The organism is Pseudomonas sp. NPDC090233 (assembly GCF_044772285.1).
Taxonomy (GTDB): Bacteria; Pseudomonadota; Gammaproteobacteria; order Pseudomonadales; family Pseudomonadaceae; genus Aquipseudomonas.
The window spans coordinates 1-56,247 of record NZ_JBIVYQ010000004.1 but is presented as its reverse complement, the minus strand read 5'-3'; the positions used below and the strand labels follow the sequence as shown (position 1 = coordinate 56,247).

The 56,247-nt window shown below is 62.2% G+C and carries 51 protein-coding genes (1 of these 51 only partly in view); 23 read left to right on the top strand and 28 right to left on the bottom strand.

Annotated elements, in window-relative coordinates; genetic code table 11:
* The 4 genes from ACIQUF_RS11575 to rpsU all read right to left on the bottom strand — a co-directional run.
* Positions 1–3,137, bottom strand: the 5' portion of a protein-coding gene (locus ACIQUF_RS11575) for an EAL domain-containing protein (protein ID WP_403131469.1). 607 nt of this gene lie to the left of the window's left edge; only the first 3,137 of its 3,744 coding nucleotides appear in the window; the start codon lies at positions 3,135–3,137; its stop codon lies off the left edge, out of view.
* Between the two features lie 121 nt (positions 3,138–3,258).
* Complete coding sequence (gene rpoD, locus ACIQUF_RS11570) at positions 3,259–5,109, bottom strand: RNA polymerase sigma factor RpoD (protein WP_403131467.1); 1,851 nt, start codon at positions 5,107–5,109, stop codon at positions 3,259–3,261.
* Between the two features lie 67 nt (positions 5,110–5,176).
* Positions 5,177–7,159 carry a DNA primase gene (gene dnaG, locus ACIQUF_RS11565; RefSeq protein WP_403131465.1) on the bottom strand — a complete coding sequence of 661 codons (1,983 nt, stop codon included), beginning with the start codon at positions 7,157–7,159 and terminating at the stop codon, positions 5,177–5,179.
* Between the two features lie 300 nt (positions 7,160–7,459).
* Entirely contained in the window at positions 7,460–7,675 is a 216-nt protein-coding gene (gene rpsU, locus ACIQUF_RS11560) for a 30S ribosomal protein S21 (RefSeq protein WP_003255575.1), read from the bottom strand.
* A gap of 204 nt (positions 7,676–7,879) precedes the next feature.
* Between rpsU and tsaD the strand changes: the two genes are divergently transcribed.
* A complete protein-coding gene (gene tsaD / locus ACIQUF_RS11555) occupies positions 7,880–8,905 on the top strand; it encodes a tRNA (adenosine(37)-N6)-threonylcarbamoyltransferase complex transferase subunit TsaD (RefSeq protein ID WP_403131462.1) in 1,026 nt (341 codons plus the stop codon).
* Between the two features lie 16 nt (positions 8,906–8,921).
* On the opposite strand, the gene plsY is transcribed toward tsaD, so the two are convergent.
* Entirely contained in the window at positions 8,922–9,491 is a 570-nt protein-coding gene (gene plsY / locus ACIQUF_RS11550; RefSeq protein WP_403131460.1) for a glycerol-3-phosphate 1-O-acyltransferase PlsY, read from the bottom strand.
* A gap of 74 nt (positions 9,492–9,565) precedes the next feature.
* Here plsY and folB point away from each other — a divergent pair, with 74 nt between their 5' ends.
* Positions 9,566–9,922: a dihydroneopterin aldolase gene (gene folB, locus ACIQUF_RS11545; protein WP_403131458.1), complete on the top strand. Its 357-nt coding sequence runs from the start codon at positions 9,566–9,568 to the stop codon at positions 9,920–9,922.
* On the top strand, positions 9,913–10,422 hold the full coding sequence (gene folK, locus ACIQUF_RS11540; protein ID WP_403131456.1) for a 2-amino-4-hydroxy-6-hydroxymethyldihydropteridine diphosphokinase: 510 nt from the start codon (positions 9,913–9,915) through the stop codon (positions 10,420–10,422). The genes folB and folK overlap by 10 nt, the downstream gene beginning before the upstream one ends.
* An 82-nt stretch (positions 10,423–10,504) precedes the next feature.
* On the opposite strand, the gene ACIQUF_RS11535 is transcribed toward folK, so the two are convergent.
* The 11 genes from ACIQUF_RS11535 to ACIQUF_RS11485 all read right to left on the bottom strand — a co-directional run bounded on the left by ACIQUF_RS11535 (position 10,505) and on the right by ACIQUF_RS11485 (position 24,459).
* Entirely contained in the window at positions 10,505–11,611 is a 1,107-nt protein-coding gene (locus ACIQUF_RS11535) for a multifunctional CCA tRNA nucleotidyl transferase/2'3'-cyclic phosphodiesterase/2'nucleotidase/phosphatase (protein WP_403131455.1), read from the bottom strand.
* A gap of 57 nt (positions 11,612–11,668) precedes the next feature.
* The gene (locus ACIQUF_RS11530; RefSeq protein ID WP_403131454.1) at positions 11,669–13,237 is read right to left on the bottom strand and encodes a SpoVR family protein; all 1,569 of its coding nucleotides are present in this window, start codon (positions 13,235–13,237) and stop codon (positions 11,669–11,671) included.
* A complete protein-coding gene (locus ACIQUF_RS11525; protein WP_400798291.1) occupies positions 13,234–14,505 on the bottom strand; it encodes a YeaH/YhbH family protein in 1,272 nt (423 codons plus the stop codon). The genes ACIQUF_RS11530 and ACIQUF_RS11525 overlap by 4 nt, the downstream gene beginning before the upstream one ends.
* A gap of 118 nt (positions 14,506–14,623) precedes the next feature.
* Positions 14,624–16,546 carry a PrkA family serine protein kinase gene (locus ACIQUF_RS11520; protein ID WP_400798294.1) on the bottom strand — a complete coding sequence of 641 codons (1,923 nt, stop codon included), beginning with the start codon at positions 16,544–16,546 and terminating at the stop codon, positions 14,624–14,626.
* Positions 16,547–16,830: 284 nt separating this feature from the next.
* A complete protein-coding gene (gene glpE, locus ACIQUF_RS11515) occupies positions 16,831–17,163 on the bottom strand; it encodes a thiosulfate sulfurtransferase GlpE (RefSeq protein WP_403131452.1) in 333 nt (110 codons plus the stop codon).
* Positions 17,164–17,178: 15 nt separating this feature from the next.
* Complete coding sequence (locus ACIQUF_RS11510) at positions 17,179–18,045, bottom strand: symmetrical bis(5'-nucleosyl)-tetraphosphatase (RefSeq protein WP_403131451.1); 867 nt, start codon at positions 18,043–18,045, stop codon at positions 17,179–17,181.
* Positions 18,045–18,425 (bottom strand): Co2+/Mg2+ efflux protein ApaG, encoded by a 381-nt coding sequence (gene apaG / locus ACIQUF_RS11505; RefSeq protein ID WP_400798302.1) that lies wholly within the window; start codon positions 18,423–18,425, stop codon positions 18,045–18,047. The genes ACIQUF_RS11510 and apaG overlap by 1 nt, the downstream gene beginning before the upstream one ends.
* Before the next feature lie 146 nt (positions 18,426–18,571).
* Complete coding sequence (gene rsmA, locus ACIQUF_RS11500) at positions 18,572–19,372, bottom strand: 16S rRNA (adenine(1518)-N(6)/adenine(1519)-N(6))-dimethyltransferase RsmA (RefSeq protein WP_403131450.1); 801 nt, start codon at positions 19,370–19,372, stop codon at positions 18,572–18,574.
* Positions 19,369–20,358, bottom strand: a complete 990-nt coding sequence (gene pdxA, locus ACIQUF_RS11495; RefSeq protein ID WP_403131449.1) for a 4-hydroxythreonine-4-phosphate dehydrogenase PdxA — start codon at positions 20,356–20,358, stop codon at positions 19,369–19,371. The genes rsmA and pdxA overlap by 4 nt, the downstream gene beginning before the upstream one ends.
* Entirely contained in the window at positions 20,355–21,680 is a 1,326-nt protein-coding gene (locus tag ACIQUF_RS11490; protein WP_403131447.1) for a peptidylprolyl isomerase, read from the bottom strand. The genes pdxA and ACIQUF_RS11490 overlap by 4 nt, the downstream gene beginning before the upstream one ends.
* On the bottom strand, positions 21,655–24,459 hold the full coding sequence (locus ACIQUF_RS11485; RefSeq protein ID WP_403131445.1) for an LPS-assembly protein LptD: 2,805 nt from the start codon (positions 24,457–24,459) through the stop codon (positions 21,655–21,657). The genes ACIQUF_RS11490 and ACIQUF_RS11485 overlap by 26 nt, the downstream gene beginning before the upstream one ends.
* Positions 24,460–24,590: 131 nt before the next feature.
* Here ACIQUF_RS11485 and ACIQUF_RS11480 point away from each other — a divergent pair, with 131 nt between their 5' ends.
* From ACIQUF_RS11480 to ACIQUF_RS11470, 3 genes are read left to right on the top strand one after another with little or no spacing between them, the layout of a single operon-like run.
* The gene (locus ACIQUF_RS11480; protein ID WP_403131443.1) at positions 24,591–25,610 is read left to right on the top strand and encodes an aminoglycoside phosphotransferase family protein; all 1,020 of its coding nucleotides are present in this window, start codon (positions 24,591–24,593) and stop codon (positions 25,608–25,610) included.
* The gene (gene murU / locus ACIQUF_RS11475; protein ID WP_403131442.1) at positions 25,607–26,278 is read left to right on the top strand and encodes an N-acetylmuramate alpha-1-phosphate uridylyltransferase MurU; all 672 of its coding nucleotides are present in this window, start codon (positions 25,607–25,609) and stop codon (positions 26,276–26,278) included. The genes ACIQUF_RS11480 and murU overlap by 4 nt, the downstream gene beginning before the upstream one ends.
* Before the next feature lies 1 nt (position 26,279).
* Positions 26,280–27,044 carry a TerB family tellurite resistance protein gene (locus ACIQUF_RS11470; protein WP_403131441.1) on the top strand — a complete coding sequence of 255 codons (765 nt, stop codon included), beginning with the start codon at positions 26,280–26,282 and terminating at the stop codon, positions 27,042–27,044.
* A gap of 127 nt (positions 27,045–27,171) precedes the next feature.
* Here the strand turns inward: ACIQUF_RS11470 and ACIQUF_RS11465 are convergent, their stop codons facing one another.
* Positions 27,172–28,170, bottom strand: a complete 999-nt coding sequence (locus ACIQUF_RS11465) for an alpha/beta hydrolase family protein (RefSeq protein ID WP_403131439.1) — start codon at positions 28,168–28,170, stop codon at positions 27,172–27,174.
* 95 nt (positions 28,171–28,265) lie between these two features.
* On the opposite strand from ACIQUF_RS11465, the gene ACIQUF_RS11460 reads away from it, so the two are divergent.
* From ACIQUF_RS11460 to trpE, 9 genes are all read left to right on the top strand, one after another.
* Positions 28,266–30,653, top strand: a complete 2,388-nt coding sequence (locus tag ACIQUF_RS11460) for a PAS domain S-box protein (RefSeq protein ID WP_403131438.1) — start codon at positions 28,266–28,268, stop codon at positions 30,651–30,653.
* A 7-nt stretch (positions 30,654–30,660) separates the two neighbouring features.
* Positions 30,661–31,293, top strand: coding sequence for a response regulator (locus ACIQUF_RS11455; RefSeq protein ID WP_403132494.1), 633 nt, complete (start codon positions 30,661–30,663; stop codon positions 31,291–31,293).
* A 139-nt stretch (positions 31,294–31,432) separates the two neighbouring features.
* Positions 31,433–32,557 (top strand): ABC transporter ATP-binding protein, encoded by a 1,125-nt coding sequence (locus ACIQUF_RS11450; RefSeq protein ID WP_403131437.1) that lies wholly within the window; start codon positions 31,433–31,435, stop codon positions 32,555–32,557.
* 40 nt (positions 32,558–32,597) lie between these two features.
* The gene (locus ACIQUF_RS11445; protein WP_403131436.1) at positions 32,598–33,632 is read left to right on the top strand and encodes an ABC transporter substrate-binding protein; all 1,035 of its coding nucleotides are present in this window, start codon (positions 32,598–32,600) and stop codon (positions 33,630–33,632) included.
* Positions 33,633–33,691: 59 nt separating this feature from the next.
* Positions 33,692–34,939 (top strand): ABC transporter permease, encoded by a 1,248-nt coding sequence (locus tag ACIQUF_RS11440; RefSeq protein WP_400798333.1) that lies wholly within the window; start codon positions 33,692–33,694, stop codon positions 34,937–34,939.
* Between the two features lie 11 nt (positions 34,940–34,950).
* Positions 34,951–35,778: an ABC transporter permease gene (locus tag ACIQUF_RS11435; protein WP_403131435.1), complete on the top strand. Its 828-nt coding sequence runs from the start codon at positions 34,951–34,953 to the stop codon at positions 35,776–35,778.
* 118 nt (positions 35,779–35,896) lie between these two features.
* On the top strand, positions 35,897–36,571 hold the full coding sequence (gene rpe / locus ACIQUF_RS11430; protein ID WP_403131433.1) for a ribulose-phosphate 3-epimerase: 675 nt from the start codon (positions 35,897–35,899) through the stop codon (positions 36,569–36,571).
* Complete coding sequence (locus tag ACIQUF_RS11425) at positions 36,568–37,386, top strand: phosphoglycolate phosphatase (RefSeq protein ID WP_403131432.1); 819 nt, start codon at positions 36,568–36,570, stop codon at positions 37,384–37,386. Before rpe ends, ACIQUF_RS11425 begins: the two co-directional genes overlap by 4 nt.
* A gap of 67 nt (positions 37,387–37,453) precedes the next feature.
* The gene (gene trpE / locus ACIQUF_RS11420) at positions 37,454–38,935 is read left to right on the top strand and encodes an anthranilate synthase component I (RefSeq protein ID WP_403131430.1); all 1,482 of its coding nucleotides are present in this window, start codon (positions 37,454–37,456) and stop codon (positions 38,933–38,935) included.
* A 98-nt stretch (positions 38,936–39,033) separates the two neighbouring features.
* On the opposite strand, the gene estP is transcribed toward trpE, so the two are convergent.
* On the bottom strand, positions 39,034–40,935 hold the full coding sequence (gene estP / locus ACIQUF_RS11415; RefSeq protein WP_403131428.1) for an esterase EstP: 1,902 nt from the start codon (positions 40,933–40,935) through the stop codon (positions 39,034–39,036).
* A 374-nt stretch (positions 40,936–41,309) separates the two neighbouring features.
* Between estP and ACIQUF_RS11410 the strand changes: the two genes are divergently transcribed.
* The 4 genes from ACIQUF_RS11410 to ACIQUF_RS11395 all read left to right on the top strand — a co-directional run bounded on the left by ACIQUF_RS11410 (position 41,310) and on the right by ACIQUF_RS11395 (position 44,575).
* On the top strand, positions 41,310–41,903 hold the full coding sequence (locus ACIQUF_RS11410) for an aminodeoxychorismate/anthranilate synthase component II (protein WP_403131427.1): 594 nt from the start codon (positions 41,310–41,312) through the stop codon (positions 41,901–41,903).
* Positions 41,904–41,912: 9 nt separating this feature from the next.
* Entirely contained in the window at positions 41,913–42,962 is a 1,050-nt protein-coding gene (gene trpD / locus ACIQUF_RS11405) for an anthranilate phosphoribosyltransferase (RefSeq protein ID WP_403131426.1), read from the top strand.
* Positions 42,959–43,792: an indole-3-glycerol phosphate synthase TrpC gene (trpC, locus tag ACIQUF_RS11400; protein WP_403131425.1), complete on the top strand. Its 834-nt coding sequence runs from the start codon at positions 42,959–42,961 to the stop codon at positions 43,790–43,792. The genes trpD and trpC overlap by 4 nt, the downstream gene beginning before the upstream one ends.
* A gap of 78 nt (positions 43,793–43,870) precedes the next feature.
* Positions 43,871–44,575: a biotin/lipoate A/B protein ligase family protein gene (locus ACIQUF_RS11395; protein ID WP_403131423.1), complete on the top strand. Its 705-nt coding sequence runs from the start codon at positions 43,871–43,873 to the stop codon at positions 44,573–44,575.
* Here the strand turns inward: ACIQUF_RS11395 and crp are convergent.
* Positions 44,572–45,216, bottom strand: a complete 645-nt coding sequence (gene crp, locus ACIQUF_RS11390) for a cAMP-activated global transcriptional regulator CRP (protein ID WP_403131422.1) — start codon at positions 45,214–45,216, stop codon at positions 44,572–44,574. The genes ACIQUF_RS11395 and crp overlap by 4 nt on opposite strands.
* 192 nt (positions 45,217–45,408) lie before the next feature.
* Here crp and ACIQUF_RS11385 point away from each other — a divergent pair, with 192 nt between their 5' ends.
* Complete coding sequence (locus ACIQUF_RS11385; RefSeq protein ID WP_004376171.1) at positions 45,409–45,831, top strand: OsmC family protein; 423 nt, start codon at positions 45,409–45,411, stop codon at positions 45,829–45,831.
* Between the two features lie 39 nt (positions 45,832–45,870).
* Here ACIQUF_RS11385 and ACIQUF_RS11380 read toward each other — a convergent pair whose 3' ends face one another.
* The 6 genes from ACIQUF_RS11380 to hemJ all read right to left on the bottom strand — a co-directional run bounded on the left by ACIQUF_RS11380 (position 45,871) and on the right by hemJ (position 50,300).
* Positions 45,871–46,911, bottom strand: a complete 1,041-nt coding sequence (locus tag ACIQUF_RS11380; RefSeq protein WP_403131421.1) for a DUF2157 domain-containing protein — start codon at positions 46,909–46,911, stop codon at positions 45,871–45,873.
* Between the two features lie 9 nt (positions 46,912–46,920).
* Positions 46,921–47,568: a 2-polyprenyl-3-methyl-6-methoxy-1,4-benzoquinone monooxygenase gene (gene coq7, locus ACIQUF_RS11375; protein ID WP_400798366.1), complete on the bottom strand. Its 648-nt coding sequence runs from the start codon at positions 47,566–47,568 to the stop codon at positions 46,921–46,923.
* A 66-nt stretch (positions 47,569–47,634) separates the two neighbouring features.
* A complete protein-coding gene (locus ACIQUF_RS11370; RefSeq protein WP_003255518.1) occupies positions 47,635–47,973 on the bottom strand; it encodes a histidine triad nucleotide-binding protein in 339 nt (112 codons plus the stop codon).
* A gap of 64 nt (positions 47,974–48,037) precedes the next feature.
* Positions 48,038–48,820, bottom strand: a complete 783-nt coding sequence (locus ACIQUF_RS11365) for an SDR family NAD(P)-dependent oxidoreductase (protein WP_403131420.1) — start codon at positions 48,818–48,820, stop codon at positions 48,038–48,040.
* 67 nt (positions 48,821–48,887) lie between these two features.
* Positions 48,888–49,844, bottom strand: coding sequence for an NAD(P)H-dependent flavin oxidoreductase (locus ACIQUF_RS11360; RefSeq protein ID WP_403131418.1), 957 nt, complete (start codon positions 49,842–49,844; stop codon positions 48,888–48,890).
* Between the two features lie 30 nt (positions 49,845–49,874).
* Positions 49,875–50,300 (bottom strand): protoporphyrinogen oxidase HemJ, encoded by a 426-nt coding sequence (hemJ, locus tag ACIQUF_RS11355; RefSeq protein ID WP_403131417.1) that lies wholly within the window; start codon positions 50,298–50,300, stop codon positions 49,875–49,877.
* 142 nt (positions 50,301–50,442) lie between these two features.
* Between hemJ and argC the strand changes: the two genes are divergently transcribed.
* Both argC and erpA read left to right on the top strand, forming a co-directional pair.
* Positions 50,443–51,477 carry an N-acetyl-gamma-glutamyl-phosphate reductase gene (argC, locus tag ACIQUF_RS11350; protein WP_400798378.1) on the top strand — a complete coding sequence of 345 codons (1,035 nt, stop codon included), beginning with the start codon at positions 50,443–50,445 and terminating at the stop codon, positions 51,475–51,477.
* A 146-nt stretch (positions 51,478–51,623) separates the two neighbouring features.
* Positions 51,624–51,974 (top strand): iron-sulfur cluster insertion protein ErpA, encoded by a 351-nt coding sequence (gene erpA / locus ACIQUF_RS11345; RefSeq protein WP_400798381.1) that lies wholly within the window; start codon positions 51,624–51,626, stop codon positions 51,972–51,974.
* Positions 51,975–52,027: 53 nt separating this feature from the next.
* Here erpA and ACIQUF_RS11340 read toward each other — a convergent pair whose 3' ends face one another.
* Positions 52,028–53,119, bottom strand: coding sequence for an anhydro-N-acetylmuramic acid kinase (locus tag ACIQUF_RS11340; RefSeq protein ID WP_403131415.1), 1,092 nt, complete (start codon positions 53,117–53,119; stop codon positions 52,028–52,030).
* Between the two features lie 4 nt (positions 53,120–53,123).
* Complete coding sequence (locus ACIQUF_RS11335; RefSeq protein WP_403131413.1) at positions 53,124–54,542, bottom strand: peptidoglycan DD-metalloendopeptidase family protein; 1,419 nt, start codon at positions 54,540–54,542, stop codon at positions 53,124–53,126.
* A 215-nt stretch (positions 54,543–54,757) separates the two neighbouring features.
* On the opposite strand from ACIQUF_RS11335, the gene tyrS reads away from it, so the two are divergent.
* On the top strand, positions 54,758–55,957 hold the full coding sequence (gene tyrS / locus ACIQUF_RS11330) for a tyrosine--tRNA ligase (protein ID WP_403131412.1): 1,200 nt from the start codon (positions 54,758–54,760) through the stop codon (positions 55,955–55,957).
* Positions 55,958–56,017: 60 nt separating this feature from the next.
* On the opposite strand, the gene ACIQUF_RS11325 is transcribed toward tyrS, so the two are convergent.
* A partial coding sequence (locus ACIQUF_RS11325) for a hypothetical protein (RefSeq protein WP_403131410.1) occupies positions 56,018–56,247 on the bottom strand: 230 nt, incomplete at its 5' end.

The following is a 56,247-nucleotide window of genomic DNA, read 5'->3' as shown; positions in this document are numbered from 1 at the left end:
CCGAGCTGAAGGATGGTCCCGTTCTCCTCGGCGAGGTGGATGAAATGCTCTGGCGGGACTTCGCCGAACGTTGGGTGATTCCAGCGGATCAGTGCTTCGGCGCCTACCAGGGTCTGAGTTTTCAGGCTGAATTTGGGCTGGTAGCACAAGCTCATTTCGTTGCGTTCCACGGCCCTGCGCAATTCGTGCTCCAGCGCGATGCGCTCGCTGGCCTGAGTCGTCAGGTCGCGGGTGTAGGCTTCGACGCGGTTGCGGCCCTTGGCTTTGGAGCGATACATGGCGGCGTCGGCGTTGCGGATCAGCGTGGCGACGTCGGTGCCGTCCTGCGGGTAGAGGCTGATGCCGATACTGGCGCTGGTGAAGAACTCGTGCTCGCCGGCCTGGAAGGGGGCGCTGAAGCAGGCCAGCAGTTTGTTGGCAATGGCACTGGCGTCGCTGGGTTTGTGCAGGCCGGGCAGCAGGATGATGAACTCGTCTCCGCCCAGGCGGGCTACGGTGTCGACATCGCGCACCTGTTCCTTGAGGCGCTGGGCGATGCCCTTGAGCAGCAGGTCGCCGACCGGGTGGCCAAGGCTGTCGTTGATGTGCTTGAAACGGTCCAGGTCGAGGAACAATACCGCGCCCTGACGGTTGGACACTTGCGCGCAGGTGAGCACGGCCGATAGGCGATTCTCGAACAGGGCGCGGTTGGGCAGGCCGGTGAGCGGGTCGTGGTGGGCCTGGTAATCGAGCTTGGCCTGGGCGTGCTTGAGGCTGGAAATGTCGGCGAATACAGCGACGAAATGCGTGATTTCGCGGTCGCTGTTACGCACGGCGCTGATGGTCAGCCAGCCAGGGTAGAGTTCGCCGTTCTTGCGCTTGTTGTAGATCTCGCCCTGCCAGTGGCCCTCGTCGGTGAGCTGGTGCCACATGGCCGCATAGAAGGCGCTGTCGTGCTGGCCGGAGGCGAGCAGGCGCGGGGTTTGCCCAAGTGCTTCGATTTCGCTGTAGCCAGTGATCTCGCTGAAGGCTCGGTTGACTGCGCTGATACGCTGGTCGATGTCGGTAATCAGCACGCCTTCAGCGGTATTTTCGAACACGGTGGCCGCCAGTTGCAGTTTTTCCTGCATCAGGTGGCGTTCGGTGATGTCGCGGGCGATGGTCAGCATGCAGTCGACGCCGCCAATCGGCAGCGGCCGGGCAGACAGCTCGCAGAGGCGGATCTGACCATCGCTGCGGCGGATATGGCAGCTGAAATCGCGCACGAAGCCTTCACGGGTGAGTTGGTCGATCAGCCGTTTGCGTTCGTTCAGGTCAACCCAGATGCCGAGGTCGAACGAAGTCTGATCGATGTTCGGGTTGAGGTCGTAACCGGTCAGGCGACAGAAGCCCTCGTTCACTTCGAGCAGCAGGCCATCGCTCTGGCGGGACAGCAACAGGCCGTCGGGCGAGGCGTGGAAAGCCTTGGCGAACTTCTCTTCGGAGGTTTGCAACTGCTGCTGGGTCTCTTTCAGCTGGCTGATGTCGCGCACGGCCACCACGAAGGCCAGGGTGCCATCAAGTTCAAAGGTTTCAGCGGAGGTCAGGCCGGTGAACATTTGCCCATTGCTACGGCGGAAGCTCATTTCCAGGTTGCGGATGCCGCCTTGATGCAGGCGCTCGAGCAGCACCGGCCCTGTGCCTTGCACACCCCACAGGTCGAGCTCTGTGGCGGTGCGGCCTATGACTTGCCCCGGGGTCAAGCCAATCTGCTCCTCAAAGGCTTCGTTGACCTCCAGCAGGCAGCCGTCGCTGTGACGGGCAATCAGCAGGATGTCGGGACACTGCTGGAACACCGAGGCAAATTTCTGCTCTGACAGGCGCAGGGCATCCTCGGTACGTTTGGTCTCGCTGATATCGATCATCAGCCCGCGCATCACCGGCCGGTGACCGTGCTCGATCATGCTGACGATGTTGCGTACCCAGAGTGCCTGGCCATCGGCGTGCATCACCCGGTAATCGAGGCTGTGGTCACGGCCCGCTGCGGTTTCGCTTTCGCAGTAGGCCTGGGCCCAGAGCGCGTCTTCCGGGTGCAGGATGCTGCGCCAGAAGCCAGGTTTGAGCCAGTCATGAAGGGGGTAACCCAGCAGGTCTTCGGCATGTGGCGAAACGTAGCTGTAGGTGAAATCGTTGGCGTCGGCTTCCCAGGCGATAGCCGAGAGGCTTTCGATCAGGCCGCGGTAGTGGTACTCACTGCTGCGCAACTCCTGTTCCAGGGCGATGCGCCGGGAGATCTCCGAACTGAGGCGGCGGTTGATGCGGATCACCGCGGCGAGGATGGCGACCAGCAGCAGGACGGCGGGCAGGCCATAGATGAGCATGTCGTGCCAGAAGGTGCGCTGGTCCACTACATTGCCCACCCAACGCTGCTGGATCTGGCTGATCTCATCGCTGGACATGTCGGCCATGACCTTGTCGAGGATGCCGATGAGGATCTTTTTATCGCGCGGGGCGGCCATGGCCAGCTGGTAGCGATAGGGCGTTTCGCCACTGACATACAAACCGTCGAGCTTGAGCTGGCGCAGGCTCCAGATGCTCGAGGCGAGGTCACCGACCACAGCATCCACTTCGTCGGTGGCCAAGGCCTGCAGCGCCGAGCTGACATTGGGCAAGGCCACCAGATTGAGGTCGGGGTGATGGGTACGCAACAGCTCGTGGGGGGCATAGTTCTCTACCACGGCGATTTTCAGGCCGTACAGATCTTTGAGGGTACGCGGTTGCGGGCCACCTTCGTGAGCGAGGATGACGATGGGGAAATCCAGGTAGGGGCGAGTGAAGGCCAGATACCCCTGGCGTTCTGGGGTCGACATGACGCCAGGCAACAGGTCGATGCGGCTCTCGCGCGCCTGCTGCAACACCTCGGTCCAGCTGCTGGGCTCGATGGGCTTGAGCGCTATACCCAGGCGTTCCTGAAGCAAGGCGATATAATCGGCGGCCAATCCCTGGTACCGGCCTTCCTGGTCACGAAACTCGAACGGTGGCCAGGAAGCGTCGACGCCCAGCTTCAACTGCGGGTGGGCAGTCAGCCAGGATTTCTCTTCGTCAGTCAGGGTCAGGGCGCCGGCCGTTGTGTTCCACAGGATCAGGAGCAGCAACAGAATGGCCGGCATTGGCGGCATGGCAGCCTCGCATTCAGATGGTCTGAAGTCGAGTGTAGACGGGCATTCAGCTCAAGGGATAGCTACTTGCCACGACCATTTGTCACATAAGAAAAACCCCGGCCTGGGCCGGGGTTCGTCATCACTCGTCGAGGAAGGAGCGTAGATGCTCGCTGCGGGTCGGGTGGCGCAGTTTGCGCAACGCCTTCGCTTCGATCTGACGGATCCGCTCACGGGTCACGTCAAACTGCTTGCCCACCTCTTCGAGGGTGTGGTCGGTGTTCATGTCGATACCGAAACGCATGCGCAGCACCTTGGCTTCGCGTGCGGTCAGGCCCGAGAGCACGTCGCGGGTCGCTTCCTTGAGGCTTTCGACCGTGGCCACGTCAATCGGGGACTGCATGGTCGAGTCTTCGATGAAGTCACCCAGGTGCGAATCTTCGTCGTCACCGATCGGCGTCTCCATGGAGATTGGCTCTTTGGCGATCTTCAGCACCTTGCGGATCTTGTCCTCAGGCATCTCCATACGCTCACCGAGCTCTTCCGGGGTCGGTTCGCGACCCATTTCCTGCAGCATCTGGCGGGAAATACGGTTGAGCTTGTTGATCGTCTCGATCATGTGCACCGGAATACGGATGGTGCGCGCCTGGTCGGCGATCGAGCGGGTAATGGCCTGACGAATCCACCAGGTGGCGTAGGTCGAGAACTTGTAACCGCGACGGTATTCGAACTTGTCCACCGCCTTCATCAAACCGATGTTGCCTTCCTGGATCAGGTCGAGGAACTGCAGGCCACGGTTGGTGTACTTCTTGGCGATGGAGATCACCAGACGCAGGTTCGCCTCGACCATTTCTTTCTTGGCGCGGCGGGCCTTGGCCTCACCGATGGACATGCGACGGTTGATTTCCTTGATTTCGGCGACGGTCAGGCCGGTCTCGGTCTCAAGGTCGATCAGCTTCTGCTGGCAGGCAACGATGGCGGCGTCCTTTTCACCCAGGGCGGCAGCCCACTTGGTGTTGCGCTTGGCCAGGTCGCCGCTCCAGGTCTGGTCGGTCTCGTTGCTCGGGAACAGGCGCAGGAAGTCGGCACGTGGCATGCGCGCATCACGTACGCACAGCTGCATGATCGCACGCTCTTGCTGACGCAGGCGGCTCAGGGCATCACGCACGCGCTCGACCAGTACGTCGAACTGCTTCGGTACCAGCTTGATCGGCATGAACAGATCAGCCAGGGCCTGCATCGCACCGATGCTCTCGGCATGGTCGCGGCCATGCTTTTTCAGCACCTTGAGGGTGTTGACGAGCTGGTCGGATACCGCGCCGAAACGCTGGGCTGCGACGACAGGGTCCGGACCGCTTTCGGTCTCTTCCTCGTCGTCACCGCTTTCGGATTCTTCCTCTTCGTCGTCGGACTCTTCCTTCGCGGCGGCGGCCTTGGCGCCAGGAATCGGCACTTCTTCGGTCGGCGCGGCGATGTTGTCGTCAGGGTCGATATAACCGCTGAGAACGTCGGACAGACGGCCACCTTCGGTGGTGACACGGTTGTATTCACCGAGGATGTAGTCGACAGTGCCCGGGAAGTGGGCGATGGCGCCCATGACTTCGCGGATGCCTTCCTCGATGCGCTTGGCGATTTCGATTTCGCCTTCGCGGGTCAGCAACTCGACGGTACCCATTTCGCGCATGTACATGCGCACCGGGTCGGTCGTGCGGCCGATATCGGTTTCAACGGCCGCCAACGCTGCTGCGGCTTCTTCGGCCGCGGCTTCGTCGGTGTCGGCTTCCGCCAACAGAAGGGCATCCGCATCCGGAGCACTCTCGAATACGTTGATCCCCATGTCGTTGATCATGCGGATGATGTCTTCCACCTGTTCCGGATCTGAAATATCCTCAGGCAGGTGGTCGTTGACCTCCGCGTAAGTCAGGTAGCCCTGCTCACGACCGCGGGTGATCAACTCTTTGATACGAGACTGCTGTTGCGCTTTTCCGGACATAACACCCTATCCACTGAAGGTCTTGGCGGGCAAAAAACAAGCCGAGGATTATACCCGAGCATGGGCCTCACGCGCCAGATGAGGTCGGCGTTTGTGCGGGAACATTACGGCTCAGCAGGGCGAGAAGCTGTGATTTTTCCTCGCTGGTCAATTCGCTTTGACGTGATTTCCTGAGCAGTTGTTCCAGGCTGCGCTCGCGTTGGCGGGCGGACAAGCTAGTAATGGTGTCGAAAAACTGTTGTTCAAGGCTGTCGGCCACAATCAGCCATTCCTTTTCCGCCAGGGCTCGCAGCAGGCGACCCTGTTCGGTGCCGTGCCAGCGTGCTATCAGCTGCATTGAGCTTAGCCCAGGATTTTTCTGTGCGGCTTCGATCAGTGCAACCAGCAGTTGGCTGTAGAGGTGTTCCTCGTCGGCGAAATGGCTGGCGTCCTCGACTTTGCCCGCCAGCAGCGGGTGGTGCAGCAGGGTGCGCAAGGCCGCGAGCGTTGGCGGCTCCACCGGTGCCGGTGTGCGAGGTGGTGGTTCGTCGCGTTGCTGCCAGGGCTTGCCGCCTTTGCGGTTCTTGTCCCACGGCTTGTCACTCCAGGGCTTCTTGCCGCCACCCTTGTTCGGCTTCCACTGCTGCTCCTGTTGCGCCGGCGCATAGTCGTGCTGCGGCATGTCGCCGTAGTCCGGGGTGTAGCTGGCCATGGCGTCGTAGTCGTAGCCAGGGTCGTAGTCCGGCGCGCTGTTGGCTGCAGGGGCGTGATGGGCTAGCTGCTCGACCTGCTGCGGGTCCAGGCCGGTGATTTCCTTTAGCCGGTTGCGCATCAGCTGGCGCAGGTTGGCGCCGGGGATCTTTTCGATCAACGGTGCGGCCAGCGTCGCCATGTGCGCCTTGCCTTCCAGCGAGCGTGGGTCGGCCTCGTTGCTCAGTTGCTCGAAGAAATAGTCGGCCAGTGGTTGAGCGTGCTGATTGATGCGGGCCATGAAGGCGTCGGTGCCTTCGGCGCGCACCAGGCTGTCCGGGTCTTCGCCTTCGGGGAGGAACAGGAAGCGCGCGCGCCGCCCGTCCTGCAGGGCCGACAGGGTTGACTCCAGCGCGCGCCAGGCGGCCTTGCGCCCGGCCTGGTCGCCGTCGAAGCAGAACAGCACGCTGGGCACCACGCGGAACAGGCGCTTGAGGTGTTCTTCGCTGGTGGCGGTGCCAAGGGTGGCCACGGCGTTGCGCAGGCCCTGCTGGGCCAGGGCGATGACGTCCATGTAGCCCTCGACCACGATGATCTCGTCGAGATTTCGGTTGTGCTTGCGTGCCTCGTAAAGCCCGTAGAGTTCCTGGCCTTTGTGAAAGACCGGGGTTTCCGGGGAGTTGAGGTACTTGGGCTTGTCGTCACCCAGTACGCGGCCGCCGAAGGCGATGATGCGCCCACGGCTGTCGCGGATCGGGAACATCACTCGGTCGCGGAAGCGGTCGTAGCGCTTGCCGCTTTCGGCGTTCTCGATCAGCAGGCCGGCATCGATCATCACCTTCTGTTGCAGACTATCGGCACCCAGGTGCTTGAGCAGGTTGTCCCAGCCTGGCGGGGCGAACCCCAGGCCGAAGTCGCGGGCAATCTCGCCAGACAGGCCGCGGCCTTTGAGGTAATCAACCGCTGCCTTGCGGGTCGGGTGGCTGCGCAGGGCCTGGCGGTAGAACTCCGAGGCGGCGTCGAGTAGCGGATACAGCGGCGAGTCGGTCGGCTGGCGGGGTTTTTGCCCTCGGCGGCCCTCTTCGCGGGGGACTTCCATGCCGGCGGCGCGGGCCAGTTCTTCGACGGCCTGGGGGAAGTCCAGGTTGTCGTGGTCCATGACGAAGCCGAGGGCGTTGCCGCCGGCACCGCAGCCGAAGCAGTAATAGAATTGTTTGTCCGGGCTGACCGTGAAGGAGGGGGTTTTCTCCTTGTGGAACGGGCAGCAGGCGGAATAGTTTTTGCCGGCCTTTTTCAGCTGGACGCGCGAACTCACCACGTCGACGATGTCGAGGCGGTTGATCAGGTCGTCAATGAAGCTTTGGGGAATCAGCCCGGCCATGGCAGTCTCGTCATCTGGCAACTGGCAAGTCTAATCGCTAGCGCGCCGTTTGGGGCGAGTGCTGCTAGGGGAAGTGCGAGGGAATGTGTGCTCGTCGGCAGCTACCAGAACAACTGGAGGCTCGTCAGTGAGGACGTGCACGACTGGTCGAAACCAGCTCTGACGTTTTAACGCGTTTTGTCCACTGCGGGTTGCGATGGACGCCTTGGGCTAGCTGCTCAAGGTTGAAACAAACCGCTGCCATCGGCCCGGCGGTGAGCCGGGCAGGGCAGAAGCTTTGCGTAGAACGCTAGTACTGAATCAGTACAGGCGAACGGCGCGGCGCTGTTCGCGCTGAACTTTCTTGGCGTGACGCTTAACAGCAGCAGCTGCTTTGCGCTTACGCTCGGCGGTCGGCTTCTCGTAAAACTCGCGGCTACGAACTTCAGCCAGTACACCGGCTTTTTCGCAGGAGCGCTTGAAACGACGCAGAGCTACGTCGAAGGGTTCGTTCTCTTTAACTTTGACGGCTGGCATCCAGGGCTACCTTAATTCATTACCGGGGTAGACGTGCTCCTGGCAAAACAAAGGTGTGCTGGAGTACGTCGGTTTTCAAGGGTTGCGGATGTTAACCCTTAGCACGCCGGAATGCAAAGCCTCTGATCGAAAACCGCTGGTCGGCACCCGGCACGGGGACTATCATGCGCGGCTTCGAATTCAGCCCCCACAAGGGACGAGCCCATGCTAGTACTGGGATTGGAAACATCCTGCGACGAAACCGGCGTCGCATTATACGACAGTGAGCGCGGTTTGTTAGCCGACGCGCTGTTCAGCCAGATCGACCTGCACCGTGTGTTTGGCGGGGTTGTGCCCGAGCTTGCCTCGCGCGACCACGTCAAGCGCATGCTGCCACTCATCCGCCAGGTGCTGGACGAGGCAGGCTGTGTGGCCACCGAGATCGATGCCATCGCCTACACCGCAGGCCCCGGCCTGGTTGGCGCGCTGCTGGTCGGCGCTTCGTGCGCTCAGGCCCTGGCGTTTGCCTGGGATATTCCGGCGATTGGCGTGCACCATATGGAAGGCCACTTGCTGGCGCCGATGCTGGAGGAAAATCCTCCGCAGTTCCCGTTCGTCGCTTTGTTGGTGTCAGGCGGCCATACCCAGCTGGTTCGGGTCGATGGCATTGGCCAATACGAGCTGCTGGGCGAGAGCCTGGACGACGCGGCAGGCGAAGCGTTCGACAAGACCGCCAAGCTGATCGGCCTCAATTACCCAGGTGGCCCGGAAATCGCCCGCCTGGCCGAACAGGGTGTGCCGGGGCGCTTCAAGTTCCCGCGGCCGATGACCGACCGTCCAGGGTTGGCATTCAGCTTCAGCGGCCTCAAGACCTTTGCCCTGAACACCTGGCAGCAGTGCCGCGATGCGGGTGACGATAACGAGCAAACCCGTTGCGATGTGTCCCTGGCGTTCCAGCAGGCGGTGGTGGAGACACTGACGATCAAGTGCAAGCGCGCCCTGAAGCAGACCGGCCTCAAGCGCCTGGTGATTGCCGGTGGCGTGAGCGCCAACAAAGCATTGCGGGCGTCCCTTGAAGACATGCTCGCCAGTATCAAAGGCAACGTGTACTACGCGCGTCCGCAATTTTGTACCGACAATGGTGCGATGATCGCCTATGCCGGCTGCCAGCGGCTATTGGCCGGGCAGCAGCAGGACCTGGCGATCAGCGTGCAGGCGCGCTGGCCGATGGAGCAGTTGCCACCGTTGTAAATGGTTTGCGCGAATGTCAGAAGTGGCGTTCGCGCCCGGCGAACAGGTCGCGCAGGTTGTTGCGGTGCCGCCAGACGATCATCAGGGTCAGCACACTGATTGGTAGCAGCGCCTCCGGCTCGCGCCAGGCCAGTAGCGGCAGGGTCAGCGGTGTCGCCACCAGCGCGGCCAGCGAGCTGGTGCGGGTGAGGTAGAAGGTCAGCAGCCAGGCGCCGATGGCCAGTAACGCGGCGGGGAAGTACAGGCCCATGAGCATGCCTGCCGCAGTCGCCACACCCTTGCCGCCCTTGAAGCGAAAGTACACCGGGAACAGGTGGCCGAGCACTGCGCATACGCCGACCCAGGCCTGTTCTTGCGGGTCGAGTCCGGCCAGGCCCGCAAGCAGCACCGGCAATAAGCCCTTGCACAGGTCGCCAAGCAGGGTCAGGATCGCCAGTTTACGGCCTGCCAGGCGTAGCATGTTGGTGGCGCCGGCATTGCCTGAACCACTGGAACGTGGGTCCGGGCTGCCCGAGAGGCGGCTGAGGACGATGGCGAAGGACAGCGAGCCGAGCAGGTAGGCGAGCAGCGCCAGTAACCAAAACATGCTAACTATTCCGGGCGAGGACGCCCTGATTCTAACGGCGCCAGTCGCCCTTGTCGTGCTGTGGAGAGAAGTGCTTGGACAGAGTGTTCATCGAAGGCCTGGAAATCGAGACCGTCATTGGTGCCTATGACTGGGAACGGGATATTCGCCAGTGCCTGCGCCTGGACCTGAGTTTCGCCTGGGACAATCGCCCGGCGGCGGCCGGTGATGACCTGACCCTGGCACTGGACTACGCCAGCGTTTCGGCGCGAATTCAGGCCTTTGCCGAGCAGGCGCGTTTCGAACTGGTAGAGACCTTCGCCGAGCGCCTGGTCGCCACCCTGATGGACGAGTTCCAGATTCCCTGGGTACGCCTCAAGCTGACCAAACCTGGCGCTGTTCCTGCGGCCCGTGGCGGTGTTGGCGTGGAGATCGAGCGCGGATGTCTTTGAGCACGGTTTACCTGGGTCTTGGCAGCAACACTGGGCGCCACGCGCATCTGTGTGCTGGGCTCGATGCATTGGCGGCGATTCTCACTGAAATGCGCTGTTCTCCGGCGTTCGAGAGCCAAGCGGTGGGGATCAAGAGCGGCCCGTTCATCAACTTCGTGGTGACTGGCAAGACGGAGTTGCCCTTGATGGAGCTGGATCGTCGGCTGAAGTTCATCGAGGCTGACAATGGTCGCTATGCGCCTGAGCGCAAGGGCTTGCCGCTGGATATCGACGTACTGATGTATGACGATCTGTGCGGTACATTCGATGGGCTGGTGCTGCCAAGGGCGGAGATTCTGAAGAATGCCTTTGTGCTATGGCCGCTGTCCCTGCTGGCGCCTGAACTGATGCATCCGGGAGTGGGCAAGCGCATGGCGCAGCTGTGGCAGGAAGCGCAGATCGAGCAGGTGCTGGCACCGGTGGCCTTCGAGTGGCGCGGGTTGCAGCTGACGCCAGCTTGAGCCTGTACCGGCCTCATCGCGGCTGAAGCCGCTCCCACTGGTGCCGGTAGGAGCGGCTTCAGCCGCGATGAGGCCGGTGTGATCAACCGAGCTTGTAAGCCTCGAGCGCCTTCAGCCGCTCACCTTTAAGTGCTTCACCCAGCCCCTGGCCAGTAAGCCCAGCCTCAACGAGCGGCTTCACATCCACCGCCCGGGCTGCTCCAGCCGCTCCGCGCAAATGTTCAGCCTGTGGATAAGTTGACTGGTCCCGCCCCAATGCCCCCATCTGGCACGCGGCAATGAAATCCTCGAAGCGCTGTGGCCGTCGATAAACATCGAACTTTTGCAACATCTCCAAGAGGACTGAGGCGGACAGCTCCAGTGCCTGATCGGCGCGCTCAGCGAACTCTCCGACCAGCACCGCCAGTTCCTGACATTCGCGTGGCGCCTTGAAGCGCTGGTTAAGCGCCTTGATCGCTGCAGGCTCCAAGCCCCGCAGCAAACATGCCCAGCGCACAGATAGCGGCTGCTGGTGCTCTGCTGCCTGCTGCAGCGACGCCAGCGTATCCGTGCCATGCGCAAGCTCCGGCATCAGCTCTTCAAGTGCGCCACATTCACGCAGCACCTGGATGAATACCTGCGGCGCGCTTTCCATCAGCGCCCGCTCGGTTTCCTTCCAGCTGCGCTCGGCGGTCAGTGCCTGCAGCTCACCGGAGCTGGCGATCTGGCGCATCAATTCCAGCGTTTCGTCGGCGACTTTGAAGCCCATTGGCGCATAGCGTGCAGCGAAGCGGGCAACACGCAATACGCGCAAGGGATCTTCGGCGAACGCCAGGGAAACGTGACGTAAAAGGCGAGCTTCGAGGTCGGCTTGGCCGTGATAAGGATCGTAGACAGTGCCCTGTTCATCCTCCGCCATCGCATTGATGGTGAGGTCACGACGAATCAGGTCTTCTTCGAGCGTTACCTCTGGGCTGGCATGGAAGGTAAACCCGCCATAGCCGCGCCCGCTCTTGCGCTCGGTGCGCGCAAGCGCATATTCCTCGCCCGTTTTGGGATGCAGGAAAACCGGGAAATCAGCGCCAACAGGGCGAAAGCCCTTGGCGTGCATCTGTTCGACGGTAGCGCCGACCACCAGCCAGTCGATGTCGCTGACCGGGCGCCCGAGCAGGCGATCGCGCACCGCGCCGCCGACTTTGTAGATTTGCATGTGCAGCCTCCATTACTGCCCACAGGATACCCTGTCGGCAGTAATGGCGGGTGCTGGCTAGAGGTGATGGATGACGGCGAGGTCCATGCGGCCATAGTCGCCGCTGTCCCCATGCTCGCCACGTGGCGGCATGTGGTGGGTCTTGACCACCTGGTCTCCCTGCACGGTCTCCAGATGGATGTCGAAGCCCCACAGGCGGTGCAAGTGCTTGAGCACTTCCTCGGTGGAGTCGCCCAGCGGTTTGCGGTTGTGCTGCTGGTGGCGCAAGGTCAGCGAGCGGTCGCCGCGACGGTCGATGCTCCAGATCTGCACGTTGGGTTCGCGATTGCCGAGGTTGTATTGGGCAGCCAGCAATTCGCGGATGACCCGGTAACCAGCTTCATCGTGAATGGCCGGCACCAGCAGGTCGTCGCGTTGGTCGTCGTCGAGGATGCTGAACAACTTGAGGTCGCGGATCACCTTGGGCGACAGGTACTGCAGGATGAAGCTCTCATCCTTGAAGCTGCTCATGGCGAATTTCAGGGTAGACAGCCAGTCGCTGCCGGCAATGTCGGGGAACCAGCGGCGATCCTCTTCGGTAGGGTTTTCGCACATGCGGCGGATGTCGGTGTACATGGCAAAACCCAGTGCGTAAGGGTTGATGCCACTGTAATAGGGGCTATCGAAGCCAGGTTGGAACACGACGCTGGTGTGCGACTGCAAGAACTCCATCATGAAGCCTTCAGTGATCAGGCCTTCGTCGTACAGGTCGTTCATCAGGGTGTAATGCCAGAAGGTCGCCCAGCCTTCGTTCATCACCTGGGTCTGGCGTTGCGGGTAGAAATACTGGGCGATCTTGCGCACGATACGCACCACTTCGCGTTGCCATGGCTCCAGTAGCGGTGCGTTCTTCTCGATGAAATACAGGATGTTTTCCTGAGGTTCGGCGGGGAAACGCGCGTCGTCGCGCTCGCCGCCTTTGTCGGCGCCTTTGGGAATGGTCCGCCAGAGGTCGTTGATCTGGCGTTGCAGATGCTCTTCGCGGTCCTTCTGCCGGCGTCGCTCCTCCTCGGCGGAGATGGGGTAGGGCCGTTTGTAGCGGTCCACGCCGTAGTTCATCAACGCGTGGCAGGAGTCGATCAGGTCCTCCACGGCATCGATGCCATGGCGCTCCTCGCACTGGGCGATGTACTGCTTGGCGAATACCAAGTAGTCGATGATCGAGGTGGCATCGGTCCAGGTGCGGAACAGGTAATTGCCCTTGAAGAAGCTGTTGTGGCCATAACAGGCGTGGGCGATCACCAGTGCCTGCATGCACATGGTGTTTTCTTCCATCAAGTAGGCGATGCAGGGATCGGAGTTGATCACGATCTCGTAGGCCAGGCCCATCTGACCGCGGCTGTAGGACTTCTCGGTACTGAGGAACTGTTTGCCGTAGGACCAATGGTGATAACCCAGCGGCATGCCGACGGAGGCGTAGGCGTCCATCATCTGCTCGGCGGTGATCACCTCGATCTGATTGGGGTAGGTGTCCAGGGCATAACGTTCGGCCAGGCGGCTGATTTCCCGGTCGTAGGTCTGGATCAGCTCGAACGTCCACTCGGACCCGGTGGAAATGGGTTGGCGTCTCTGTGCTCTGGCGGTCATGTGGCTAACCTGCGCTGGAAGAGTTCACGGAAGACCGGGTAGATATCGCCGGCCGAAACCAACTGCTGCTGGGCGAATGTGTCGGGGAAGGCCTCGCCAATCCGCTCGTACTCGTACCACAGCGCCTGATGCTCACGCGGGGTGATCTCGACGTAAGTGTAGTACTGCACGTGCGGCATGATCTGCTTGGAAAGGATCTCGCGGCAGATGGGCGAGTCATCGTTCCAGTTGTCGCCGTCGGAGGCCTGGGCGGCGTAGATGTTCCAGTCACTGGCCGGGTAACGTTCGGCCATGATTTCCTGCATCATCTTCAGCGCGCTGGAAACGATGGTGCCGCCGGTCTCGCGGGAGTAGAAGAACTCTTCCTCGTCCACTTCGCGGGCACTGGTATGGTGGCGGATGAACACCACCTCGATGCGGTCGTAATTACGCTTGAGGAACAGGTACAGCAGGATGAAGAAGCGCTTGGCGATGTCCTTGGTGGCCTGGGTCATCGAACCGGACACGTCCATCAGGCAGAACATCACCGCTTTGGAGCTGGGGTTGGGCTGCTTGACCAGCAGGTTGTACTTGAGGTCGAAGGTGTCGAGGAAGGGCAGGCGGTTGATGCGTGCCTTGAGGCGCTCGATTTCTTGCTCGGTTTCCTGGATGTCGGTGAAGTTGTCTGGCTCTTCGACTTTCAGCCGCGCCAGCTCCTTCTGTGCCTCGCGCAGCAGCGCACGGCTGCTGCCGGTCAGGGCGATGCGCCGGGCATGGGCCGAGCGCAGGGTGCGCACGATATTGATGCGTGAGGGGTTGCCTTCGTTGGCAATACCGGCACGCACGGTCTTGAAGGTGTCGGCGCCGGTGAGGTGGCGTTTGACCAGGTTGGGCAGTTCGAGGTCTTCGAACATGAATTCGAGGAACTCTTCCTGGGTGATCTGGAAGACGAAATCATCCATGCCGTCGCCGGAATTGCCGGCCTTGCCGCGCCCACCGCCGCCGCCACCGCCTTGCGGCCGGGGGATATGTTCGCCGGCAGTGAATTCCTTGTTACCCGGATGCACGATGGTCTGCTTGCCGCCACGGCCATGGTGCAGCACCGGTTCGTCGATGTCGCGTCCCGGAATGCTGATCTGTTCGCCGTGCTCCATGTCCATGATGGAACGGCGGCTCACGGCCTCTTCGACGGCTTTCTTGATGTGTTCACGGTAACGCCGCAAAAAGCGCTGGCGGTTGACCGTGCTCTTGTTCTTGCCGTTCAGGCGTCGGTCGATAACGTAGCTCATGGTCCCTCCGGTAGCTGGGAACAGCTGCACGCTTCAAGCTACGAGCTGCATGTAAATCAGCCGCCGCCGCCCGCAGCTGGCAAGCCAGCCTTGGGCGTGCGGTGTGTAGCTTGCCGCTTTATTGCGATTTCCTGACCCGCAGGTACCATTCCGACAGCAGGCGCACCTGTTTGTCGGTGTAGCCACGCTCCACCATCCGCGTGACGAAGTCGTTGTGTTTCTGTTGATCCTCCTTGCTGGCCTTGGCGTTGAAGCTGATGACCGGCAGCAGGTCTTCGGTGTTGGAGAACATTTTCTTCTCGATCACCACCCGCAGCTTCTCGTAGCTGAGCCAGCTCGGGTTCTTGCCGTTGTTGTTGGCCCGAGCGCGCAGCACGAAGTTGACGATCTCGTTGCGGAAATCCTTCGGATTGCTGATGCCAGCCGGTTTTTCGATTTTTTCCAGTTCTTCGTTGAGGGCGATGCGGTTGAGGATTTCGCCGGTTTCCGGGTCGCGGTATTCCTGGTCCTGGATCCAGAAGTCGGCGTACAGCACATAGCGGTCGAAGATGTTCTGGCCGTACTCGCTGTAGGATTCCAGGTACGCGGTCTGGATTTCCTTGCCGATGAACTCGATGTAGCGCGGCGCCAGGTACTCTTTCAGATAGCGCAGGTAGCGTTCGCGCACTTCCGCCGGGAACTGTTCCTGCTCGATCTGCTGTTCCAGCACATACAGCAGGTGCACCGGGTTGGCCGCCACTTCATGCGGGTCGAAGTTGAACACCTTGGAGAGGATCTTGAAGGCGAAGCGGGTCGACAGGCCGTTCATGCCTTCGTCCACGCCCGCAGAGTCGCGGTATTCCTGGATCGATTTGGCTTTCGGGTCGGTATCCTTGAGATTTTCGCCGTCGTAGACCCGCATCTTCGAGTAGATGTTGGAGTTTTCCGGCTCTTTGAGGCGCGAGAGCACGGTGAACTGGGCGAGCATCTTGAGGGTGTCTGGCGCGCAGTGGGCCTTGGCCAGCGAACTGTTGATCAGCAACTTGTCGTAAATCTTGATCTCGTCGCTGACGCGCAGGCAGTACGGCACCTTGACGATGTAGATCCGGTCGATGAACGCCTCGTTGTTCTTGTTGTTGCGGAAGGTGTGCCACTCCGATTCGTTGGAGTGGGCCAGCAGAATCCCGGAGTAGGGGATCGCGCCGAGGCCTTCGGTACTGTTGTAGTTGCCTTCCTGGGTGGCGGTGAGCAGTGGGTGCAGGACCTTGATCGGCGCCTTGAACATCTCGACGAATTCCATCAGGCCCTGGTTGGCCCGGCACAATGCGCCCGAGTAGCTGTAGGCGTCGGCGTCGTTCTGCGGGAATTCTTCGAGCTTGCGGATATCCACCTTGCCGACCAGCGCCGAGATGTCCTGGTTGTTCTCGTCACCCGGCTCGGTCTTGGCGATGGCGATCTGGTTGAGGATCGACGGGTACAGCTTGACCACTTTGAACTTGCTGATATCGCCACCAAATTCCTGCAGGCGCTTGGTGGCCCAGGGCGACATGATGGTGTTCAGGTAGCGCCGCGAGATGCCGTACTCTTCTTCGAGAATGGCGCCATCTTCGGTGGCGTTGAACAGCCCCAGCGGCGATTCGAATACCGGCGAGTCCTTGATCGCGTAAAAAGGGACCTTTTCCATCAGCTGCTTGAGTTTTTCGGCCAACGACGATTTACCGCCGCCCACCGGGCCCAGCAGATAGAGGATCTGTTTCTTCTCTTCCAGGCCTTGGGCGGCGTGGCGGAAGTACGACACGATCTGGTCGATGCACTCTTCCATGCCATGGAAGTCGGCAAAGGCCGGATACCGGCGGATCACCTTGTTGGAGAAGATGCGCGACAGTCTGGAGTTGCTTGAGGTGTCGATCAGTTCTGGCTCACCGATGGCCAGCAACAGCCGTTCAGCCGCCGAGGCGTAGGCACTGCGATCCTCTTTGCACAGCTCGAGGTACTCCTGCAGCGAAAGTTCTTCCTGGCGTGTGGACTCGAAACGTTGTTGGAAGTGGCTAAAAATACTCATGACGTCACCTCGCTCGATACGTGGAGACGACGCCGGATCAGTCAGCTGATGCTGGCATGCAACCGGGTTCGCCGATTGCTGTATACCCCCCAGAACACCCTGTAACGCTACCGATGACCCGCACGCCGGTGTACCGGCTCTCCCCTTTTTTTGGATGGCCTGCGCTTAAGAATAGTTGGTTATCCGCAAGGTCAAGGGCAAGCGGCGGAGAAGTTGCGAACGACCGTTCGTCAGGTGAGGCGCAAGCCCGCGTGGGGCGCGGGCTGTAGTACAAATGAAAAAAATTATTCGGCAGAGCCTTGGGCAGTTTCGGCCGGGTAGGTGGCGCGCCACAGTTCGAAGCCGCCATCGACGCTGTACACGTCGGAGAAGCCCTGGCCAACGAGGTACGCGGCCGCGCTCTGGCTGGAGTTGCCGTGGTAGCAGACCACCAGGGTCGGGGCATCGAGGTCGGCATTGCGGATGAAGTCGGCAACCGAATGGTTGTCCAGGTGTTTTGCACCGGTGATATGGCCAGCGGCATAGGCCTGTGGGTCGCGAATGTCGACGACGACCGCACCTTCCTTCTTGCGAAGCTCCAAGGCCTGCTCAGGGGGGATGCGCTTGAATTCGCTCATGGGTAGGGCTTTCCTTCAGGGGTGATCATTGAGTTTAGTCGGTTGTGCCGGCGTGCGTAGGGTGCCGTCGTCGGCGCACTCGCAGCGGTGATGCTCACCGCTGTCGACGTTGTACAGGGTCATGGCGCCGCCCCACACGCAGCCGGTGTCCAGGGCGATGATGCCTGGCTCGTCGACGCGGCCTTCCAGGGCGGCCCAGTGGCCGAAGATGATCTTCACGTGCCGTGAGCGGCGGCCCTTGTGCGCGAACCAGGGCTTGTAGCCTTTCGGTGCCGTGCCCAGGCCTTCCTTGCTCTTGAGGTCGAGCTTGCCTTCGGCGGTGCAGAAGCGCATGCGGGTGAGGTAATTGGTGATTACCCGCAGGCGCTCGATGCCACTGAGGTGCTTGTTCCACTTGTTCGGCTCGTTGCCATACATGCCGTCGAGGTACAGCTTCAGGCGACCGTCGTCGCGCAGCACTTCCTCGACTTCGGCAGCCAGCTCAAGGGCCGTGCCCAGCGTCCACTGCGGCGGGATGCCGGCATGGACCATGGCGATACCACGGGGCTCGTCGTAATGCAGCAGTTTCTGCCGGCGCAACCAGTCGAACAGCTGGTCGGCGTCGGGCGCTTCGATGATTTCGCGCAGGGTATCGTTTTTTTTCAGGCGCTCGACGTTGTGCCAGGCGGCCAGCAGGTGCAGGTCGTGATTGCCCAGAACACACACCAGCGATTGCCGGATGCTGTAGAGGTAGCGCAGGGTTTCCAGCGACTCGGGGCCGCGGTTGACCAGGTCGCCGACCAGCCACAGGCGGTCCACGGCCGGGTTGAAGTTGACGCGTTCGAGCAGGCACTTGAGCGGTTGCAGGCAGCCTTGCAAGTCACCGACGGCGTAGGTGGCCATCAGTGCAAGGCCCCGGGTACCGCCAGGCGGAAGGGGGCGATGTTGGCGTCGAAGCGTTTACCGTCTTCGGCGAACATCTGGTAGCTGCCTTGCATGGTGCCCACGCGGGTGCTGATGACGGCACCGCTGCTGTAGGTATGGCTCTGGCCGGGTTCGATTGTCGGTTGCTGGCCGATTACCCCGGCGCCGCGCACTTCCTCGACCTCGCCGTCACCGTTGGTGATCAGCCAGTGGCGGGACATCAGCTTGGCTGTGACCGAGCCGTTGTTCTGCACGGTGATGGTGTAGGCGAAGGCGAAGCGATCGCTTTCGGGGTCGGATTGATCTTTCAGGTAACGGGTCACGACGCTGACGTCGATCTGATAGCGGGAGTCGGACATGCAAAGGCCTTGGGCGAACTGACGCAATAATGCAGTCTAGGCCATTGGCAGGGGGGAGGGCTAGCTTGGGAGGGTGTGGTGTCAGCACCGGCCTCTTCGCGGCTGTAGGAGCGGCTTTAGCCGCGAAGAGGCCGGTATGGGCGAAATCAGGCTTGCTGATCCGCCAGCTGATCCGCCAGGCGCACGAAGGCTGCCAGGTCCAGCTGTTCAGGGCGCAGGCTGCCATCGACGCCAGCAGCTTCGATCGCTGCGCTGTCGAGCAGGCCTTTGAGGGTGTTGCGCAGGGTTTTGCGGCGCTGGTTGAAGGCTTCGCGCACGACGCGCTCCAGCAGCAGGTGGTCCTTGGCCGGGTAGGGGAGGACTTCATGCGGCACCAGGCGGACGATGGCCGAATCCACTTTTGGCGGCGGGTTGAATGCGCCAGGGCCGACATTGAACAGGTGCTCGACTCGGCAGTGGTACTGCACCATGATCGACAGCCGCCCCCAATCGCCACCGCCCGGGCCTGCGGCCATACGCTCGACCACTTCCTTCTGCAGCATGAAGTGCATGTCGCGGATCAGCCCGGCATGGCTGAGCAGGTGGAAAATCAGCGGGGTGGAGATGTTGTAGGGCAGGTTGCCGACCACCTTCAAGCTGCGTGCAGGCACGCCCAACTGGTTGAAATCGAACTTCAGGGCGTCACCCTGGTGCAGGCGGAAGTTGTCACGGCTGGCGAACTTGTGCTGCAGGATCGGCACCAGGTCTTTGTCCAGCTCGACCACGTCCAGCTGTGCGCCGCTGCCCAGCAGGCCCTCGGTAAGAGCGCCCTGGCCTGGGCCGATTTCCAGCAAGTGCTCGCCAGCCTTGGCATTGATGGCGCGCAGGATGCGGTCGATGATGCCGGCGTCGTGCAGGAAGTTCTGGCCGAAGCGCTTGCGCGCCCGGTGTTGGTATTGCTCGTTCATGGTCGGTTCTCGGCCATCTGGTAGGCGGTTTCCAGTGCGACGCGCAGGCTGCCGGTGTCGACCTTGCCAGTCCCGGCAAGGTCCAGGGCGGTGCCGTGATCGACCGACGTGCGGATGATCGGCAGGCCCAGGGTGACGTTGACTGCCGCGCCGAAACCTTTGTACTTGAGTACGGGCAGGCCCTGGTCGTGGTACATCGCCAGCACCGCGTCGCAGTGCTCCAGATATTTGGGGGTAAACAGGGTATCGGCCGGCAGTGGCCCGCGCAGGTCCATGCCTTCGGTGCGCAGGCGGGCCAGTGCCGGTTCGATGATGTCGATTTCTTCGCGGCCCAGGTGGCCGCCTTCGCCAGCATGCGGGTTGAGCCCGCAGACCAGGATGCGTGGGTTGGCAATGCCGAACTTGTCGCGCATGTCGGCATGCAGAATACGCGTGACCCGCTCCAGACGCTCGGGAGTGATGGCGTCGGCGATGTCCCGCAGCGGCAGGTGCGTGGTCGCCAGGGCCACGCGTAGGCCGTGGGTGGCCAGCATCATCACGACTTGAGCGGTGTGGGTCAGCTCCGCCAGGAATTCGGTATGGCCTGAGAAGGCGATGCCGCTTTCGTTGATCACGCCCTTGTGCACAGGGGCGGTGATCATCCCGGCAAAGTCGCCGTTCAGGCAGCCTTGGCCGGCACGGGTCAGGGTTTGCAGGACGAAGGCCGCATTGGCCTTGTCCAGCTTGCCCGGTACCACAGGGGCGGCCAGGGGGGTGTCCCAAACGTACAGACTGCCTGCCGGCGCGGGCTGGTCGGGCCATTGGCCCGGCGCTACCGGCAGCAGGCTGACAGCCAGCCCCAGCTGCGTGGCCCGCTCGGCGAGCAGGTCACGGCTGGTGATGGCGATCAGGGGGTGGGGCTGGGCGTCGGAGGCGAGCAGCAGGCACAGGTCGGGGCCTATGCCGGCTGGTTCGCCGGGAGTGACGGCGAAGCGCAGGGGCTTCACTGTGCGGCCTGGTCAGCGCCAGGCAGCTTGATTTCAACGTAGGCTTCGTCGCGGATCTGGCGCAGCCAGGTCTGCAGCTCTTCGTCGTACTTGCGATTGCGCAGAACGTTCATGGCCTGTTGCTCGCGGGCCTGTTCGGTGCTGTCGGTGGCGCGGCGGCCCAGCACTTCCAGGACATGCCAGCCGTACTGAGTCTTGAACGGTTTGGTCACTACGCCCTGCTGGGCGTTGGCCATCTGCTCGCGGAACTCAGGTACCAGGCTGTTCGGGTCGACCCAATTGAGGTCGCCGCCATTGAGCGCCGAACCCGGGTCTTCCGAGAAACTCTTGGCCAGGGTGGCGAAGTCTTCACCGTTGTTGATCCGCTCGTAGAGTTTTTCGGCGAGCTGCTCGGTGGCCGCTTCGCTGCGAACTTCGCTTGGTTTGATCAGGATGTGGCGCACGTGAACTTCGTCACGCAGCACGTTCTCGCTGCCGCCGCGCTTCTCTTCGAGCTTGATGATGATGAAGCCGCTGGGGATACGTAGTGGCTGGGTGATGTCGCCAACGGTCATGCCGCTGAGCAGCTTGGCGAACTCCGGTGGCAGTTGCGCGGCTTTACGCCAGCCCATCTCGCCGCCTTCAAGGGCGTTTTCACTCTTGGAGTTGGCAATTGCCATCTGGCCGAAGTCGGCGCCGTTACGCAGTTGCTGGTAAACACCACCCACTTTGTCGGCAGCTTTCCTGATGTCGTCCGAATTGGCCGCTTCAGGGGTCGGGATGAGGATGTTGGCCAGGCGATACTCTTCCGACATCTGCATCTTGCCCATGTCCGAGGCGAGGAAGTTCTTCACTTCCTGCTCGGACACCTGGATGCGCTCGGCCACGCGGCGCTGGCGCACGCGGCTGATGATCATCTCGCGCTTGACCTGGTCACGTGCGTCGTCGAACGACAGGCCATCGCGGGCCAGGGCGGCGCGGAACTGATCCAGCGACATGCCATTGCGCTGGGCAATGGTGCCGATGGCCTGGTTCAGCTCCTCATCGGTAATGCGGATGCCCGAACGTTCGCCGATCTGCAGTTGCAGGTTTTCGACGATCAGGCGTTCCAGTACTTGCTGGTCCAGTGCACCTGGGGGTGGCGAGCCACCACCGCGCTTGGCGATGGTCTGCTCGACTTCCCGAACGCGTTGGTCCAGTTGGCTCTTCATGATCACGTCGTTATCGACGATGGCCACGACGCTGTCCAGAGGTTGCACCGCGGCATGCACCGCGCCACTCAGCAATACAGCACCCAGCAACACTGGGCGCAGACGATCAATAAGCTTGGTCTTCACGTTCACGGTAACCTTGAATGCCTTGGTCGAGGAAAGATTCGACCTTGTTGCCTACCACGCCACCGAGGCCTTTCAGCACGATCTGCAGGAAGATGCCATGGTCGCCTTTTTCGTTCTGCGGAAGGGCCTGGCTGAAGTCGTCGTAGTCGATCCAGTAACGGTTGATCAGGCGCAGCTTCCAGCAGCAGTTGTCATACTCGAAACCGCCCATGGCCTCCAGGGTGCGGTTGCGGTTGTAGTCGTGCTGCCAGCGGGCGATGACGTTCCATTGCGGCACGATCGGCCAGATGACCGAGAAATCGTGCTGCTGGATCTTGTAGTAATCCTTGATGTAGTTGGCGCTGCCCGGCGTGCCATAGTCGCCGCCACCCACTTTCCAGGTACCCGTTGCCGAGTCATAGGCGATGGTGTCGTTGCGATAGCGATAGCCGAGGTTGACGATCTTGTTCGGGTTGTCTTCAGGCTGGTAGTGGAACATCGCGCTGCCCGAGCGGGTGCTGCGGCTGTCCGGGTCCCAGTTGAAGTCCGAATTGAAGCGCCAGTCGCGGTTGAAGTAGTAGTTGTACACGAGCGCGTACGGCGAAACATCGGATTGAGCGTCATCGCGGGTACGGTAATCGATACCCGGCAGCTGGGCTTTGCGATCCTTGAAGTAGTACGCCTGGCCAATGCTGAAGTTCTGACGTTCAAAGCCGTTGTCTTCGATCCAGCGGGTAGTCACGCCGAGCGACAGCTTGTTCTCGTCACCGATACGGTCAATACCGCTGAAGCGGTTGTCGCGGAACAGCGAGTCGTAGTTGAACAGCGTTTCACTGGTGTCGAACAGCGGAATGTCCTTCTGGTCCTTGTACGGGACGTAGAGGTAGAACAGGCGCGGTTCGAGGGTCTGGCGATAGTTGTTGCCGAACATCGAGGTGTTGCGGTCGAAGTACAGGCCGCTGTCGACGCTGAACACGGGTACATCGCGGCTGATGGAGCTGCTGTAGCTGCCGTAGCCGGGAGTTCCCGATTGTGCGATAGCCTGTTGTTTGCCCTGGCTGTCGAGGTCGAGGTCGTAGTTCGTGTAGACGTATTTCAGCTTCGGCGTAACGAATCCATAGCTGGCTTGCATTGGCAGGCTGATTGCCGGGGCGAAGTTCAGTCGGTTGCCGTTGGCGCGAGCGATACCGCTTACGTTCTCGTCGAGACGGCGGCCGGCGGCACCTGCGCTGAAGTCAGGGTTGCCATCCTCGTCGGTAACGAAGTCGTCCTTCAGATCACGATCGAAGCGCACGGCCTCGGTCTGGTAGCTGAAGTCGACACCACCCGGATGATAAGGCAGCATGCCATCGACGGTGAGCTGCGGCAGCTTGTTGTACGGTGTGATCTGCGAAAGGGTCGCCATCTCGTACGCTTGCGCATTCAGGCGGGCGGTGTAGTTATCGCCACGCCAAGTCAGGGCACCCTGCTGGTTGACCACATCGTGGGTTTCAATCCCGATCTGATCGCTTTCCAGATCCTGGAAGTAGAACGGATCGCTGATGTCGGTGTAATCGACTTCAGTCATCAGGCGCTCGTCCAGGCCACCTTTGTGCTGCCAGTTGATCATCCAGCGCTGTTCTTTGTAGTCAGTCTGGTCTTTGCGATCGTCGTTCTTGTCGTTCAGGTACGCGCCGCCGAACTGGCCTTCGCTGGACTTGGTCAGGTAGCGGAATTCGCCTTCCATCAACAAGCCACGCTTGGTCATGTAGCGCGGGTACAACGTGGCGTCATAGTTGGGCGCCAGGTTGAAGTAGTACGGCGTGACCAGCATGAAGCCGGTGTCGCTGGTGCTGCTGAACGATGGCGGCAGGAAGCCGGACTGGCGACGGTCGTCGATCGGGAAGTAGATGTACGGTGTGTAGAACACCGGGAAATCTTTGACCCGCAGGGTGACGTTGGTCGCGGTACCGAAGCCGGTGGCCGGGTTCAGGGTGATGTTGTTGCCTTTGAGCTGCCAGGCGTTGCTGCCCGGTTCGCAGGTGGTGTACGTACCGTCCTTGAGGCGGATGATGGCGTTCTCGCCACGCTTGGCGTACAGGGCGTTGCCGCGGATGTGCGACTTGTGCATCACGTATTCGGCGTTGTCGACCTGGGCTTCGCCAGTGTCGAGCTGAATTTGTGCCTCGTCGCCGACGACCAGCGAGCCGTTGTCGCGAATCTTGACGTTGCCCTTGAGCTCGCCACGGTTCTCGGCCTGGTACAGGTTGGCCTCGTCGGCTTCGACCTGCATGCTGCCCTGGCGCATGACCACGTCACCGGCGAGGGTAGCGATCTGCTGCTCCTGCTGGTACTTGGAGACCTTGGCGTTGATGTAGGTCGGCGACTCGTCTTTCGGCGTGGTGTCGGCCATGCCCGGGCGGGTCGGCTCGATATACGCGCCACCGCAGTACGGGCCGGTTTCGGCCAGCTGCGCGGCGGTGAGCTTGTCGCGGGGGACCCAGTCGAGATGGCTGTAATCTTCGCTGCGAGACTTCAGGCCACGGCCCTTGCTCTCGGTGACCAGCACCGGCTTGTCAGCGCTTTCGGCTTCGGCCGACGGGGCCTCGGTGCCGGAAGTAACAGCAGTACCATCGTGCACAGGGCGCGGTGGCAAGTTGTTGACTGGGCTCTTGGGCTTGCAGTCCCAACCACCGGAGGCGGACACTTGGCAGTCGAACTGCTCGGCTGCGACCACGTACGAGGTGGCAAATGGTTGCAGGGCCAGCAGACCGCCGGTAACCAGCAACGGAAACTTTCTACGAAACGCGGGGGATTTCAATGCCATCTTATTAGTCCGGGCTTCCTGCGTGCCATCTGCCCGCGTGTGGGGCCGCACGCCTCTCGATGGTCTGAAAAAGATGCTGGATAATAAAGCATGACCCGCTTGACGGCTAGGGGCCGTCGGAGACCCTTGTAATGCCTGAACACGATGTACGCCTGCAACAACTGACTGTCTGGCTCGCCGAACAGCTCGAAGTACTCTTTCGCGACAACGCCTGGGGCGAGGTGCCCGTGGGCAGCCTGACCGCCGCGAGCAGCGATGCCAGCTTCCGCCGCTACTTCCGCTGGCAGGGCGCAGGGCACAGTTTCGTGATCATGGACGCGCCGCCGCCACAGGAAAACTGCCGACCATTCGTCGCCATCGACCACCTGCTGGCCAGTGCGGGCGTGCATGTGCCGCTTATTCATGCCGAAGATCTGGAGCGTGGTTTCCTGCTGCTGGGCGACCTGGGGCACCAGACATACCTCGACATCATCGATGCCGAAAACGCCGATGCATTGTTCGCCGATGCCATCGAGGCATTGCTGGCCTTCCAGCGCCTGCCAATGGAGGCGCCGCTGCCGAGCTATGACGACGCCCTGCTGCGCCGTGAAGTCGAGCTGTTCCCTGAATGGTACGTGGGGCGCGAGCTTGGGCTGGCCTTGAGCGAAGCGCAAAAAGCGACCTGGCAGCGCATCAGCCAACGGCTGATCGACAGCGCCCTGGCGCAGCCCAAGGTGCTGGTGCACCGCGACTACATGCCGCGCAACCTGATGCAGAGCACGCCCAACCCAGGGGTGCTGGACTTCCAGGATGCGGTCTACGGCCCTGTTACCTACGACATTACCTGCCTGTTCAAGGACGCGTTCCTCAGCTGGCCGCAGGCCCGTGTCGAAGGCTGGTTGCGCCTTTACTGGGACAAGGCGCGAGCCGCCGGCATCCCGGTGCAGCCTTCGTTCGAGGACTTCCAGCGCGCCAGCGACCTGATGGGCGTGCAGCGCCATCTCAAGGTGATCGGCATCTTCGCGCGGATCTGCCACCGTGACGGCAAGCCGCGCTACCTGGCCGACGTACCGCGTTTCTTCGCCTATATAGATGAAGTGATCCGCCGCCGCCCAGAGCTCGCCGAGCTGGGCCAGCTGATCGCCGAACTGAAAGCCGGAGCGCGTGCATGAAAGCGATGATTCTCGCGGCGGGGAAGGGCGAGCGTATGCGCCCGCTGACCCTGCATACCCCCAAGCCGTTGCTGCCGGTGGCCGGTCAGCCATTGATCGAGTACCACCTGAACGCCCTGGCCGCCGCAGGCTTCACCGAGGTGGTGATCAACCATGCCTGGCTTGGCCAGCAGATAGAGGACCATCTGGGCGACGGCAGCCGTTTCGGCCTGAGCATCCGCTATTCGCCCGAAGGTGAGCCACTGGAAACCGGTGGCGGGATCTTCAAGGCCCTGCCGTTGCTGGGCAATGAGCCTTTCGCACTGGTCAATGGCGACATCTGGACCGACTTCGACTTCACCCGCCTGCGCTCACCCTTGCAGGGCCTGGCTCACCTGGTGCTGGTCGATAACCCAGGGCACCACGGGCGTGGCGATTTTCGCCTGCAGGCTGGTCAGGTCGTGGACGGTGACGATGCGCCCGGCACCCTGACCTTCAGCGGCCTTTCGGTGTTGCACCCAGCGTTGTTCGAGGGCTGCCAAGCGGGCGCCTTCAAGCTCGCGCCACTGCTGCGCAAGGCCATGGCGGCGGGCAAGGTCAGTGGCGAACACTACCGTGGCCACTGGGTCGATGTCGGCACCCAGGAACGCCTGGCCGAAGCCGAGCGCCTGATTGCAGAGCGCGCCTGACATGTGGTGGCCGAGCACAGTGATCGGGTTGGGTGCAGGATTCGCTGTCGCCAGCATCCCTGGCGCCCTGCTGGGCGGGTTGCTGGGCCAGGCGATGGACCGGCGTCTGCGCGTGCAGGGCTGGGACGACATGCGCGAGCGGCTGAGTGGCCGTGCCCCAATGCGTGACGAAGAGTTGTTGTTCGTCCTGCTGGGCAGGCTGGCCAAGAGCGATGGCCGGGTGGCGGAGCAGCATATCCAGCAGGCCCGCCAGGAAATGGTCCGCCTGGACCTGGCCGAGGCTGCGAGGCTGCGCGCGATCGCTGCGTTCAATCGTGGCAAGGCGGGCAAAGACCGACTGGCCCACCACCTGCGCCGTATCCGCCTGCAGCCCCATGCGGCCGAAGGCACCTTGCGCGCGTGTTGGCGCATGGCCTGGGCCGATGGCAAGGCTGGGCAGCATGAGCGGGAATTGTTGCTGGACTGGGGGCAAAAACTGGGCCTGAGCCAGCGCCAGGTTCAAGCCATTTCACTGGAGTACGAGCCGCGCAAGATGAACGCGGCGAGTGGCGTGATGACCTATGCGGCAGCGCTGCGTTTGCTGGGGGTGGATGCGGATACTGAGGGTGACCAGGTCAAGCAGGCCTATCGTTGCCTGGTCAGCCGGTATCATCCGGACAAACTGGCTGGCAGTGGTGCCAGTGAAGCACAGGTGCGCGAAGCGACCGAGCGGACGCGCGATTTGCATCAGGCTTATGCGCTGATCCGTAAGCGGCGGGGGCTCTGAGGCCTTTTTCATTGATTGAGCAGGTCTGCCTGTGGGAGCGGCTTCAGCCGCGAACACCGGCGAAGCCGGTGCCATCCACCGCGTCGCTTGTTTCGCGGCTGAAGCCGCTCCCACAGGGGCCGGGCAATTATTCCTGCGGCGACATCCACCCACGCACCCGGCGGAACAGCTGCTCCTGCTCGGCCGCTTTGTTCCCTGGCATGGCAATCAGCGACAGCTGCTTGTACTGGCTGTCCTTCTGCCGCTTGCTGGCCTGCAGGCGTTGCGCGGCGGCATTGCGATCGCCCGTGCGGGTGGCGTAGTACAGGTCGGCGGTCGGTACCTTGAGGGTCGGCGTCAGACTTTCCAGGTCGTGCTCGACCCGCGCTGGCGTCTGGGCGGCGATCATCACCAGCTTTTGCACCTGCGGCGGTTGCTTCTCGCTCAGGTAGCGGGCCGCCCAATAAGCACCGCTGCCATGGCCGATCAGTACGATGCTGCGCGAATTGTGCTGTTGGGCGTAGGCCACGGCAGCGTCCAGGCGAGCGAAGATGCGCTCGGCATCCGCCACGTCGTTCTGCTCGCCGGCTTGTTCGGCATCGGTACTTTCCGCCGTATCCGCATCGGCCGCTGTCGCCTGGGCGACGTTGGCGTTGGCATCGGCGGGGGTGTCCTTGGCCGGCGCGCTTTCGCCTTTGTCGTTCGCAGGCTCCGCCGCCGGCTTGGCTTCGACCCGCGCTTGCGGGCTGTCGGCGAGCAGGTCGGGCAGGCTGATGCTCAGGCTGTGCCAGGCGACATCGGGGAACTTGTGCCGCAGCGGGCCGACCGCATTGGGCCAGTCAGCCGTTTCTCCAGCGCCGGGAACGATGATCACAGCGCCTTGCGGGTCGCTGTCATTGGCCGGTTTCCACAGGGCCAGAAAGCTGTCGGCACCCGCTTGCAGTGTTTGCTGCTCAGCCTTGGGCACCAGGCGCTCAAGAGCCTGGGCATCTTCCTGGCTACGCTCCAGCAAGGGTGGGCGCGGTGCGGGGGTGGCGGGCGCTTCTGTGGCTGCAGCCGGTTGTTCGGCATCGGCGGCCAGGGCGCCGAGAGGGAGGAGCGAGGCCAGGCAGCACATTGCCAGCGTCGTGCGATAAAGTGTGGACATGAATCAACCCAAGGCCAGAATGATACCGGCAGCCTAATAGTATTTGCCCGTGACGGCCATGCTGCATGGCCGCCCTTGCCAAGACGAGCGTGTAGATGAAGCGATTGCGTCGCCTGTTGGTTATCGGCTGCTTGTGGCTACCCTTGATCGCCCTGGCAAGGCCTGAGGCTGCGCCTGGCGTTGCGCTCGACCCGGCCCAGCAGCAGTGGCTGGACAGCCACCGCAGCCTGCGGGTCGGCCTGGTGCTGCAGGCGCCTTACGCGCAGTTCGACCGCCGCTTGCAACAGCTCTACGGGGCCAATGTCGAGCTGGTGAACTGGCTGGCGCAGGCGCTGAAGCTGGACCTGACCTGGCGTAACTTCGCCGATCAGGCCAGCCTCGAACATGCCCTGCAGGCGGGAGAAATCGACTTCGCCCCGGGCTTGACGCAAACACCGGCCAGCCTGCGTCTGTGGCTGTTCAGCGACCCTTACATGCGTGTGCCGCAACTGGTGGTCGGGCCACGCACCGGGGCGCTGGCCGTGGAGCTGGAAAAGCTTGAGGCCGACGAGCGCGTGGCGGTGCGCATGCCCAGCGTGCTGGCCGACTACCTGCGCGGCAACTACACCAACCTCAATCTGCAGGGTGTACCCAACGAGCGCGAGGCATTGCAACTGGTGGCGGGCGGCCAGGCCAGCTATGCGGTCATGGACGAAGCTCAGCTCAGTCGGTTGTCGCGTGAGAGCGAGTTCGGTGAGCTGGCCGTGGTCGGCGACATCGGCCTGCCGCAACTGCTGCGGGTGGGCTCGCGGCGTGACTGGCCGTTGCTCGCCGATATCCTCGAACGTGGTTTGCAAGCCATGCCAGCCAGGGAGCTGGAGCAACTTCACCAGCGATGGTTGCAGCCCAAATACCCGCGCCTGAGCGACTCGACCGGGTTCTGGCAGAACCTCGCCTTGCTGTTTGGCATGTTGCTGTTGTGCGCCTTGGCCACGCTGGCCTGGCAGCGCCGTGAGCAGCGTCGGGTCGAGCGAAGCCTGCTGGCAGCGCGCGAGAGCCTGGCCGAGCGGCAAGTGCGCGAAGAGGCGCTGCGCCTGAGCCAGTTCGCCATCGACCAGAGCACGGTGGGCATCCTCTGGGTCAACTGGGACAGCCATGTGCGTTACGCCAACCACGCGGCGGAGCGCATGCTTGGGTACGCCGAGGCCGCGTTGCTGGAGCGCCCGCTGATCGACTTCGAACCGAACCTGACCATGGATCGCTGGCTGCAGCTGTGGAAGGGCGCGCGTGCCGGGGAGGCCGGGGCGCGGCAGTTCGAGACGCAATGCCGGTGCGCCGATGGCAGCCTGCTGCCGGTGGAGTTGTCGTTGAGCTTCCTGCGCTTTCGCGACGCCGAATACCTGGTGGTCTACATCGCCGATGTCACCGAGCGCCATCGCGCCCTGGCAGCGCTGCGTGAAAGCGAGGCGCGGCTCAAGGGCATCGCCGGCAATGTCCCAGGGCTGGTGTTCCGTCTGGAGCCAGCTCCTGCCGAAGGCGAGCCGGAGTTTCCCTACATCAGCGAGGGCAGCGAGGCGCTGGTCGGTTACTCGCCGGCACAAATCCAGCACCCGCAGATGGGCTTGCGCAACCTGGTGCACCCGCAGGACCGGGCGGATTATCACCAGGTACAGGACCTGGCTATCGCCGGTGACCGGGACTGGTCATGGCAGGGGCGCATCCTGACCCGCGAAGGCGAGCAGCGCTGGGCGGATATCAAGGCCAGTACTCGTCGCCTGGCCGATGGCCGGGTGGTCTGGGACGGCATCGTCTGGGACATTACCCAGAGCAAGCGAGCCGAGTTGGCGCTGGAGAAGTCCCAGGAGCAATTGCGCGAACTGTCGGCCCACCTGGAGAGCGTGCGCGAGGAAGAAAAAGCCCGCATCGCCCGTGAAGTGCACGATGAGCTGGGGCAGATGCTGACCGTGCTCAAGCTGGAAGTGTCGATGTGCGAATTGGCCTTTGCTGAATTGGACCCAGGCCTTCACGAGCGCCTGGCCAGCATGAAGCGCCTGATCGCCCAATTATTCCAACTGGTGCGCGATGTGGCCACGGCGCTGCGCCCGCCGATTCTCGACGCCGGCATCGCCTCGGCCATCGAATGGCAGGCGCGGCGGTTCGAAACGCGCACGCAGATTCCCTGCCTGGTACAGGTGCCGGATAATCTGCCAGCATTGAGTGATGCCAAGGCCACTGGCTTGTTCCGCATCCTCCAGGAGGCGCTGACCAACGTCATGCGCCACGCCCAGGCGCACAGCGTGGAGATCGAGCTGGTGCGTGAAGGGGAAAAGCTGCGCATGACGATCAGTGATGACGGCAGCGGTTTTTGCCTCGACCAGCCCCGGCCGACCTCATTCGGCCTGGTCGGCGTGCGTGAGCGAGTATTGATGCTGGGTGGCAGCATGGCGTTGTACAGCGAGCCGGGCGAGGGCACCAGCCTGAGCGTGACCATTGCATTGGAATAGGAGCGCGATCGTGATTCGAGTGTTGGTGGCCGAAGACCACACCATTGTCCGCGAAGGCATCAAGCAGTTGATTGGCCTGGCAAAGGACATGCAGGTGGCCGGGGAGGCCGGTAACGGCGAGCAGTTGCTCGAAACGCTGCGCCATACGCCCTGCGAAGTCGTGTTGCTGGATATCTCAATGCCGGGAGTGAATGGCCTGGAGGCGATCCCGCGGATTCGTGCGCTGCACAACCCGCCGGCGATCCTGATGTTGTCGATGCACGACGAAGCGCAGATGGCCGCACGTGCGCTGAAGGCGGGCGCGGCCGGCTATGCCACCAAGGACAGCGACCCCGCCCTGCTGCTGACGGCGATCCGCCGGGTGGCGGGTGGTGGGCGCTACATCGACCCGGCCTTGGCCGACCGCATGGTCTTCGAAGTGGGCCTGACCGAAACGCGACCGCTGCATACCTTGCTGTCGGAGCGGGAATTCTCGGTGTTCGAACGCCTGGCCCAGGGCGCCAACGTCAACGACATCGCCCAGCAGCTGGCGCTGTCGAGCAAGACCATCAGCACCCACAAAGCGCGGCTGATGCAAAAACTCAAGGTCAGCTCGCTGGCGGAGCTGGTGAAATACGCCATGGAGCACAAGCTGGTCTGATTGCGACATCCTTGTAGGGATTGCCCTACACACAATCTTCCATCCGGATGATGGCATTCTCTCAGTACCCCCGATTTTCGGGGGCTGACGCCTCCTTTAGTCTTTGCCTACGCAGTCATTCCAACAAGAAGGTGCAGGCATGAGCGAGGCGAATTCCAACGCTGCCACCGGCGAGACGCTGGTCAGTTTCCGGGGTGTGCAGAAGAGCTACGACGGCGAATCGCTGATCGTCAAAGACCTCAACCTGGACATTCGCAAGGGTGAATTCCTCACCCTGCTCGGCCCCTCCGGCTCGGGCAAGACCACCAGCCTGATGATGCTGGCCGGTTTCGAAACCCCTACCGCCGGCGAGATCCAGCTGGCCGGGCGCTCGATCAACAACGTGCCGCCGCACAAGCGCGACATCGGCATGGTGTTCCAGAACTACGCGCTGTTCCCGCACATGACCGTGGCGGAGAACCTGGCATTCCCGCTGAGCGTACGCAACCTGAGCAAGACCGACATCAGCGAGCGGGTCAAGCGCGTGTTGAACATGGTTCAGCTCGATGCCTTCGCCAAGCGCTACCCCGGCCAGCTGTCCGGCGGCCAGCAACAGCGCGTGGCGCTGGCGCGGGCATTGGTGTTCGAGCCGCAACTGGTGCTGATGGACGAACCGCTCGGTGCCCTCGACAAACAGCTGCGTGAACACATGCAGATGGAGATCAAGCACATCCACCAGCGCCTGGGCGTGACCGTGGTCTACGTGACCCACGACCAAGGCGAGGCGCTGACCATGTCCGACCGCGTGGCGGTGTTCCACCAGGGCGAGATCCAGCAGATCGCCGACCCGCGCACCCTCTACGAAGAACCCAGCAACACCTTCGTCGCCAACTTCATCGGCGAGAACAACCGCATCAACGGCATTTTGCTGGCCAGCGACGGCAACCGTTGCCAGGTGCAGCTGGCGCGGGGCGAGCGGGTCGAGGCGCTGGCGGTGAACGTCGGCCAGGCCGGTGAGCCGGTGACCCTGTCGGTGCGCCCCGAGCGCGTGCGCCTCAATGGCCACAGCGAACATTGCGTCAACCGCTTCTCCGGCCGCGTGGCCGAGTTCATCTACCTGGGCGACCACGTGCGGGTGCGCCTGGAAGTCTGCGGCAAGGCCGACTTCTTCGTGAAGCAGCCGATCGCCGAACTCGACCCGGCGCTGGCCGTGGGCGATGTGGTACCGCTGGGCTGGGAGGTGGAGCACGCGCGCGCGCTCGATCCGATTGCCGAAGCCCACTGATGGATTGCTTCACCAACCCTGTACTGTGGAGAGAATAATAATGCGCAAGCAGTTGAAACTGACCGCCCTGGCCCTTGGCCTGTTCGCCGCCGGCCAGGCCATGGCGGCTGACCTGACCGTGGTTTCCTTCGGTGGCGCCAACAAGGCGGCCCAGGTCAAGGCGTTCTACGAGCCGTGGGAAAAGGCCGGCAAGGGCAAGATCGTCGCCGGTGAGTACAACGGTGAAATGGCCAAGGTCAAAGCCATGGTCGACACCAACAGCGTGTCCTGGAACCTGGTGGAGGTGGAGTCGCCGGAACTGGCGCGCGGTTGCGACGAAGGCATGTTCGAAGAGCTCGACCCGGCTCTGTTCGGCAACGAAAGCGACTACGTGAAGGGCGCCATCCAGCCTTGCGGCGTTGGCTTCTTCGTCTGGTCCACGGTGCTGGCTTACAACGCCGACAAGCTCAAGACCGCACCCACGAGCTGGGCCGATTTCTGGGACACCAAGAAATTCCCCGGCAAGCGCGGCCTGCGCAAAGGCGCCAAGTACACCCTCGAGTTCGCGTTGATGGCCGATGGCGTGGCGCCGAAGGACGTTTATCAGGTACTTGGTACCAAGGAAGGCGTGGACCGCGCCTTCAAGAAGCTCGACGAACTCAAACCGAGCATCCAGTGGTGGGAAGCGGGCGCCCAGCCGCCACAGTACCTGGCCTCGGGTGACGTGGTCATGAGCTCGGCCTACAACGGCCGCATCGCCGCCGTGCAAAAAGAGAGCAACCTGAAAGTGGTATGGAACGGTGGGATCTACGACTTCGACGCCTGGGCCATCCCTAAGGGTGCCAAAGATACGGAAGAAGCGAAGAAGTTCATCGCCTACACCGTCCAGCCCGAGCAGCAGAAGACCTACTCTGAGAACATCGCCTATGGCCCGGCCAACTCCAAGGCCGTGCCGTTGCTGGCGGACGCGGTGAAGAAAGACATGCCGACCACACCTGAGAACATTGCCAACCAGGTGCAGATCGACGTGGCCTTCTGGGCCGACAATAGCGAGCAGCTGGAGCAACGCTTCAACGCCTGGGCGGCGAAGAAGTAAGAAACCGGGAAGCGGGGCCGCACAGCGGCCCCATCTCAGCCTGTTTTGCGGAGTTCGCCATGGCCATTGCAGTGCCCCTCAACGAAGGCGCAGGTCCTAATCTGAAGCAGCGCCTCAAGCACGCCGAGCGGGTCAACCGCTGGAAGGCGCAGGCGTTGATCGCGCCCCTGGCGCTGTTTCTTCTGCTGGTGTTTCTGGTGCCGATCGCGGCGCTGCTGTACAAAAGCGTCAGCAACCCCGAGGTGGTCGCCGGGCTGCCGCGCACCGTCCAGGCGGTGCAACAGTGGGATGGCAAAGGCCTGCCGGGCGAGGACGTGTACAAGGCGCTGAGCCTGGATTTGCCCGAGGCACGCAAGAATCAGTCGCTGGGCGATCTGTCCAAGCGCTTGAACATGGAATTGGCCGGTTACCGCAGCCTGTTGTCGAAGACTGCGCGAGCGCTGCCATTCAAGACTGAGCCCGCTTCTTATAAGGAAGCATTGCAGGCCCTAGATGAGCGCTGGGGCGACCCGGCCTACTGGCAAGCGGTGCGCCGCAACACCAGCAGTGTCACGTCCTATTATCTGCTGGCGTCGGTCGACCACCGCATCGACGATCTCGGCGAGCTGGCCAAGGCCACCCCGGATCAGGCTATTTATCTGGACATTTTTGCCCGCACCCTGTGGATGGGTGTGGTGATCACGGTCATCTGCCTGCTGCTGGCCTACCCGCTGGCCTACCTGCTGGCCAACCTGCCGACCCGGCAGAGCAACCTGCTGATGATCCTGGTGCTGTTGCCGTTCTGGACTTCGATCCTGGTACGCGTGGCAGCGTGGATTGTGCTGCTGCAGTCGGGCGGGCTGATCAACAGTGCGCTGATGGCGATGGGCATCATCGACCAGCCGCTGGAGTTGGTGTTCAACCGCACCGGCGTGTACATCTCGATGGTGCACATCCTCCTGCCGTTCATGATTTTGCCGCTGTACAGCGTGATGAAGGGCATTTCGCCGAGCTACATGCGCGCCGCGATCTCGCTGGGCTGCCACCCGTTCGCCAGCTTCTGGCGCGTGTACTTCCCGCAGACCTATGCAGGTGTGGGCGCCGGTTGCCTGCTGGTGTTCATCCTGGCCATCGGCTACTACATCACCCCGGCGCTGCTCGGCAGCCCCAACGACCAGATGGTCAGCTACTTCGTGGCCTTCTATACCAACACCAGCATCAACTGGGGCATGGCCACCGCGCTGGGCGGGCTGTTGCTGCTGGCGACCGTGCTGCTGTACCTGATCTATAGCTGGCTGGTCGGCGCCAGCCGCCTGCGCCTGAGCTGAGGAGCCTTGTGATGCTTAGCCCCTATATGTCGCCCGTAGAGCGGGTGTGGTTCTACAGCCTGCGGATTCTCTGCGGCCTGATCCTGCTGTTCCTGGTGCTGCCGGTGCTGGTGATCGTGCCGCTGTCGTTCAACAGCGGCAGCTTCCTGGTGTACCCGCTGCAGGGCTTCTCGCTGCAGTGGTACCAGGACTTCTTCGCCTCGGCCGAGTGGATGCGTGCGCTGAGGAACAGCATCATCGTCGCCCCGGCGGCGACGGTGCTGGCCATGGTCTTCGGCACCCTGGCGTCGATCGGCCTGACCCGTGGCGATTTTCCTGGCAAGTCGTTGGTCATGGCGCTGGTGATTTCGCCGATGGTGGTGCCGGTGGTGATCATCGGCGTGGCCAGCTACCTGTTCTTCGCCCCGCTGGGCATGGGTAACAGTTTTATCTCGTTGATTCTGGTGCATGCCGTGCTGGGTGTGCCGTTCGTCATCATTACCGTGTCGGCGACCTTGCAGGGCTTCAACTACAACTTGGTGCGCGCGGCGGCCAGCCTGGGTGCCTCGCCGCTGCTGGCGTTCCGCAAGGTGACCTTGCCGCTGATCGCGCCTGGGGTGATTTCGGGGGCGCTGTTCGCCTTTGCCACTTCGTTCGATGAAGTGGTGGTGACGCTGTTCCTGGCCGGGCCTGAGCAAGCCACGCTGCCGCGGCAGATGTTCAGCGGGATTCGCGAGAACCTGAGCCCGACGATTGCGGCGGCGGCGACACTGTTGATTGCCTTTTCGGTGGTGTTGTTGCTGACCCTGGAGTGGCTACGTGGGCGCAGTGAGAAGCTGAGGACGCAGCAGCCGGGCTGATTTTTGTTGGCTGTGCTGGCCCCATCGCGGCTGAAGCCGCTCCTACATCCGCGAAGAGGCCAGCACAGGCTAAAACAGTTACAATGCGCGCCACCGTGATTCTGCCAACAGGTGCGCCATGCAGCCCTACGCTATTGCCCCCTCCATCCTGTCCGCCGACTTCGCCCGCCTGGGTGCCGATGTCGACGCGGTGCTGGAAGCAGGTGCCGACATCGTCCACTTCGATGTCATGGACAACCACTACGTCCCCAACCTGACCATCGGCCCGATGGTCTGCACCGCGCTGCGCAAGTACGGCGTGACCGCGCCGATCGACGTGCACCTGATGGTGAGCCCGGTCGACCGCATCATCGGCGACTTCATCGAAGCCGGTGCGACCTACATCACCTTCCACCCGGAAGCGTCCCAGCACATCGACCGCTCGCTGCAGTTGATCAAGGACGGCGGCTGCAAAGCTGGCCTGGTGTTCAACCCGGCCACCAGCCTGGATGCGTTGAAGTACGTGATGGACAAAGTCGACATGGTCCTGCTGATGAGCGTCAACCCAGGTTTCGGCGGGCAGAAGTTCATCCCCGGCACCCTCGACAAGCTGCGAGAAGCGCGCGCCCTGATCGACGCCAGTGGCCGTGATATCCGCCTGGAAATCGACGGCGGTGTCAACGTCAACAACATCCGCGAAATCGCTGCCGCTGGCGCTGATACCTTCGTCGCCGGTTCGGCGATCTTCAATGCCCCGGATTACAAGGAAGTCATCGCCAAGATGCGCGCCGAACTGGCTCAGGCACGCCCATGAGCGGCTTCGAGCAGCTGTTCCCGGGGACGCTGCCCAGGCTGGTGATGTTCGATCTGGACGGTACCCTGATCGATTCAGTCCCTGACCTGGCCGCAGCCGTTGACCGCATGCTGCTCGAACTGGGCCGACCTGCCGCAGGGCTCGACGCCGTACGGCACTGGGTTGGCAACGGTGCACCGGTGCTGGTGCGCCGCGCCCTTGCCGGTGGCCTCGACCACACGGCGGTGGACGATGAGTTGGCCGAGCGTGGGCTGGCGCTGTTCATGGAGGCGTACGCCGAGAGCCATGAGCTGACCGTGGTCTACCCCGGCGTCCACGACACCCTGCGCTGGCTGCGCAAGCAGGGCGTGGAGATGGCGCTGATCACCAACAAGCCCGAGCGCTTCGTCGCGCCGTTGCTCGACCAGATGAAGATTGGCCGTTACTTCCGCTGGATCATCGGTGGCGATACCCTGCCACAGAAAAAGCCCGACCCTGCCGCCTTGCTGTTCGTCATGAAAATGGCCGGCGTCGAGGCTGGGCAGGCGCTGTTCGTCGGCGATTCACGCAGCGACGTGCTGGCGGCCAAGGCGGCCGGGGTGCAGTGCGTAGGCCTGAGCTATGGCTACAACCATGGTCGGCCGATCGACGAGGAATCCCCCAGCCTGGTGATCGGCGACTTGCGCCTGCTGTTGCCTGGTTGCGTCGTCACCGACACTGGGATAACGTTGGCGGACCTTCAAGCCTCACAAGACAGAGAGCCCACCGTCGTGGTTACTGGCAAATTCTGGATGAAAGTCATCAAGGCCCTGGCCCGTTGGCGTTGGCGCGCCTGACTTCTGCCCGCCGGCACCTGCCGGCCCGTCCGTTTGCCTGACTCTCATTGTTGCTCCGAGGCTACTCATGACCCGCGAAGAATTCCTGCGCCTGGCCGCTACCGGCTACAACCGCATCCCCCTGGCCTGTGAAACCCTGGCCGACTTCGATACCCCGCTGTCGATCTACCTGAAGCTGGCCGATCAAGCCAATTCGTACTTGCTCGAATCCGTACAGGGCGGTGAGAAGTGGGGCCGTTATTCGATGATCGGCCTGCCATCGCGCACGGTGATGCGCGTGCATGGCTACCACGTCAGCATTCTGCAGGATGGCGAGCAGGTCGAAAGCCATGAAGTGGAAGACCCGCTGGCCTTCGTCGAAACCTTCAAGGACCGCTACAAGGTCGCTGACATTCCTGGCCTGCCGCGCTTCAACGGCGGCCTGGTAGGCTACTTCGGCTACGACTGCGTGCGCTATGTGGAAAAGCGCCTGGGAGCTTGCCCGAATCCCGATCCTCTGGGCGTGCCGGACATTCTGCTGATGGTCTCGGATGCCGTGGTGGTGTTCGACAACCTGGCCGGCAAGATGCACGCGATCGTGCTGGTCGACCCGTCCGAGGAACAGGCCTTCGAGCAAGGCCAGGCACGCCTGCAAGGCTTGCTGGCCAAATTGCGCGAGCCGATCACCCCACGCCGCGGCCTGGACCTGAGCCGGCCGATGGCGGCCGAGCCGGCGTTCCGCTCCAGCTTCACTCAGGATGACTACGAGCGCGCGGTCGACACGGTCAAGGAATACATCCTCGCCGGTGACTGCATGCAAGTGGTGCCGTCGCAACGCATGTCGATCGACTTCAAGGCAGCGCCGATCGACTTGTACCGGGCACTGCGTTGCTTCAACCCGACGCCTTACATGTACTTCTTCAACTTCGGCGACTTCCACGTGGTCGGCAGCTCCCCCGAAGTACTGGTGCGCGTGGAAGACAACCTGGTCACCGTGCGTCCAATCGCCGGTACCCGCCCGCGCGGTGCGACCGAAGAGGCGGACCGTGCGCTGGAAGACGACCTGCTTTCGGACGACAAGGAAATCGCCGAACACCTGATGCTGATCGATTTGGGCCGCAACGATGTGGGCCGGGTGTCCTCCACCGGTAGCGTGCGCCTGACCGAGAAGATGGTGATCGAGCGGTACTCCAACGTGATGCACATCGTTTCCAATGTCACCGGCCAGCTGGCCGAGGGGCTGACCGCGATGGACGCACTGCGGGCGATTCTGCCGGCGGGCACCTTGTCGGGGGCGCCAAAAATCCGCGCCATGGAAATCATTGACGAGCTGGAACCGGTCAAGCGGGGCGTCTACGGCGGTGCGGTGGGTTACTTCGCGTGGAACGGCAATATGGACACCGCGATTGCCATTCGTACGGCGGTGATCAAGGACGGCGAGCTGCATGTGCAGGCAGGCGGCGGTATCGTTGCTGATTCGGTGCCGGCGCTGGAGTGGGAAGAAACCATCAACAAGCGCCGGGCAATGTTCCGTGCGGTGGCGTTGGCTGAGCAGACGCCTGCCTCGTAAATTGTGCCGCCCCCATCGCGGCTGAAGCCGCTCCTACAGGCATAACACACTGTAGGAGCGGCTTCAGCCGCGATGGGCCGCAACGCGGCCCCGACAATTCAAAAGTCGACGCTGACCCCCACGCTCACCCCCTGCTGGGTCAACTCATCACTCTTGCGCCAGTTGTAGTTCCCGCGCAAGTGCACCCCAGCCACCAACTCATGGCTCACCCCCAGGCTCGCCCGGGTCAAATCACTGTGCGGTGTATACCCGGTCAGGGTGAAGTCATTGGCCGGCAATGTCGTCAGGTGCATCGTCACATCCTGCTGGTCATCCTCGAACTCATGTTCCTGCGCCACTTCGGCGAACAGCTTGGTGCTAGGCAACACCTGCACGCTGCCTAGCAGCCCCACACCCAAGCGCCGCGAAGTGCGCTCCTGGTCATCGAAGCCCAGGGCTGTCGCCCGCCCGCTCTTCTCGTCATACCCATCGACCTTCACCCGCGCATAATCGGCGCTGATGAACGGCGCCAGTTGCCAGTTGCTGCTATCGGCCGCCAGGTTGTAGCCCAGGCGCCCGGTCACCGCCCAGGCTTCGCCATCGGTGTCGCCTTTTTCGCTGCGGTCATTCACGCCCAGGGCGAACGTGCGTTTCAGGTCGCGGTAGTCCAGGTGCCCGGCGCTCAGCGCAGCATCTGCCCACCAACGGTCCTGGCGGAACTGGGCGAAGGCACTGGCAAGGTAGCTGTCGAGCTTGTAGTCCGAGTCCTGTTCGCCTGCCTCCAGTTTCTGCCTGTAGACACCGCCGGCAAGCCCCAGGCGCCAGGCATCGTTTAACCGGTAGCTGCCACCGAGGGTCAGGTTGTAGCCGCGCCCATCGGCGTTGGCCGCACTGCGTTGGTCGTCGAAGTCCAGGTCTTGCGCGCCGGTGGCGACGAAGGCTTGCCACTGGCCGACTGCTTGCCAGGGCGTTTGCCACTGGTTGCGCAATTCATCCTGATGCGCGCGCAGGCTGGCATGGGCGATTTCCGGTAGCAGCGTCAGCTCCCAAGGGGCGGAGAGGATCGAATAGCCGAAGTCGGCGATCAGTTGCTGGCCGGCGATGGTGGGGTGCACCGAGTCGTTGAACAGCAGCTTGGTCGGGTCGGGATTGCTGCCGTTGATGCCGTACACCGGGTTTTCCACACAGCTGCTGCCGCTATAACAGGTACCAACCAGGTTCTGGTCGCTAGCCAGGCCGAATTGCGCTGGGCTGGCCAAGGCTTCGCTCAGCAGTACTGGAATATTCAGCGGGATGATCTCGGCGTCGATCTGGCCGAGCTGGCTGACCAGCGCCTGGTTGAACACGCTGGAGAGTTGCGACAGCGGGTTTTGCTGCGGGGTGCCGCTGAAGTTCGGGGTCTGGCCAAGGTCCGGGAGCAGCCAGACCATGATGTAACGCGCCCCGCCCTGTTGCAGCGCCTGGGCGCTGGCGGCCAGGCGTGAACCGGCGGCTGCGGCATCGGCGGGGCTGTTCACCAGCCCTTGCAGGAAGTCGTTGCCGCCGCCGGTCAGGTAGTAGAGGGCGTTGGGGTCGGCGCGCAGGCCGTTGGCCAGATAGCCGGGTTTCTCGCGCAGCACCAGGCCAGCTCCTGGTTGGCCCGGGGGGATGACCGCTTCTGACGTTCCAGTGATCGAGTCGAGAATCTGTTGGGTGGTGTAGCCGCCCACAGCCCAGTTATTGCCATCGGCAACTCCGCGGGCGAGGTTGCCGGGCGAAGTCGAAGGTCCGAGTTCGCTTCCCCCGAAGCCGAGTTTCGCGCCAAGAATCATGGGTGATACAGGTGCGAAATTGCCATCTGCATCACGGTTGGTAAATCGCTGCCCTGCGGTACCGCCGGTCAGGTCGGGAAATTGTCCGGCATCGGCCAGGCTGTCTCCGAACACGATCATCGTCGAATAGGGGGAGGGGGCAGCAAACGCCTGGCTGCAAGCCAACGCCAACGTAGCCAGGGTAAAGCGCAATAAGGGTGCTTTTTGCATCGATGAACATCCTTTTCATTGTTTTTATGAGGTCAACCCGATCGACCATAGCAAATCACTAGGCATGCCTTCCAAGTCCATTCGTTTCCCAGTGTTTACCGGCATATTGCGCACGCCGTCCCGGTAGGCTACTGTGCCTGCAAGTATGAGCGAGACTTATCCTGTGTTGATCGTCAGCAAACTCTTGATGCGCGTTATCAAGGCCCACGCCCGTTGGCGTTGGCGCGCCTGACTTTATCCCCTGCCGGCCCGCCCGGCCCGTCCCCGTTTGCCTTCCTGTCCGTTTCCGAGCGCCCTTTGTGGCAGCGCTGTGTCTGTTTTCGGCGTAGGAAGGTTCGACTTTTAAAGTCAGTAGATTCTAGAGGTTTAGCCCGATGTTACTGATGATCGACAATTACGACTCATTCACTTACAACGTCGTTCAATACCTTGGCGAGTTGGGTGCCGAGGTCAAAGTCATCCGCAACGACGAAATCACCGTTGCCCAGATTGAAGCCCTCAGCCCCGAGCGCATCGTTGTCTCGCCTGGCCCGTGCACGCCGAGCGAAGCCGGCGTGTCTATCGAAGCCATCCTGCATTTTGCCGGCAAGCTGCCGATCCTTGGCGTTTGCCTGGGCCACCAGTCCATCGGCCAGGCCTTTGGCGGTGATGTGGTGCGCGCGCGCCAAGTCATGCACGGCAAGACCAGCCCGGTTTACCACCGCGACCTGGGCGTGTTTGCCGGTCTCAACAATCCGCTTACCGTGACCCGCTACCATTCTCTGGTGGTCAAGCGCGAAACGCTGCCGGACTGCCTGGAAGTGACCGCCTGGACCGCCCACGGCGATGGTTCGGTCGACGAGATCATGGGCCTGCGCCACAAGACGCTGAATATCGAAGGGGTGCAGTTCCACCCCGAGTCGATCTTGACCGAGCAGGGCCACGAGCTGTTCGCCAACTTCCTCAAGCAGACCGGCGGCCGCCGCTAAGGACCGAACATGGATATCAAGAGCGCGTTGAGCCGTATCGTCGGCCACCTGGACCTTTCCACCGAAGAAATGCGCGACGTGATGCGCCAGATCATGACCGGTCAGTGCACGGAGGCGCAGATCAGCGCCTTCATGATGGGCATGCGCATGAAGAGCGAGAGCATCGACGAGATCGTCGGCGCGGTCTCGGTCATGCGCGAGCTGGCCGACAAGGTCGAGCTGAAGAGCCTTGACGGCGTGGTCGACATTGTCGGAACTGGCGGTGATGGCGCCAACATCTTCAACGTGTCCACGGCCTCGGCGTTCGTCCTTGCGGCGGCGGGCTGTACCGTGGCCAAGCATGGCAACCGTGCAGTTTCCGGCAAGAGTGGCAGCGCCGACCTGCTGGAAGCCGCCGGTATCTACCTGAACCTGACGCCAACCCAGGTCGGGCGCTGCATCGACAGCCTCGGCATCGGTTTCATGTTCGCCCAGACGCACCACTCCGCCATGAAGCATGCCGCCGGCCCGCGCCGTGATATGGGGCTGCGCACCCTGTTCAACATGCTTGGCCCGCTTACGAATCCGGCCGGTGTGAAACACCAGGTAGTCGGTGTGTTCAGTCAGGCTTTGTGCCGCCCGCTGGCTGAAGTACTCCAGCGCCTGGGCAGCAAACACGTACTGGTGGTGCACTCGAAGGACGGCCTGGACGAGTTCAGCCTGGCCGCCCCGACCTTCGTTGCCGAGCTGAAGAACGACCAGATCACTGAATACTGGGTCGAGCCGGAAGACCTCGGCATGAAGAGTCAGAGCCTGCACGGCTTGGCGGTCGAGAGCCCGCAGGCGTCGCTGGAACTGATCCGGGACGCGTTGGGCCGACGTAAGACCGAAAACGGCCAGAAAGCTGCGGAAATGATCGTGCTCAATGCGGGCGCGGCGTTGTATGCCGCCGATCATGCCATGACCCTGGCACAGGGCGTGGAACTGGCCCACGACGTACTGCACACCGGGCTGGCCTGGGAAAAGCTGCAGGAGCTGGGTGCCTTTACAGCGGTATTCAAGGTGGAGAACGAAGCATGAGTGTCCCGACGGTGCTGGAAAGGATCATTGCCCGCAAGTTCCAGGAAGTGGCCGAGCGCAGCGCACGTGTCAGCCTCGCCGAACTGGAGCGCCTGGCCAAGGCGGCCGACGCTCCGCGCGGTTTCGCCAACGCGCTGATCGAGCAGGCCAAGCGCAAGCAGCCTGCGGTGATCGCCGAAATCAAGAAGGCTTCGCCGAGCAAGGGTGTCATCCGCGAGAACTTCGTGCCGTCGGACATTGCCGTCAGCTACGAAAAGGGTGGGGCGACCTGCCTGTCGGTGTTGACTGACGTGGACTACTTCCAGGGCGCTGACGAGTACCTGCAGCAAGCGCGTGCCGCCGTGTCGCTGCCGGTAATCCGCAAGGACTTCATGGTCGACCCGTACCAGATTGTCGAGGCCCGTGCGCTGGGCGCCGACTGCGTGTTGCTGATCGTGTCGGCGCTGGACGATGTGAAGATGGCAGAACTGGCCGCCACGGCCACGGATGTCGGCCTTGATGTGCTGGTCGAGGTGCACGATGGCGACGAACTGGAGCGTGCGCTGAAGACACTCGACACACCGTTGGTCGGGGTCAACAACCGCAACCTGCATACCTTCGAAGTCAGCCTGGAAACCACTCTTGACCTGCTGCCGCGCATTCCGCGTGACCGTTTGGCCATTACCGAGAGCGGTATCCTCAACCGTGCCGATGTCGAGCTGATGGAAATCAACGAGGTGTATTCGTTCCTGGTCGGTGAGGCGTTCATGCGGGCCGAGCAGCCAGGGCTGGAATTGCAGCGGTTGTTCTTCCCCGAACAGGTGAAGAAGACTGTTCAGCAATTGGACTGATCAGCATTGAAGCCGGCATTTGCCGGCTTTTTTGTCGGCCCCTTTCAGGGCCCGCGATAATTACATCGAAGGTGGACAATGACTGACCAACCTCTGGCCCTGACCGTCGAACAAGGCCTGCACGCCGAACAAGACCTGCTGGCCGCCGTCTGCCGTGGCGAGCGCGAAAGCGGCGTGTTGTTCTGGCGCCCCACCGACCATGCGCTGGTCATGCCGCGACGCATGAGCCGGCTGGACAACTTCGAGGCTGCCTGTTCGGAGCTTGCGATCGCTGGGTGGCCGGTGTTGCTGCGCGAAACCGGAGGCGAGCCGGTGCCGCAGTCGCATTCGACGGTGAACGTGGCGCTGGTGTACGTGGCGCCCCACAGCGAAGGCGACCATGGTCGTATCGAGCGCGCTTACGAGCGTTTGTGTCTGCCACTGTGCGACGTGTTGCGCGAATGGGGCGGCGTGGCTTCGGTCGGCGAGATCGACGGCGCCTTCTGCGATGGCCGTTACAACGTCAACCTCAACGGCCGCAAGCTGGTCGGCACCGCTCAGCGCTGGCGCCAGGGCCTGGGCGGCAAGCGCCCGGTGGTGCTGGTGCACGGTGCGTTGCTACTGGATAACGAGCGCGAGTCGATGGTCGCGGCAGTCAACCGCTTCAATGAATGTTGCGAGCTGGAGCAGCGTTGCCGGGCCGACAGCCATATCGCCCTGCACGAAGTCGCCCCCGAAGCGCCCTGGTTCGAGCGCTTGTCGAGGGCGTATGACGAAGTGTTGGCGGCCCTGCCAAAAGATTAACGGGTACCGTAGACCACCATGGTCTTGCCCTTGACCTGCACCAGGCTGCGTTCCTCAAGGTCTTTGAGGACGCGGCCGACCATCTCCCGCGAACAACCGACGATACGGCCAATTTCCTGGCGGGTGATCTTGATCTGCATACCGTCCGGGTGGGTCATGGCATCTGGCTGCTTGCACAGATCGAGCAGGCAGCGGGCCACCCGGCCCGTGACGTCGAAGAAGGCAAGGTCGCCCACCTTGCGAGTGGTATTGCGCAGACGCTGGGCCATCTGGCTGCCGAGGGCGTAGAGAATATCCGGATCGTGGCGGGCCAGGTCGCGGAATTTGTCGTAGCTGATTTCCGCCACTTCGCATTCGGTCTTGGCGCGTACCCAGGCACTGCGCTGCTGATCGCTTCCGGCAGGTTCAAACAGGCCGAGTTCGCCGAAGAAATCGCCACTGTTGAGGTAGGCGATGATCATCTCGTGGCCTTCGTCATCCTCGATGATGATGGTTACCGAACCTTTGACGATGAACGACAGCGTTTCGGCCCGGTCACCGGCGCAGATGATGTTGCTCTTGGCGGTGTAGCGGCGGCGCTGGCAGTGCACCAGCAGCTTGTCGATGTTCTTGATCTTGGCGGGTAGGGCGGAGGCAACCATCACGAAATCCTGTTCGATGCGACGCATAGGCTCTTGTTAGTGATTGACTGAGCGCGACGCGTCAGTCAATTGGCGCCAGCTTATCAGACACTGCAAGATGTTTCGGTACTAATGCGACGCGTGTTGAGCTTTTCCGACAGGCACACAAGGCTTAAGCTGACACCCTTTTGCGAAATTCAGGAGTACGGACAGATGAAGGCACGCATCCAGTGGGCCGGTGAAGCGATGTTCCTCGGCGAATCGGGGAGCGGCCATGTGGTGGTGATGGATGGCCCGCCCGAGGCCGGTGGCCGTAATCTGGGCGTGCGCCCGATGGAAATGCTCCTGCTCGGCCTGGGCGGCTGCAGCAGCTTCGACGTGGTCAGCATCCTGAAGAAATCGCGCCAGGCCGTGGAAAGCTGCGAAGCGTTCCTGGAAGCCGAGCGTGCCAGCGAAGACCCGAAGGTATTCACCAAGATCCACATGAACTTCGTGGTGAAAGGCCGTGGGCTGAAAGAGGCGCAGGTCAAGCGTGCGGTTGAGCTGTCGGCGGAGAAGTACTGCTCTGCCTCGATCATGCTGGAGCGCGCTGGCGTGGAAATTACCCACGGCTACGAGATCGTGGAGCTGGGTTGAGCTCGAAATGCTGGGGCCGTAAAGCGGCCTCGGCGATCTTCAGTTGCGCAAGGCGGGTAGAGCGACCACCAACCAGCGTGGTAAACAACGTCGCAATGACTGGCTCAAGTGCTCCCGCCGCTTCTGATACGCCAACCCCAAGCCGATAATCGCCAACCCGATCAGCGTCACCACCACCGGGAATAGCAACGATTCGGCAAACACCTCGTAAGACAGATAGCCCAGATAAGCCGCCACTCCCAACGCCCCGAAGATCATGAACACCGGCCGGCGCAGCAGCACCGCCGTAGCCATCAGCCCAAGGTTGATCAGGCAGTACAGCGCTTTGCCCAGTTCACTGTCGCTCTCCATCATCGTCAGCCCGCCCCAGAATGCCGCCAAGCCGGCCAGGTAGCCCCACTGGGCGTAATCTTCGCGGGTACGCCCGTCGACCAGCAGGAATATCAGCAGCAAGCCGAACCCGAACCACAGCGAAACCGTGCGCCTCTGGTCCCAGGTGAACGGCGAGCCATACACCCACTCGCTCAAATCCATCGACATGAACCACAACGCGACGGCGATCGGCATCACGATGAACGGGTAGGGGATCAAGCGCAGCATCAACAAACCGGCGACCACCGTGGCGGCTTCCATCGCCAGCCAGCCGCCCTGCACATAGGTGTAGTACTGGTGGTAGTCGGTTTGCCGGTCATCCAGCGGCCACCAGCCGACCAGGCGTTCGATGGCAAATACGGCCAATGGCACGATACTCACTGCGACTGCCGCCAGCACGCCGGCGGCGATGGGCTGCTGGCGCCTTTGCAGGTTGAGCGCGAACAGGGTAAGCAGGGCGATGTACAGCGAAGCGATGGCCAGCAGCGCCCAGTCGCCGATCAGCATCCAGGCTTCGGTCAGCAACCAGCCCATCGCTGCCATGATCAGCAGCGCGCCGAAGTAGAACGCGACATGGGCCAGTTGAAAGCTGCCACGTGTCGCTGGCTGCTGGCGGAGGAAAACCAGCAGGGCCTGGTCCTGGCCCGGCTGGAGAATACCGGCTTGCACGGCGCGCGCCAGGTCCTTGGCGTCGATACGGTCCGTCATGGGCGTGCCTCAGATGCGGTAGGTGCTCTTGGTCATGACCTTGGCCAGCATGCTCATGCCGAAACGTACCGGCGCCGGGAAGCGGTAGCCGCCGGCTTCGAGGGCGGATTCGGCATGTTGCTCTTCATCCACGCGCATCTGTTCGAGAATGGCGCGGGATTTTTCGTCCTCGTCGGGGATTTGTTCCAGGTGTTCATCCAGATGCTTGCACACCTGATGCTCGGTGGCGGCGACGAAACCCAGGCTGACTTTATCGCTGACCAAACCAGCGAGGGCGCCGATGCCGAACGACATGCCATAGAACAACGGGTTGAGCACGCTCGGGTGGCTGCCCAGCTGGCGGATGCGCTGTTCGCACCAGGCCAGGTGGTCGATTTCTTCCTCGGCGGCATGCTCCATGGCCTTGCGAACCTGCGGCAGTTTGGCGGTCAGGGCCTGCCCCTGGTACAGCGCCTGGGCGCAGACTTCACCGGTATGGTTGATGCGCATCAGCCCGGCAATGTGGCGGGTCTGCTGGTCGTCCAGTTCGACGTCCGGCTGGACGATGGCCGGGGACGGCCGGGACGGTTGGCCGCTGAAGGGCAGCAAGGTACGCATAGCCGTATCGGCCTGCAGCAACAAGCGGTCGAGTGGCGAGTAGTGACGTTCGGTAGCCATCGGGCACCTCCGCTGAAGTGATGCCCGACAGTCTACCTCAATCGCCCGGGGTGGGCTTGCCTTGGGTCAGCCCGGCGGCCAGTTCATCTGGCGCTGGCCGAGCACATGCATATGGATGTGGTAAACGGTTTGGCCGCCTTTCGGGTTGCAGTTCATGACCACACGGAAGCCTTCTTCGCAGCCTTGCTCGACCGCAAGGCGCTGCGCGGTGAACAGAATATGGCCGGCCAGGGCCTTGTCCTCTTCGGTCAGGTCATTCAGGGTACGGATATGTTTCTTCGGGATGACCAGGAAGTGAACAGGCGCCGCTGGGGCGATGTCCTTGAAGGCCAGGATCTGGTCATCTTCGTAGATGATGTCCGCCGGGATTTCCCGGTTGATGATTTTGAGGAATAAATCGTCCACAGCACGTGCTCCATGGTGAGTGTCCCGGCCGAGTGTACTGAGCCAGGCGCTGATCGCCCAGTGGCTATTCCATTCCGACCGGGCAATAGCGGCGATGGATGAAGCCAGCAACTTTGCGTGTCAGCCAGCGCGGCAGCAGGCGTGGGGCAAATGCCAACCAGCGGTTGCGGCACCCGGGCATGATCAACGCGCGGTTGCGTGCCAGCGCGCGCACGGTGTACAGCGCGACTTCCTCGGGGCTCAGGCAGCGGCTGTTGCCTTCGAGCCTGGGGATGCGACGGTGCGAAGAACGCACCGGGCCGGGGCAAAGGACCGAAACCTTGATCCCGGTAGGCTTCAGTTCTTCGCGCAAGGCTTCAGTGAAACTCATCACGTAGGCCTTGCTGGCGGCATAGGTGGCCATCGTCGGGCCGGGAGCCACGGCGGCCAGGCCGGCGATATTGAGAATCTGCCCGCCGCCTTGCACTGCCATCAGGTTGCCAATGGCGTGGCACAGACGGCTCATGGCGAGGATGTTCACTTCCAGCAGGTCTTGTTCGTCGGCCCATTCGTGGGCGAGGAAGGGGCCGTAGGTGCGTTGGCCGGCGCAGTTGACCAACAGGTCGATGCGCCGCTCGCCTTCTTCCAGTTCGAGCACGAACCCAGACAGGCGCAGCGGCTGGCTGAGGTCGCAAGCGCGCAATAGCACTTCGACGCCGAATCGCTGAGTCAGCTCGATGGCCACCGGCTCCAGGGTTTCGCGATGGCGTGCCACCAGGATCAGGTTGCGCCCGCGCCGTGCCAGGGCTTCCGCGAGGGCCAGGCCCAAGCCGCTGGAAGCACCGGTGATCATGGCGTAACGGGTCATGCAAGGCTCCTGGGGGCTGAAGAGGGCGCTTAGTGTACAGCTTGGCCCGGCAAGGTGTTGCCTTTTGCTACAAGGCCTTGCTGTGCAAAGCGCGGCTACGTTCGAGGGCTGCCTGGTACTCGCGGTGCAGGCGTTCGATCAATGCCGCGGCGGTCGGCAGGTCATTGATATCACCTACGCCTTGACCGGCGGACCAGACCGTTTTCCAGGCCTTGGCTTCATCATCGATGGGCTTGAGCTTGCCTTGTTCGTGGCCGGCTTTCAGCGCGGCCATGTCATAGCCGGCCTGTTCCAGGCTCGGGCGCAGGAAGCTCGCCGGGACGCCGGACACCGCAGGGGTGTGAACGATGTCTGCGGCATGAGCATTGAGCAGCATCTGTTTATACGCATCCTGCGCATGGCTCTCTTGGGTGGCGATGAAGCGCGTACCCATATAGGCCAGGTCGGCGCCCAGTACCTGAGCGGCGAGAATCTCGTGGCCGTGATTGATGCAGCCGGCCAGTAGCAAGGTCTTGTCGAAGAACTGGCGGATTTCAGCCGCCAGGGCGAACGGGCTCCAGGTACCGGCATGCCCGCCGGCACCTGCCGCCACGGCGATCAGACCATCGACGCCGGCCTCGGCGGCTTTCTCGGCATGCCGCCGTGTGGTCACGTCATGGAATACCAGGCCGCCGTAGCTGTGCACGGCATCCACCACTTCCTTTACTGCGCCCAGGCTGGTGATGACGATCGGCACGCGATGTTCGACGCACAGCGTGAGGTCGGCCTGCAGGCGTGGGTTGGTGGGGTGGACGATCAGGTTTACCGCATACGGCGCTGGTGCGTGCAGCTGCGCCAGACCCGCTTCGATTTCTTCGAGCCAGGCCTTGAAACCGGCGCTGTCGCGCTGGTTCAGGGCCGGGAAGCTGCCGACCACGCCGCTGCCGCAGCAGGCCAGGACCAACTGGGGGTTGGAAATCAGGAACATCGGCGCGGCCACCACGGGCAGGCGCAGGCGTTGTTCGAGCGAAGCGGGCAGGGACATGAGCAAGGCTCCAGTGCAGGACGGTTATCGTCAGAACGGTTTGACCACCACGAGAATTACGATGCCCAGCAGGATCAGCACCGGCACCTCGTTGAACCAGCGGTAGTACACGTGGCTGCGGGTGTTGGTGCCGTTGGCGAAGCGTTTACGCTGGGCACCGCAGATGTGATGGTAGCCGGTGAGCAGGATCACCAGGGTGAGCTTGGCGTGTAACCAGCCCTGGCTAAGCCAGCCGGGGGTGAGGTACAGCATCCAGGCCCCGAACACGTAGGTGGCGATCATCGCCGGGTTCATGATGCCGCGGTACAGCTTGCGCTCCATGGTGGTGAAGCGTTCCTGGCTGATGCTGTCCTCGCTCTGGGCGTGGTAGACGAATAGCCGCGGCAGGTAGAACAGGCCGGCAAACCAGCAGACCACGCTGACGATGTGCAGCGCTTTGATCCATAGGTAAAGCATTTATAGAGTTCCTTCAGGTATTCACGGTCGTCAGATAGTAGAGGCCAAGCGCCCGAAGGGTCACCCGAAGAGTTGTTACAGACGCCCCACGCCCCTATCATCGTGCGCTTTCCAGACGGCTCGTTGATAAGGGGCAAGCGTTATGATCAAGGTCGGTATCGTCGGCGGCACGGGTTACACCGGGGTCGAACTGTTGCGTCTGTTGGCGCAGCATCCACAGGCCGAAGTGGCCGTCATCACTTCGCGCTCCGAGGCGGGCGTGGCGGTCGCCGACATGTACCCGAACCTGCGCGGCCATTACGATGGCCTGGCGTTCAGCGTGCCGGACAGCAAGGCCCTGGCGGCTTGCGATGTGGTGTTCTTCGCCACCCCGCACGGTGTCGCCCACGCCCTGGCCGGTGAATTGCTGGCGGCCGGGACCAAGGTCATCGACCTGTCCGCCGACTTCCGTCTGCAGGACGCTGCCGAGTGGGGCAAGTGGTACGGTCAGCCACACGGCGCGCCAGAGCTGCTCAAGGATGCCGTCTACGGTCTGCCGGAGGTTAACCGTGAGAAGATCCGCCAAGCGCGCCTGATTGCTGTGCCGGGCTGCTACCCGACCGCTACCCAATTGGGCTTCCTGCCGCTGCTCGAAGCCGGCCTGGCCGACCCGTCGCGCCTGATCGCCGACTGCAAGTCGGGCGTCAGCGGTGCTGGCCGTGGCGCTGCGGTGGGCTCGCTGTTCTGCGAGTCGGGCGAGAGCATGAAGGCCTATGCGGTCAAGGGCCACCGCCACCTGCCGGAAATCAGCCAAGGCTTGCGCCTGGCTGCGGGTACTGACATCGGTCTGACCTTCGTTCCGCACCTGACGCCAATGATTCGCGGCATCCACTCCACCCTGTACGCAACGGTCGCCGACAAGTCTGTCGACCTGCAGGCGCTGTTCGAAAAGCGCTATGCGAACGAACCGTTCGTCGACGTGATGCCAGCCGGTAGCCACCCGGAAACCCGTAGCGTGCGCGGTGCCAACGTCTGCCGTATCGCCGTTCATCGCCCGCAGGATGGTGACTTGGTGGTGGTGCTGTCGGTGATCGACAACCTGGTCAAGGGCGCGTCGGGCCAGGCGGTGCAGAACCTGAACATCCTGTTCGGCCTGGACGAGCGCATGGGCCTGTCCCACGCCGGCCTGCTGCCGTAAGCGTTTGCCAGTCGAAAAGGTCCGCCGCGCGCGGACCTTTTTGTTTGCCGCGACTAAAGCAGCACAATTCTTGACCGATTTTCTCGGAGAAGCGGATAATGCGCGTCATCGAGTTTTATGGCGGCAACTGCGCCGGGAGAGTCAACATGAGCGTCGAAACCTTCACCCCCACGGCTTTGGAGTTCACCCAAGGCGCTGCGCACAAGGTGAAGACCCTGGTTTCCGAGGAAGGCAATGATCGCCTGAAACTGCGGGTTTTCGTGACTGGCGGCGGCTGCTCGGGTTTCCAGTACGGCTTCACCTTCGATGAAGATGTGGCTGAAGATGACACCATCGTCGAGCGCGAAGGCGTGTCGCTGGTGGTCGACCCCATGAGCTTCCAGTACCTGGCGGGCGCCGAGGTGGACTATCAGGAAGGCCTGGAAGGTTCGCGCTTCGTGATCAAGAATCCGAATGCTTCCACTACCTGTGGCTGCGGTTCGTCATTCTCGATCTGAGCCCTGGCTGAACGAAAACGCCGCGCAATTGCGCGGCGTTTTGCTTTGCGGGATCAGGCCGGGTAGATCGCGCCAAGCACCCGAAGCCCCTTGGCTGCCGTCACACTCGGGCGGTTGGCGGCAATGCCTTCCAGGCAGCAGTGGGCGAGCCAGGCAAAGGCCATGGCCTCGACCCAGTCCGGGTCGACGCCATGCGCCCCGGTACTGGTGACCTGGGCATTGGGCAATAGGGCGCCAAGGCGGGTCATCAAAGCACCATTGCGCGCTCCACCACCACACACCAGGAGTGCTTCGGTGCCTTGCTGGGCGCTCTGCAGGGACTCGATGATGCTGCGTGCGGTCAACTCCAGTAGCGTGGCCTGGACGTCTTCATCTCGGTAGTGCGGCAGGCGGGCGAGGTGGCCATCCAACCAGGGCAGGTTGAACACTTCGCGGCCAGTGCTCTTCGGGCCACTGCCGGCGAAGAAAGGGTCGCCCAGCAAGCTGCTGAGCAAATCGGCCTGTACTACGCCACTGGCGGCCCAGGCACCATCGGCATCATACGGCTGGCCGCGCTTGCGCTCGATCCAGGCATCCAGCAGCACGTTGCCCGGGCCGCAGTCGAAGCCGTGTACCGGCTTGTCGTGATCGATCAGGCTGAGGTTGCTGAACCCACCAACGTTGAGGACGGCCAGGCGCTGGCCCAGGTGGCTGAACAGCGTTTCATGAAACGCCGGCACCAGCGGTGCGCCTTGGCCGCCCGCTGCCACGTCACGACGACGGAAGTCGGCCACCACGCTGATGCCGGTGAGCTCGGCGAGCAACGCCGGGTTGCCGATCTGCACGGTGAAGCCGCGGGCGGGCTCATGGCGAATGGTCTGCCCGTGGCTGCCAATGGCACGGATGGCGTTGGCTTTGAGCCCTTGCTTGGCCAATAGCTGCTGAATCCCTTCGCCCGCCAGGCTGGCCCAGCGGTTCTCCGCCAGTGCCGCGCGTGCGATCTCGTCAGGGCCACTGGCGCACAGGGCGAGCAACTGCTGGCGCAGATCGCCGGGCATTGGCAGGTAATGGGTGGCGAGCAGTTCGAGCTGCTCGCCCTGTTCGATCAAGGCGATGTCCAAGCCATCGAGGCTGGTGCCGGACATCACCCCCAGGTAGAGCGCCATAGGATCAGCGCTTGTTCGCGGCGAGCAGGGTGGCTTTTTCCTGGTCCATACGGGCTACCAGTGGCTGGCTCTGCTGCAGGAAGCGCTGGCGTTCGGCCTTGGCGATCGGGTCGGCCATTGGCACTTTCTGGCTCAGCGGGTCGACGTGTACGCCGTTCACTTGGAATTCGTAGTGCAGGTGCGGGCCGGTGGACAAGCCAGTGGTGCCAATGTAGCCGATGATCTGGCCCTGCTTTACGCTGCTGCCGGTCTTGATGCCCTTGGCAAAGCCCTGCATGTGGCCATAAAGCGTCTTGTAGCTGTTGCCGTGGGCAATGATCACGGTGTTGCCGTAACCACCACGGCGGCCAGCCAGTTCGATACGGCCGTCGCCCGCCGCTTTGATTGGCGTACCACGTGGGGCGGCATAGTCGACGCCCTTGTGCGCGCGGATCTTGTTCAGGATCGGATGCTTGCGGCCAGCGGAAAAGCGCGAGCTGATGCGGGCGAAGTCCACGGGTGTACGGATGAATGCCTTGCGCAGGCTGTTGCCGTCGGCAGTGTAGTAGCTGGTGTTGCCTTGCTTGTTGGTGTATCGCACTGCGGTGTAGGTCTTGCCGCGGTTGGTGAAACGCGCGGAGAGAATGTTGCCGGTGCCGACGACCTTGCCGTCCATGACCTTCTGCTCGTAGACCACGTCGAATTCGTCGCCTGGGCGGATGTCCTGAGCGAAGTCGATGTCGTAGCCCAGCACCTTGGCCATGTCCATGGTCATGCTGTGGGAAAGCCCGGCGCGCTGGGCCGAGGCCGACAGCGAGCTCTTGATCACGCCATGGGCGTAAGCGGTACGTATCAGCGGCTTGCTGATTTCGCGATCGAAGGTATAACCCTTGGCGGTCTTGGTCAGGCGGATGGTTTCGAGGTTGCTGACCTTGCTGTGCAGGCTGGCCAGTTGGCCTTCCTTGTCGAGCTCGAATTGCAGCACCTGGCCATGCTTGAGCTGGCTGAACTGTTTGGCTTGCTTGTTGCTGGCCAGAACGTCATGCACAGCATTGGCCGGCAGGCCCACCTTGGCGAACAGGGTAGACAGCGTATCGCCTCGCGCCACGGTGACTTCGCGGTGGCCGGGCTCCTTGGCTTCAGGTTTCTGCTCGTCTGCCGGGGCTTGTTGTGCGGTCTGTTCGGTTGTCGGTTCGGCGCCTTCGATCTGTGCGAACGGCGAACCCTGGTCGGCGCCGGCCTGCACCAGTGGGGCAGCGTTTGATTCGTCCTTCAGTTGCTCGGCCGGGCTTTCCAGTTCGAGGCTGAGGGTGGTCTTCTTGGCTTCGACTTCGCTGGAAGGAAATACCAGCAGGGCCAGGCTGAGCAGGGCGGCGATGCCACTGGCGGCCAACAGATGGCTTTTCGGATAAAGCGGGGGCGCTTTAGGCGTTTCGTTGGTCATAGGTAGGTGACTTTTGAAGAAAAATGAATATGGAAAAGATGAATGACATGATGAAGATGAAATAACTGTATAAAATATAACCAAATCCAGTTTCACGCAAGGGCGCGTAGACGCCGCATGCCTGCGGTCAGGTCACATTCCATTGCGAAACTTGTATTTGATGGCCGATCTTGTATGGTTGGCTCCCCTTGAATCTGAGCCTTGCGGGTCTGTCTATGAAGTCGGTTGAAGAGCAGCTGGCGCTTATCAAGCGCGGTGCCGAAGAAGTGTTGGTCGAGTCTGAACTGGTGGAGAAGCTCAAGCGCGGCCAGCCTCTGCGTATCAAGGCAGGTTTCGACCCGACTGCGCCTGACCTGCACCTGGGGCACACCGTGCTGATCAACAAGCTGCGCCAGTTCCAGGAGCTGGGCCACCAGGTCATCTTCCTGATTGGTGACTTCACCGGGATGATCGGTGATCCGAGCGGCAAGAGCGCCACACGTCCCCCGTTGACCCGTGAGCAGGTGCTGGACAATGCCGAGACCTATAAACAGCAGGTCTTCAAGATCCTTGATCCGGCCAAGACCGAGGTTGCCTTCAACTCCACCTGGATGGACAAGCTGACGCCGGCCGACTTCATTCGCCTGGCGTCGCAGTACACCGTGGCGCGTATGCTCGAGCGCGACGACTTCGACAAGCGTTACACCACCAATCAGCCGATCGCCATTCACGAGTTCCTCTACCCGTTGGTGCAGGGGTACGACTCGGTGGCGCTGAAGGCTGACGTGGAGCTGGGCGGTACCGACCAGAAGTTCAACCTGCTGATGGGGCGTGAGCTGCAGCGCTCCTATGGCCAGGAAGCACAGAACATCGTGACCATGCCGTTGCTCGAAGGGCTCGACGGCGTCAAGAAGATGTCCAAGTCGCTGGGCAACTATGTGGGGATCCAGGAAGCGCCGGGCGTGATGTACAGCAAGCTGGTGTCGATCCCGGACACGCTGATGTGGCGTTACTTCGAACTGTTGAGTTTCCGTTCGATGGAGGAAATTGAGCAATTCCGAGCCGATGTTGCCAATGGTGCGAACCCTCGCGACATCAAGATCAAGCTGGCGGAAGAGATCGTGGCGCGGTTCCATGGTGAAGAGGCTGCTGCCAGCGCTCACCGTGCGGCGGGCAATCGTATGAAAGAAGGCGAGTTGCCGGAAGACCTGCCTGAGATTGAGGTTGCTGCAGCTGAAGACTTGCCAATCGCCGCGGTGTTGAACCGTGCGGGCCTGGTGAAGAACTCGGCGCAGGCTCGGGATCTGCTTAATGGTGGTGCGGTAAAGGTCGATGGTGCAGTGGTTGATCGCGACTTCATGTTTGCGCTCGGTGCCACCCACGTTTGCCAGGCGGGCAAGAAAGCGTTTGGCCGGGTTACGTTGAAGGCTGAATGACCGCTTGATGGTATAGCTATATAGAAGCGGGGAGGCCGACAGGCCTCCCCGCTTTGTTTTTCAGCAATATGAAGGTTTCTTGAAATTAAGCCTTGACCCCCTCTCGAATCCCCTTATAATGCGCCCCACTTCCAGCGACATCGGAACAACAAACTCCTTGATATTCAATGAGTTAGATAGTTCAGAAGGTGCTGGAAGGGCTACGATCGAATGATCGCAAGCGGTTGAAAAGGTGGTTGACAGCGCTTCTAAACGCTGTAGAATTCGCCTCCCGCTACGAGAGATCGCAG

What these genes read in the sequence shown, in the direction of transcription:
- rpoD (WP_403131467.1), bottom strand. Translation starts at nt 5,109, where the DNA reads ATGTCCGGAAAAGCGCAACAGCAGTCTCGTATCAAAGAGTTGATCACC.
- dnaG (WP_403131465.1), bottom strand. Translation starts at nt 7,159, where the DNA reads ATGGCCGGGCTGATTCCCCAAAGCTTCATTGACGACCTGATCAACCGC.
- rpsU (WP_003255575.1), bottom strand. Translation starts at nt 7,675, where the DNA reads ATGCCAGCCGTCAAAGTTAAAGAGAACGAACCCTTCGACGTAGCTCTG.
- tsaD (WP_403131462.1), top strand. Translation starts at nt 7,880, where the DNA reads ATGCTAGTACTGGGATTGGAAACATCCTGCGACGAAACCGGCGTCGCA.
- plsY (WP_403131460.1), bottom strand. Translation starts at nt 9,491, where the DNA reads ATGTTTTGGTTACTGGCGCTGCTCGCCTACCTGCTCGGCTCGCTGTCC.
- folK (WP_403131456.1), top strand. Translation starts at nt 9,913, where the DNA reads ATGTCTTTGAGCACGGTTTACCTGGGTCTTGGCAGCAACACTGGGCGC.
- ACIQUF_RS11535 (WP_403131455.1), bottom strand. Translation starts at nt 11,611, where the DNA reads ATGCAAATCTACAAAGTCGGCGGCGCGGTGCGCGATCGCCTGCTCGGG.
- ACIQUF_RS11530 (WP_403131454.1), bottom strand. Translation starts at nt 13,237, where the DNA reads ATGACCGCCAGAGCACAGAGACGCCAACCCATTTCCACCGGGTCCGAG.
- ACIQUF_RS11525 (WP_400798291.1), bottom strand. Translation starts at nt 14,505, where the DNA reads ATGAGCTACGTTATCGACCGACGCCTGAACGGCAAGAACAAGAGCACG.
- ACIQUF_RS11520 (WP_400798294.1), bottom strand. Translation starts at nt 16,546, where the DNA reads ATGAGTATTTTTAGCCACTTCCAACAACGTTTCGAGTCCACACGCCAG.
- glpE (WP_403131452.1), bottom strand. Translation starts at nt 17,163, where the DNA reads ATGAGCGAATTCAAGCGCATCCCCCCTGAGCAGGCCTTGGAGCTTCGC.
- ACIQUF_RS11510 (WP_403131451.1), bottom strand. Translation starts at nt 18,045, where the DNA reads ATGGCCACCTACGCCGTCGGTGACTTGCAAGGCTGCCTGCAACCGCTC.
- apaG (WP_400798302.1), bottom strand. Translation starts at nt 18,425, where the DNA reads ATGTCCGACTCCCGCTATCAGATCGACGTCAGCGTCGTGACCCGTTAC.
- rsmA (WP_403131450.1), bottom strand. Translation starts at nt 19,372, where the DNA reads ATGAACGAGCAATACCAACACCGGGCGCGCAAGCGCTTCGGCCAGAAC.
- ACIQUF_RS11485 (WP_403131445.1), bottom strand. Translation starts at nt 24,459, where the DNA reads ATGGCATTGAAATCCCCCGCGTTTCGTAGAAAGTTTCCGTTGCTGGTT.
- ACIQUF_RS11480 (WP_403131443.1), top strand. Translation starts at nt 24,591, where the DNA reads ATGCCTGAACACGATGTACGCCTGCAACAACTGACTGTCTGGCTCGCC.
- murU (WP_403131442.1), top strand. Translation starts at nt 25,607, where the DNA reads ATGAAAGCGATGATTCTCGCGGCGGGGAAGGGCGAGCGTATGCGCCCG.
- ACIQUF_RS11470 (WP_403131441.1), top strand. Translation starts at nt 26,280, where the DNA reads ATGTGGTGGCCGAGCACAGTGATCGGGTTGGGTGCAGGATTCGCTGTC.
- ACIQUF_RS11465 (WP_403131439.1), bottom strand. Translation starts at nt 28,170, where the DNA reads ATGTCCACACTTTATCGCACGACGCTGGCAATGTGCTGCCTGGCCTCG.
- ACIQUF_RS11460 (WP_403131438.1), top strand. Translation starts at nt 28,266, where the DNA reads ATGAAGCGATTGCGTCGCCTGTTGGTTATCGGCTGCTTGTGGCTACCC.
- ACIQUF_RS11450 (WP_403131437.1), top strand. Translation starts at nt 31,433, where the DNA reads ATGAGCGAGGCGAATTCCAACGCTGCCACCGGCGAGACGCTGGTCAGT.
- ACIQUF_RS11445 (WP_403131436.1), top strand. Translation starts at nt 32,598, where the DNA reads ATGCGCAAGCAGTTGAAACTGACCGCCCTGGCCCTTGGCCTGTTCGCC.
- ACIQUF_RS11440 (WP_400798333.1), top strand. Translation starts at nt 33,692, where the DNA reads ATGGCCATTGCAGTGCCCCTCAACGAAGGCGCAGGTCCTAATCTGAAG.
- ACIQUF_RS11435 (WP_403131435.1), top strand. Translation starts at nt 34,951, where the DNA reads ATGCTTAGCCCCTATATGTCGCCCGTAGAGCGGGTGTGGTTCTACAGC.
- rpe (WP_403131433.1), top strand. Translation starts at nt 35,897, where the DNA reads ATGCAGCCCTACGCTATTGCCCCCTCCATCCTGTCCGCCGACTTCGCC.
- ACIQUF_RS11425 (WP_403131432.1), top strand. Translation starts at nt 36,568, where the DNA reads ATGAGCGGCTTCGAGCAGCTGTTCCCGGGGACGCTGCCCAGGCTGGTG.
- trpE (WP_403131430.1), top strand. Translation starts at nt 37,454, where the DNA reads ATGACCCGCGAAGAATTCCTGCGCCTGGCCGCTACCGGCTACAACCGC.
- estP (WP_403131428.1), bottom strand. Translation starts at nt 40,935, where the DNA reads ATGCAAAAAGCACCCTTATTGCGCTTTACCCTGGCTACGTTGGCGTTG.
- ACIQUF_RS11410 (WP_403131427.1), top strand. Translation starts at nt 41,310, where the DNA reads ATGTTACTGATGATCGACAATTACGACTCATTCACTTACAACGTCGTT.
- trpD (WP_403131426.1), top strand. Translation starts at nt 41,913, where the DNA reads ATGGATATCAAGAGCGCGTTGAGCCGTATCGTCGGCCACCTGGACCTT.
- trpC (WP_403131425.1), top strand. Translation starts at nt 42,959, where the DNA reads ATGAGTGTCCCGACGGTGCTGGAAAGGATCATTGCCCGCAAGTTCCAG.
- ACIQUF_RS11395 (WP_403131423.1), top strand. Translation starts at nt 43,871, where the DNA reads ATGACTGACCAACCTCTGGCCCTGACCGTCGAACAAGGCCTGCACGCC.
- crp (WP_403131422.1), bottom strand. Translation starts at nt 45,216, where the DNA reads ATGGTTGCCTCCGCCCTACCCGCCAAGATCAAGAACATCGACAAGCTG.
- ACIQUF_RS11385 (WP_004376171.1), top strand. Translation starts at nt 45,409, where the DNA reads ATGAAGGCACGCATCCAGTGGGCCGGTGAAGCGATGTTCCTCGGCGAA.
- ACIQUF_RS11380 (WP_403131421.1), bottom strand. Translation starts at nt 46,911, where the DNA reads ATGACGGACCGTATCGACGCCAAGGACCTGGCGCGCGCCGTGCAAGCC.
- coq7 (WP_400798366.1), bottom strand. Translation starts at nt 47,568, where the DNA reads ATGGCTACCGAACGTCACTACTCGCCACTCGACCGCTTGTTGCTGCAG.
- ACIQUF_RS11365 (WP_403131420.1), bottom strand. Translation starts at nt 48,820, where the DNA reads ATGACCCGTTACGCCATGATCACCGGTGCTTCCAGCGGCTTGGGCCTG.
- ACIQUF_RS11360 (WP_403131418.1), bottom strand. Translation starts at nt 49,844, where the DNA reads ATGTCCCTGCCCGCTTCGCTCGAACAACGCCTGCGCCTGCCCGTGGTG.
- hemJ (WP_403131417.1), bottom strand. Translation starts at nt 50,300, where the DNA reads ATGCTTTACCTATGGATCAAAGCGCTGCACATCGTCAGCGTGGTCTGC.
- argC (WP_400798378.1), top strand. Translation starts at nt 50,443, where the DNA reads ATGATCAAGGTCGGTATCGTCGGCGGCACGGGTTACACCGGGGTCGAA.
- erpA (WP_400798381.1), top strand. Translation starts at nt 51,624, where the DNA reads ATGAGCGTCGAAACCTTCACCCCCACGGCTTTGGAGTTCACCCAAGGC.
- ACIQUF_RS11340 (WP_403131415.1), bottom strand. Translation starts at nt 53,119, where the DNA reads ATGGCGCTCTACCTGGGGGTGATGTCCGGCACCAGCCTCGATGGCTTG.
- ACIQUF_RS11335 (WP_403131413.1), bottom strand. Translation starts at nt 54,542, where the DNA reads ATGACCAACGAAACGCCTAAAGCGCCCCCGCTTTATCCGAAAAGCCAT.
- tyrS (WP_403131412.1), top strand. Translation starts at nt 54,758, where the DNA reads ATGAAGTCGGTTGAAGAGCAGCTGGCGCTTATCAAGCGCGGTGCCGAA.